This window comes from Actinomadura sp. NPDC048394, assembly GCF_040651755.1.
Taxonomy (GTDB): domain Bacteria; phylum Actinomycetota; class Actinomycetes; order Streptosporangiales; family Streptosporangiaceae; genus Spirillospora; species Spirillospora montaniterrae.
Genome location: NZ_JBEZJL010000013.1, coordinates 114,408 through 168,872 on the forward strand (window position 1 = coordinate 114,408; position 54,465 = coordinate 168,872).

Below are 54,465 nucleotides of genomic sequence, written 5' to 3' on the forward strand. Positions count from 1 at the left end.
TTCCACCGCGCGACGGCGCCCCGTCCTGACGTCGCGCGGCCTCGGCCATTACGCGCCTTAGCCGACTCTTAACCCGTCCGAAGCGCCGCCTTATCGGGTGAGCCGCGACTCTGGCGGCGTGATGTCCCCTCCGCGGTCCGGCGGCGGATCCGTCCTGCCGCTGGCGAACCGCATCGTGCGGCTGGGCGGCGCCGGCGCGGGCGCCGTCCTGCTCGTGCTGTGCGCGGTGGTCGCGCAGGCGACGCGCGCGCCGGCGGGCCGTCCGGCGGCGGCCCCCGCGCCGGCGTCCGAGCGGACCCGCCCGGCGCACGCCTCGCGGGGCTCCAAGCCCGCCACCACCACCGCGAAGACGGCGCCGCTGGTCCGGACGGTGCGCACCGCCGTGCTCCGCCAGCGCTCGACGATCGCGCGCCGCGAGTTCGGCGGGCGCGCGCCGGAGGCGCCGACCGTGCTGCTGTCCCGGGCGGACGCCGCGAAGGGCTGGGCGTTCGGCTCGTCGGTGATCGCGCCGCCCGCCGGGGTGGCCGCGCCGCCGGACGCGTCGCTGTTCATCGCCCGGCACGTCAAGACCGGCTGGCAGGTGTCGGTGACCGGCGCGCCGACCTTCGCGGCGTTCGCGAAGAGCGCGCCGTCCGACGTCGTGCCGGACGGCGAACGCGCGCTCCTCGCCCGCTACGGGAAGGCCGCCGTGAGCGGGGCGGCCACCGGGCTGGAGCTGCCCTGGGGCGTCGGCAAGTCGTGGACGATGCGGCCCGCCGGCGACCCGAGGGCGATCGCGTTCGCGGGTGGGGACGGCCGGGTCCTCGCGCCCGGGCCCGGCCGTCTCTACCGGCTGTGCAGCCGGACGTCCGGGCACGCGATGCTGCTGCTCATCCACCCGAACGGGCTCGCCTCGACGTTCTCCCGGCTGACGGCCCTGACCGCGGTGAAGGACGGCGGCGCGGTCCGGACGGGCGCCTACCTCGGGACGACCGGGCGCGGCCTGCCGTGCTCGACCGGACAGGCCGCCGGGCCCGCGTCCGTGGTGTTCGGGGTGCTGTCGGGCGGGCGGCCCGCGGCGCTCAACGGGTTACAGGTCGGCGGCTGGACGCTCCAGGTCGCGGCGTCCGGGCGGGCCGTCGCGGCGACGCGGGCCGGCGTCCGCGTCCAGGAGGGCGACCCGCTGCTCAACCTCGGCTCCGGCGCGGTCCCCGTCCCGTCGCCGTCGCCGACCGCCACCGCGTCGCCGCAGGCGTCGCCGGCGTCCTCGCCGGCGACGGCGTCGTGACGGGGAGGCGCGCGTGAACACGACCTCGTCGCCGCCCGTCCGGGTCCCGGCGGGCCGCCGCGCCCTCAAGATCACGCTGATGGCGGCGGGGCTCGCCGCCGCGGCGGTCGTCGGCCGGACGGCGGGCGCCGCGCACCTGCTCACCGCCGCGCACGCCTTCCTCGAGTTCTTCTCCGGCGTGTTCACGCTGGTCGGGCTGACGGGCGCGGTCGTGTTCGGGCTGCTCGCGGCGAGCCGCTTCACGCCGATCCGGCTGCGGATCCTCGCCCAGTCCGGGCACCGCGCCGCCGCCACGCTCTCGCTCAGCTTCCTCGCCGTCCACATCGTGCTGAAGGTGCTGGAGAAGCACGCCACCGCGCTCGACGCGGTGCTCCCCGCCGCCGGGTTCCAGGGCCACGGGCTGATGGTGAGCCTCGGGCCTGTCGCCGGAGACCTGATGATCCTCGCCGCGCTCACCGGCGTCGCCCGCGGCCGGTTCATCGGCGCCGGACGCGCCTGGACATGGCGGCTGCTGCACCTCGCCGTCTACGTGTGCTGGCCCGTCGCGCTCGTCCACGGACTCCAGGCCGGGCGCGCCGCCAAGAGCTGGGTGATCTACAGCTACCTGCTGTGCGCGGCGGCGGTCGTCCTGCTGGTGCTGGTGCGGCTGGCGATCGCGTCCCGGCACCGCCGCACGACGGGGCCGCGGCCGGTCCGTCCCGCCGCCGCCGCGCCGCGCCCCCCGGCCCGGCGGCCCGCGCCCGCCGCCGAGGCCCGCGTCCCCGACGAGCAGTTCTGGGCGGACCTCAAGGACGAGGCGCGCCGCTGGTCGAGGAGCCGCCCGTGAGCAGGGGATTCCGCCTCACCACCGTCGGGCCGCCGCGCCTGTTCGCCGGTCTCGACCGGACGTCCCGGCTGGACGCGGCGGCGCACCGGCTCGTCCACCCCGTCCCGCGCGGGCTGCCGTTCCGCGAGCTCGCCGCGCTCGCCGAGGCCGCCGACCTGCGCGGACGCGGCGGCGCCGCGTTCCCGTTCGCGCGCAAGCTCGCCGCCGTGCACCGGTCGGCGCAGCGCACCGGACGCGACTGCGTCGTCCTCGTCAACGCCACCGAAGGCGAGCCCGCCAGCTCCAAGGACAAGGCGCTCCTCGCGCACGTGCCGCACCTCGTGCTGAACGGCGCCGTCCTCGCCGTGAAGGCGCTCGGCGCGCGCGAACTGGTCATCGGCGTCACCGACGACGGCCTCGCCGCGCGGTCGCTGCGGCTCGCGATCGCCGAGACAAGGCTCCGCGACCGCGCCCGCGTCGTCCAGCTCCCCGAGCGGTTCATCACCGGGGAGGGCGGCGCGCTCGTCCGCGGCGTCAACGGCGAGACGCCGATCCCGCCCGGCCAGAAGGTCCGCGCCGCCGACAGCGGCGTCGACCGGCTCCCGACCCTGCTGTCCAACGCGGAGACGTTCGCGCAGCTCGCCGTGCTCGCCGAGCTCGGCGCCGACCGGTACCGCGCCGCCGGCACGCCCCGCGAACCCGGGACCGTCCTGCTCACCGTCACCCTCCCCGACGGAGGGCACATGGTCGTCGAGACCCCCGCCGGCGTGCCGCTCGCCGACGTGCTCCGGCACTGCGGCACCGACGCCGGGCAGGGCGTCATCGTCGGCGGCTACCACGGCGCGTGCCTCACCCCCGCGCAGGCCGCGCAGGTCAGGGTGTCGCGCGAGTCGATGGCGGCGGCCGGCGGCGCGCTCGGCGCGGGGATCGTCATCCCGCTGCCCCGCGACACCTGCCCTCTCGGCGAGATCGCCCGCGTCGCCGGGTACATGGGCGCCGAGTCCGCCGGGCAGTGCGGCCCCTGCCGGCTCGGCCTGCCCGCGATCGCCCGGTCCGTCGCCGCGCTCGCCGCCGGGACCGCCGGGGACGAGGCCGTCGCCGCCGTCCGCCGCGGCAGCGCCACCGTCCGCGGCCGCGGCGCCTGCAAGCACCCCGACGGGACGACCCGGTTCCTGCTGTCCGCGCTGCGCGCCTTCGACCAGGACGTCGCCGCGCACCTCGACCGGGGCGGCTGCGGCCGGCCCACCCGCCGCTTCCTGCCCGTGCACGGCGAGGAGCCGGAGGAGGCCGAGCGGTCCCCGCACCGGCTCGCGATCGACTGGTCCCGCTGCGCCGGGCACGGCCTCTGCCGCCACCTGCTGCCCGACCTCGTCCGGCTCGACGAGTTCGGCTACCCCGTCATCACCGACGGCGCCGTCCCCGCGCGGCTGCTGCGCGACGCCGTCCAGGCCGCCGAGATGTGCCCCGCGCTCGCGCTGTCCGTCCGGAGCGCCTGACCCGGGCACGGTCGGAACCCCGGCACGGCCGGAACCCGCTGGTCATGAGGGCTTTACCGGGGCCGGACCTTCCGGGGCTCGGCTTGCGGGTAGTGCCATCCCGCCGACCGGCCACGAGCAGAACGAGCACGAGCAGAACGAGGGGGAGAGCCGGCGTGACCGACGTTGCGAGCTTGGGTTCCGAGCCGGGGGACGAGCGCCCGGTCCTGACGAACCGCCAGGGCCATCCGGTCTACGACAACCAGAACCAGCGGACGGTCGGGGCGCGCGGTCCCGCCACCCTGGAGAACTACCAGTTCCTCGAGAAGATCAGCCATTTCGACCGGGAACGCGTCCCCGAACGGGTCGTGCACGCGCGCGGCGCCACCGCGTTCGGCCACTTCGAGGCGTACGGCAAATGGGGCGACGAGCCGATCTCCCGGTACACGCGGGCGAAGCTGTTCCAGGAGGCGGGCAGGCGGACGCCGGTCGCGCTGCGGTTCTCCACCGTCATCGGCGGCCGGGACTCCGCCGAGACCGCCCGCGACCCCCGCGGGTTCGCGATCAAGTTCTACACCGAGGACGGCAACTGGGACCTCGTCGGCAACAACCTCGCGGTGTTCTTCATCCGGGACGCCATCAAGTTCCCCGACGTCATCCACGCCCTCAAGCCCGACCCGGTGACGTTCCGGCAGGAGCCGAACCGGATCTTCGACTTCATGTCGCAGACGCCCGAGGCGATGCACATGCTCGTCAACGTGTTCAGCCCGCGCGGCATCCCCGCCGACTACCGGCACCAGCAGGGCTTCGGCGTGAACACCTACAAGTGGGTGAACCACGCCGGGGACACCGTCCTGGTCAAGTACCACTGGATCCCGAAGCAGGGCGTCCGCAGCATGACGGCCGCGGACGCCGCGGCCGTGCAGGCGGACGACCTCGGCCACGCCACCAAGGACCTGCAGGACGCCATCGACCGCGGCGACTTCCCCGAGTGGGAGCTGGTCGTACAGATGATGAGCGACGACGACCATCCCGAGCTGGACTTCGACCCGCTCGACGACACGAAGGTGTGGCCGGAGAACGACTTCCCGCCGAAGCCCGTCGGCCGGATCGTCCTGGACCGGAACGTCGCGAACAACTTCGCGGAGAACGAGCAGATCGCGTTCGGCACGGGCGTGCTGGTCGACGGCCTCGACTTCTCCGACGACAAGATGCTCGTCGGCCGGACGTTCTCCTACAGCGACACCCAGCGGCACCGGGTCGGGCCGAACTACCTGCAGCTGCCCGTCAACCAGGCCAAGGGCACCAAGGTGCGGACCAACCAGCGCGACGGGCAGATGACCTACTACGTGGACGGCGCCGGCGAGAACCCGCACGTCAACTACGAGCCGTCCATCACCGGCGGGCTGCACGAGGCGCAGTACCCGACGCACGACGACCAGGGCCCGGAGATCCGCGGCCGGCTCACCCGCAAGCGGATCCCGCGCGCCAACGACTACGAGCAGGCCGGACAGCGCTACCTGCTGATGGAGGACTGGGAGCGCGACGACCTGGTGGACAACTTCGTCGGCCAGCTGTCGCAGTGCGTGCGGCCCGTCCAGGAGCGGATGGTGTGGCACTTCCTGCTGGTCGAGGACGACCTCGGGCTGCGCGTCGGGAAGGGCCTCGGCATCGCGCCGGAGGACGTCGCGCACCTGAAGCCGCTGAACGGCCAGGACCTCACCGACGAGGACAGGCGGCGGCTCGCCAACCTCGGCAGGAACGGGCCGCGCGACGTGAACGGCCTCAAGATGACGCACTGCGTCCCGAACCAGCGCGCCGTCCACGCCGCCGCCTCGAACGGCAGGTGACCGGCCCGGGCGGCGGGCGGGCGGACGGCGCGCCGCCCGTCCGCCCGCCCGCCGCCCGTCAGACCAGCCAGTCGGGCGCCGCGCGGACGGCGAACAGGTCGGCGAGCAGGAGCGCGGCGAAGGCGAGGCCGCACCACGCGTACTTCTTGAGGGTCGGCTTCTCGATGAACAGGATCGTCGCGGTGATGGCCCCGCCGACCGCGGACAGCAGCAGGAACGCGACGGCCAGGCCCGGGGCGTTGCCGCAGGGCTCGTCCTCGAAGCAGTCGCCGGGGCCGAACAGCGCGCCCGTCCCGAGCAGGAAGTTGGCGAGCGTGGCCGGGCCGGTGAGCACGCCGGCGGCGGCGGTGACGCCGAGCGGCCAGAACCAGCGGCGCCGTGGCACGGGCGGCCCCGATCCCATGTCGCGTTCCCCTTCACGACGCGGTCCCGCAATGCCGGGCTTTCACGCGTGTTCGATAGCGGAAACGGCCGCCCGGTTCGGACGGAATTCGAAATGGCCTTCCGCGGTCGTGCGCGGGGGCGCGGTCAGTTCGCCGAGTAGCGGTGGCCGCGGGCCACGAGCGGGTAGAGGCGGGACCGGTTGCGGGGGCGGGCGGCGCGGTGGTGGCCGTCCACCGCGGCCTCGACGATCTGGTCCTCGGCGCTGAACGCGCTCTCCATGACCGCGATGAACTCGGTGTTCGGCGGGTGGACGCGCGCGGCGGCGTTGGCGGTGCGGCGGATGAGCACGCGGGCGCCGCTGCGCAGCGCCGACTCCAGGTGCCGGACGTCCTGGCCCGCGCGGGCCTCGTGGGCGCCGAGGCGGCGGAAGTGGTCGAGCGCGGCGCCGCGGTCCTGCGCGCCGGTGTAGACGGTCACGGCGTCCCGGACGAGCGTGAGGATCATCGCGGCGCTCAGCCCGGTGTAGGCGGGGACGCGGCCGGCGATCTCGCCGACGATCTCGGCGGTGATCTCGTCCAGCCGCTCGGCGAGCAGTTCGGTCACGGGGTTCATGGCGGCGTCCCTCATGCTCCGTCGTCGCGTCGATCCGTCCCGCGCGTCCGCGGTGGGAACATGTTACTCACGCGTAGGCCGGATGTACCGCCCTAAAACGGAGATCTCCCGTTACCTCGCCGCGGATCAGTGCGCGCGGGCGTGCGCGTGCCCGGCGCGGAAGGTGTGCCGGTAGGCGGACGGCGGCACGCCGATCGAGGCGACCAGGTGCTGGCGCAGCGACGCCGACGTGCCGAAGCCCGCCCGCTCGGCGACGAGGTCGACGGGCAGGTCGGTGGTCTCCAGCAGGCGGCGGGCCAGGTCGACGCGCTGCCGGGCCAGCCACTGCCCCGGCGTCATCCCGACCTCGTCGCGGAACCGGCGGGAGAACGTGCGGACGCTCATCCGCGCGTGCCGCGCCATCTCGGCGAGCGGGATCGGCCGGTGCAGCTCGCCGAGCGCCCACGCGCGGGTCGCGGACGTGGCGGCCGCGTCCGGTGCGGGGACGGGACGCTCGATGAACTGGGCCTGCCCGCCCTCGCGCCACGGCGGCACGACGCAGCGGCGGGCGACCTGGTTGGCGATCTCGCTGCCGTGGTCGCGGCGGACGATGTGCATGCACAGGTCGATCCCGGCGGCGACGCCGGCGGAGGTGAGCACGTCGCCGTCGTCCACGAACAGGACGTCGGCGTTCACGTCGACCTCGGGAAACAGCCTCTTGAAGCGCTCGGCCTCGGCCCAGTGCGTGGCGGCGGGCCGGCCGTCGAGGAGGCCGGCGGCGGCGAGCAGGTGGGACGCGGTGCAGATCGACACGATGCGCGCGCCGGGGCGCAGCCGGGCGAGGGCGTCGGCGACCGGTGCCGGGCATTCCGACTCCACGGCGGGGCCGCATCCGAACGGCGGGACGACGAGCGTGCCGGCGGTCCCGATGATCTCGGAGCCGTGCTCGACGGCGATCGCGAAGTCGGCGCTGGTGCGCACCGGGCGGCCGTCGATCCCGCAGGTCAGCACCTCGTAGAGGGGTTCGCCGGCGGGGCCGGTGGCCGAGCCGAAGATCCGCACCGGGATGCTCAGCTCGAACGGGTACACGCCGTCGAGGGCGAGGACGACGACACGGTGCATGGCCGGAGTCTTTCACGCGCCACGATGTGGCCACAATGCGACTCTCCGGTCTACTGCACGTGCATATGCACTTGCCGCTACTATCCCGCCAGCAGCATCCCCACCCCCGAGGAGCGGCGTTGAGCGCAGGGCAGGAACCGCGGTCGGCGGGGCCCGGGAACGGGGCCGTGCGGGGGCCCGCCGCGCGGCGCATGCTCGTCGGCGCCCGGCTGCGCGGCCTGCGCGAACGCAGCGGGCTGAGCCGCGACGAGGCCGGCTACGCGATCCGCGGCAGCGCGTCCAAGATCAGCCGGATCGAGCTCGGCCGCACCTCGTTCGCCCGCCGCGACGTCGCCGACCTGCTCACCCTCTACGGGCTGCCCGCCGGCGCCGAGCGCGAGGAGCTGCTCCGCCTCGCGCAGGAGGCCAACGAGCGCGCCTGGTGGCACCGGTACGGGGAGCTGATCCCGGCCTGGACGCACCGGTTCCTCGACCTGGAGGAGACCGCCCGCGAGGTCCGCGCCTACGAGCCGTGCCAGATCCCGGAGCTGCTGCAGACCGAGGAGTACACGCGCGCCAGCCTGGCGATCCGGGACGGGATCCGGGAGGGCGACCGGCGCATCGAGATCGACGAGCGGGCCGCCGTCCGCCGGCTGCGCCGCCGGCGGTTCGCCGACGGCCCCGGGCGTACGCTCGCCGCCGTCATCGACGAGGCGGCGCTGCGCCGCTACGTGGGCGGGCCCGAGCTGATCCGCGGCCAGCTCGGGCACCTGGCCGCGCTCGCCGACACCGGCCGCGTCGAGCTGCGGATCATCCCGGTCGGCGGGCGCCCGCTGCCGCTCGCGCACGGCTTCACGATCCTCAGCTTCGCGGGACGGGCGCTCCCCGACGTCGTCTACGTCGAGTTCCTCACGACCGCGCTCTACCTGGACAAGCCCGCCGACGTCGCCGCGTACGCCACGGCCTGGGACCGGCTGGCCGCCGCCGCGCTGCCCCCGGACGCGGGCCGCGACCTCCTCGCCGGCCTGCTCAAGCTGCTGTGACGCCCGACCGGCACGAGGTCAGGCGGGCGGCGGGTTCGCGGCCGCGCCCTCGGTGCTCAGCAGGACGACGGTGTCCGCGGGCCCGAGGCCGAGGCCGGGCAGCGCGGCCCGCACCCCCGCCAACGCCGCGGCACCGCACGGACCTGCGGAAACGCCCAGCGCGGCCAGCTCGCGCGCGGCGCCGGCGACGTCCGCGTCCGCGACGCTGACGGCGGCGTCCACGCCCGCCCGCAGGTACGGCCAGGCCGCCGAGGACGGGGTGGCGCAGTTCAGGCCCGCCATGGCCGTCGCGCCCGCCTGCACGCTGACGAGGCGGCCGGCGGCCAGGCTCGCCAGCACGCACGGCGCCGCGTCCGGCTCCACGGCCAGCAGCTTCGGCGCGGACGCCCCGGACCGGTAGTGCACCACCGCCGCCTGCGCCAGCGACCCCACCCCCACCGGGACCGCCACGACGCCGGGCGACCCGGCGCCCGCCGCGCGCAACTGCGCGTCGATCTCGGTGAAGAGCGTCGAGTAGCCCTCCACGATCCACCGGGGCACGCGCTCGTAGCCGGGCCAGGCCGTGTCCTGGACGAGCAGCGCCGACGCGTCTCCCCCGGCCGACTCCGCGGCCCTGCACACCGCCTCGTCGTAGGGCGCGGCCACGCGGACGACCCGGGCGCCCTCGTCCTCGATCGCGGCGAGGGCGGCGGGGTGGACGCCGTCCGGGACGAACACGTCCGCCCGCGTCCCGAGCATCCGGGCCATCGCGGCGACGGCCCGCCCGTGGTTGCCGTCCGTCGCGGTGACCAGCCGGAACGCCCCGGCACGGGACCGCAGCGCGCCGATCGGATCGGAAACCGGGACCGGCACGCCGAGGCGGTCGCACAGCGCCCGGCAGACGCCCCACGACGCGCCGAGGATCTTGAACGCAGGCAGGCCGAGGCGCGCCGACTCGTCCTTCACGAACACCCGCCCGGCGCCGAGGCCGGCGGCCAGCGCGGGCGCCTCGACTAGCGGCGTCGGCGCGTATCCGGGCAGCGCGGCGTGGAAGGCGGCCACGTCGCGGGGCGCGGGCGGGCACCTCCACTCCCGGGCGGCGGGACGGGAGAACCACGAGGTCCGGACGGTGGAGACGGCAGCGGCGGGAGGCATGCGGCCACGCTCCCGCATCCGCGATCCATCGGTCCAGCGAATGTTTCCGAGCAATAATCATCGATGGAACCGACGAATGAGGGGGCCATGCTCGATCTGCACCGGCTGCGGCTCCTGCGCGAGCTCAAGCACCGGGGGACGCTCGCCGCCGTCGCCGAGGCGCTCTCCTACAGCCCGTCGTCGATCTCGCAGCAGCTGTCCGTCCTGGAGCGGGAGGCCGGGGTGCGGCTGCTGGAACCGGTCGGGCGGCGCGTCCGGCTGACCGCGCAGGCCGAGATCCTCGTCGCGCACACCGAGGCCGTGCTGGAGCGCCTCGAACGCGCCGAGGCCGACCTCGCCGCGTCCCTGCGCGACATCACCGGCGTCCTGCGCGTCGCCGCGTTCCAGACCGCCGCGCTCGCGCTGGTGCCGGACGCGCTCAGCGCGCTCCGCGACGCCCATCCCGGCCTCCGCGTCGAGGTCACGCAGCGGGAACCGGAGAGCGCGCTGCCCGCACTGCTCGCCCGCGACTTCGACGTGGTCGTCACCGAGGAGTACCCGGGCGAGCCGCACCCCCGGCCGTCCGGCGTCGAGTACGAGGAGCTCGGCGAGGACGAGATCCGCCTCGCCCTCCCCGGCACCGTCCCGCCGGACGCCGCGCTCGCCGACCTCGCGGACCTGCCCTGGGTCATGGAGCCCGCCGGGACCGCCGCCCGCGCCTGGGCCACCCGGCTGTGCCGCGACGCCGGGTTCGAACCCGACGTCCGGTTCGAGTCCAGCGACCTGCTGCTGCACCTGCGGCTCGTCGAGCGCGGCCACGCCGCCGCCCTGCTGCCCGGCCTCGTCTGGACGGGCCGCCCGCCGACGGTCGCGATGGCGCGGCTGCCCGCCGGGCGGCGCGTCCGGCGGCTGTTCACCGCCACCCGCCGCGGCGGCGGCGCGCACCCCGCCGTACGGGCCTTCAGGGCCGCCCTCGCCGGGGGTACGGGATTTGCGGGCGCCGACTAGCCTGGATCGTGTGATTAACGCGCCGGGCTGGGAAAGGCCCCTGGTACGCGGAGCGCCGCACGCCACGCCGGCGCGATGAGACCTCGACACCCCGACCTCCGGGACGCCGTCGCCTACGGGTGTTCTGGGGGTGACCCGCACCTTCGAATGGGTGTTATCCCCGATGGCGATGATTCCGCCGCTCAGGCAGAGTCATAGTCGGCAGCTAGGGGGACGAGGCCCCCTCGTAGGAAGAAGGCACACGATGTCGAAGACGCCGCCCAATCCCTCGATGACCGCCACCGACCTCGCCGAGATCCTCTTCAGCTCCGGCCTGCAGGCCTCCGACAACCCCACGCCCGAGCAGGTCCGCACCGCCGTGGCCGCCCTGTCGCGCACCTGCGCCGGCGACCCGTCGGCCTGCGCCGCCCGCGTCGCCCAGGAGGCCGGCGACCACCCCGACACGTTCGCGGTCCGGATGCGGTGGGCGCTCGACACCGTCCAGGACGCCTACGGCGACCTCACGACCGCGGCCTGACCGACAACGCCCGGCACCGGGCGGGGACCGCACCGACAGCAGGGAGGGACCGCCATGCGCCCCACCGCGCAGCGCACCCGCTTCGCCGACCGGCGCGAGGACATCGTCCCGCGCACGCTCCGCGACCTGATCGCCGCCGACGCCGCGCAGCGCCTCGACGAGGACGGCCGCCGGCGCCGCAAACGCCGGATCATGACCGCCCGCCGCGTCACCTAGACCGCGTCACCTAGACCGGGTCACCCAGACCGCGCCGCCGGGAGGTCGGCGGCGCGGGAGCGGAAGGTACGGCGGTAGGTGTCCGGGGGGACGCCGACCGTGCGGTTGAAGTGCCGGCGCAGCGTCGTGGCGGTGCCCATGCCGGTGGCCGCCGCGATCGCGTCGACGCCGTCGCCGGTGGTCTCCAGCAGCTCCTGGGCGAGGCGGATCCGCTGGGCCAGCAGCCATTGCAGCGGGGTGGTGCCGGTCACCGCCCGGAAGTGGCGGCCGAGATTGCGGGGGCTCATCCGCGCCCGGCGGGCCAGGTCCGCGACGGTCAGCGGGCGGTCCAGCCGCTCGATCGCCCAGGGGAGCAGCTCGGCGAGCGGATGGTCGCCCGGCGCGGGGACGGGGGCGGTGACGAACTGGGCCTGGCCGCCGTCCCGGTGCGGCGGGACGACGAGGCGGCGGGCGACCGTGTTCGCGACCGCGGAGCCGCGGTCGAGGCGGACGAGATGCAGGCACAGGTCCATGGCGGCGGCCTTGCCCGCGGACGTGAGCACGCTGCCGTTGTCCACGTAGAGGACGTCCGGGTCCACCTCCACGCGCGGGTAGCGGTCGGCCAGGGTCCGGGTGTGCGCCCAGTGGGTGGTCGCGCGCCGCCCGTCCAGCAGGCCCGCTTCGGCCAGCACGAACGCGCCCGTGCAGAGGGACGCCACGCGCGCGCCCGCCGCGTGGGCCGCGCGCACCGCGCCGACCAGGGCGGCGGGCGGATCGACGTCGACGTCCCAGCCCGGGACGATCACGAGGTCCGCGTGCGGCAGCCGGTCCAGCCCGTGGTCGGGCTCCAGCCGGAACCGTCCGGCCCGCACGGCGCCCTCGCCGCAGACGTCGAGGCCGTACCAGGGGCCGGGCACGCTCGGCGGTTTGGAGCCGAAGACCTCGAACGCCAGGGACAGCTCGAAGTGCAGCATCCCCTCGGCGACGGCCAGCGCGACGGTGGTCATGGCCGGAATTGTACGAGTAATGGCGTTACGGACGCTCACGCCCCGGCGCCCGCGCTCGCGAGGATGTCCACGACGGATCGCAGCAGATCGACGAGGTGGACGAACGATGAACGAGGTCGCGGTGTTCGGGGCGTACGGGCACACCGGACGGTTCGTGGTGGACGAGCTGAAGGGCCGCGGGTTCGTCCCGGTCCTGTCCGGCCGTGACGTCGGCAGGCTGGCGGCCCTGGCCGCCGCGTCCGGGCTGGAGGCGCGTCCGGCCTCGGTCGACGACCCGGCCTCGCTCGACCGGGCGCTCGCCGGCGCGGCCGCCGTGATCAACTGCGCGGGGCCGTTCGCCGCGACGGCGGCGCCGGTCATCGAGGCGGCCCTGCGCGCCGGCATCCCGTACGTGGACGTCGCGGCCGAGATCGAGGCGAACGCCGACACGTTCGCACACTTCGCGGACCGCGCCGCCGGGACGGCGATCGTCCCGGCCATGGCGTTCTTCGGCGGCCTCGGCGACCTGCTCGCCACCGCGGCGCTGGACGGCCGGACGGAGGCCGACGAGGTGCACGTCGCCTACGGGCTGAGCGGCTGGCACCCCACCCACGGGACGCGTGCCGCGGGTGAGGTCTCGCGCCGCCGCCGCGACGGCCGCCGCGTCCGCTATACGGGCGGACGCCTGGAGTACCGCGACGACCAGCCGCCGACCCTCGACTGGCCCTTCCCGGAGCCGATGGGTCCCCGGACCGTCATCGGGGAGTTCGCCATGGCCGACGTCGTCACCGTCCCCAGCCACCTGTCCGTCCCCGAGGTCCGCACCTACATGACGGTCGAGGCGGCCAGAGACATCGCGGACCCGGACACCCCGGCGCCGGCCCCCGCCGACGAGAGCGGGCGGTCCGCGCAGACCTTCCTCGTCGACGTCGTCGTGCGCGCCGGCGGCACCGAACGGCGCGCCGTGGCGACGGGCCGCGACATCTACGCCGTCACCGCGCCGCTCGCCGTCGAGGCGGTCCACCGCCTCCTCACCGGCCGGACCAGGACGACCGGCGTCGCCTCCGCCGGCGAGATCTTCGACGCCGCCGGCTTCCTCCGCGCCCTGTCCCCCCACATCACCCTCGACCTGCCCGCGTAGCGCGCTAGCGGTGCTTCACCTTCACCTTGGTCTTGTGCGTCGTGTGGTGGTGCACGACGGTGGTGTGGTGGTGATGGCCGCCGCCGCAGGCGGTCAGCCCCAGTCCGGCCAGCAGGACGGTCGCCGCCAGCAGGGCGGGACGGGTCTTCGACATGGGACGCCTTTCGCTCCGGGGTTCGACGGCACCTGAGACGCGGGCGGCGCCGTGCCCGTTCCGTCCGGAACGGGCACCGGACGGTCCGGAGCCGGTCGCGTGTCGTAGCGAACTATGCTTCTCCCGTGACCGAACAGCCGGCGGACGACCAGGGCGCCCCCTCCGCGGACGCGGGCCGCGAGTACCGGATCGGCGAGCTCGCGCGCGCGGCCGGCGTCCCCGTCCGGACCCTGCGCTACTACCAGGAACGCAAGCTGCTCCCGCCGCCCCGGCGGGCGGGCCGCATCGGCCTGTACTCCGAGGACCACCTCGCCCGCCTCCGCATGATCGGGAACCTGCTGGAGCGCGGCCACACCCTCGAGGGCATCCGCGAGCTGCTGTCGGCGTGGGAGCAGGGCCGCGACATCGGCACCGTGCTCGGCGTCGAGAAGGTGGCCACCGCGCCGTGGTCCAACGAGGTCCCGGTCACGATGACGCTGGACGAGCTGGCCGCACTGTTCCCCGGCGAGGTCGGCCCGGAGTCCGTCGAGCGGGCGGTGGCGTCCGGGGTGATCGAGGTGGACGGCGACCGCGTCACCCACTGGAGCCGCCGCCAGCTGGAGGCGACCGTCACGCTGGTGCGCGCCGGGGTGCCGCTCGCAGAGGTGCTGTCGGCGGGGCAGCAGCTGCAGCGCAGCATGGACGAGCTGGCCGCGATGTTCGTCCGGCTGATCGCCGACCACGTCGTCGGCGACTTCGAGGAGCAGGACCTCGGCGACCTCACCGAGACCCTCGCGCGGCTGCGGCCCGGCGCGCAGGTCACCGTGGAGGCCGGGTTCGCGCGCGCGATGGACCGGCAGGTCCGCGCCGCGATCGACCAGCTCCTCGGCCGCCTGACCACGCCTTAATCACAGACTGCCACCGTCTCGTCGCGTGTCGCGACCGGGCGGCCGCCTGCTTGATCATTAGCGTGGGCGGGTGCCCGAACTCCTCGCGCGGACCCTGGCGGCGGGCGCCGCCGCCACCGCCATCGCCGCCGGTTCCGTGCCGGCCGCCGCCGTCCCCGCCCGCGCGCAGGACGGCCCGGTCTGCGCCTCGGCCCGCCACCCGGTGCTCGCCGGACGGCTCGGCCGCCGCATCACCGCCGCGCTGCGGGGCCGCACCGGCACCGAGTCCGTCGCCGTCTACGACCGGAAGCGCGGCGTCCGCTGCGGCGTCCGCGCCGGACGGCACTACGACTCGGCGAGCGTCGTCAAGGCGACGATCCTCGCCGCGCTGCTGCGCGAGGCCGCCGATGCGCACCGCCCGCTCACCGCGGCCGAGGACGCCCTCGCCACCAAGATGATCACGGAGTCGGACAACCGCGCCGCGTCCGCGCTGTGGACGTCCGTCGGCCGCGCCCGCCTGACCCGGTTCCTCAGGCGGGCGGGGATGGCGCACACCACCCTCGACCCGGACGGGCACTGGGGCCTCACCCAGATCACCGCCGCCGACCAGATCACCCTCCTGCGGCGCCTCACCGAACCCAACGCGCTGCTCACCGGCAAGGCTCGCGCGTACGAGCTGGGCCTCATGCACCAGGTCATCCCGTCGCAGCGCTGGGGCACCACCGCCGGGACGCCCGCCGGGATCACCTGGCACGTCAAGAACGGCTGGCTCCCCCGGCACGGCAAGGTCTGGCGCGTGCACAGCGTCGGCGCGTTCACCGGCCACGGCGAGGACTACCTGATCGCCGTCCTCACCCAGGGCGCCCCGACCATGGCGTACGGCGTCGAGACCATCGAGCGCGTCGCCCGCGCCGTGCACGGCGACCTCGCCCCTGGCGCCCGCGTCCCGGTCCTTGGCGGCCTCCCGGACGGCGCGCCGGAGACCTCCGACGGCTCCGTCCCGCCCGATGCGTGATCGCGGCGATACTGGGGGAATGGTCGACGACGAACGCTGGAAGGCGCGGTTCCGCGCCGCCCGCATCAGCCTCCCCCGCTGGGCGCGCGACGCCCCGGACCGCAGCATCTACCGCTCCAACGCCACCGGCACCTGGGAGATCTACGCCTGGGACCGCGGCACCGGCGAGCAGCGGCAGATGACGGACCGGCCCAACGGCACGTGGATCGGCACCGTCGACCCCACCGGCGAGTGGGTGTGGTGGTTCGCCGACACCGACGGCGACGAGTTCGGCGTCTGGCGGCGCATGCCGTTCGGCGGCGGCGAGGACGCGCCCGCCGTCCCCGGGCTGGACCCGTCCTACCCGGCCGGGCTGTCCCTCGGCGCGAGCGGACTCGCCGTCGTCGGCCGCACCGGCGAGGACGGCAACACCGTCCACCTGTGCCGCCCCGGCGCGGCGCCCGAGGTGCTGTACCACCACGCCGAGGACGCGCACGTCGCCGCGCTCTCGCGGGACGAGTCGCTCATCGCGATCGGGCACAGCGAGCACGGCGACAGCCGCCACATGGCGCTGCGCGTCGTCCGCCCGGACGGCTCCGCCGTCGCCGACCTGTGGGACGGCCCCGGCAAGGGCGTCTACGGCATGGGCTTCGCCCCCGTCGACGGCGACGCCCGGCTGCTGGTCGGGCACGAGCGCCGCGGCCGCGACGAGATCCTCATCTGGGACCCGGTCGCCGGCACCGAGCGGGAGATCGTCCTCGACCTGCCCGGCGAGATCGGCGCCGGCTGGTACCCGGACGGGTCCGCGCTGCTGATCTCCCACAACCACGAGGCGCGCGACGAGCTGTACCGCTACGACCTCGGCGACGGGTCGCTGACCCGCGTCGAGACGCCGCGCGGCGTGATCGGCGGCGCCGACGTCCGCCCGGACGGGACGGTCGAGTTCTCCTGGTCGTCGGCCGCCGAGCCGCCGGTGATCCGGTCGACGTCCGGCGCGGTCGTGCTCACCCCGCCCGGGCCCGCCGCGCCGCCGTCCGTCCCGGTCGAGGACGCCTGGGTCGACGGCCCCGGCGGGCGCATCCACGCGCTGGTCAGCAGGCCGGAGGGCGGCGAGGGGCCGTTCCCGGCCGTGTTCGACGTCCACGGCGGGCCGACCGCGCAGGACGACGACTCGTTCGCCCCCGCCGCCGCCGCGTGGGTCGACCACGGGTTCGCCGTCGTCCGCGTCAACTACCGCGGCTCCACCGGCTACGGCTCGCAGTGGCGCGACGCGATCGAGGGACGGGTCGGGCTCACCGAACTGGAGGACGTCAAGGCCGTCCGGGACTGGGCCGTCGCCACCGGCCTCGCCGACCCGGACCGGCTCGTGCTGACCGGCGGGTCATGGGGCGGGTTCCTCACCCTGCTCGGCATCGGCACGCAGCCGGACGACTGGAGCGTCGGCGTCGCGTCCGTGCCGGTCGCCGACTACGTCGCCGCCTACGAGGACGAGATGGAGGGGCTCCAGGCGTTCGACCGGTCGCTGTTCGGCGGGTCGCCCGACGAGGTCCCGGACCGGTACCGCGAGTCGTCGCCGATCACCTATGTCGAGAAGGTGAAGGCGCCGGTGCTGATCCTCGCCGGCGAGAACGACCCGCGCTGCCCGATCCGGCAGATCGACAACTACCTCGCGCGCCTCGCCGAGCTGGGCCTGCCGCACGAGACGTACCGCTACGACGCGGGCCACGGCTCCCTCGTCGTCGAGGAGCGCATCACGCAAATGTCGGCCGAAATGGACTTTGCCCGCAAACATCTGGGTATGTCGTAACTCAGTCGCGGGGACGGGCGTCGCCCCGCCCGCCCCCGCGTTTACAAGATCCACCACCCGGGCATTCCTCCGATCGGCCGCCACCGAGCGCCGCCGACAAGAGAGAGGGCCGGTCACCGACCGGCGGCCCCCCGGGCGCCGCCGCCCCGTGCGGCGGCGCGCTCACCGCCGCTCTCCGCGCGGAGAGCCGAACCGGGGGGATCACCATGAACCGGCCGCCTGCCGTCCGCACGCCCGCGCCCTGCCCGCGCCCGCGCCCGCGCCGAAAACCGGCGTGCACCGCGCTGACCACGCTTCTCGCGACGGCCGCCGCGCTCGTCGCCACCGCCCAGGTCGCCCCGGCGGACGCCACCACCGCCCCGCCGCCCGGTCCGTCCCCCGTCGCGGCGCCGCCACCACCTGATCCGCTGGCGGCCGGGGCCCCGTCCCGTCCGCCGGACGGCGCCGCGCCCGCCCTGTCACCGACCGCCGCCGGCGCACCGCCGGTCACGATGGCCTCCGCCGAGAGCACGGCGGCCGCCACGTCGCATCCGCCGCTCGCGCCCGGGCTCCCGCCCGTCGCGCACTCGCCGGGTGGAGCGCAGGCCGCCGCACAGCCCCGCGACCCGTCCCCCGCCGGATCGCCCGCCGCGCAGCCGGCGAGCCCGCAGGCTCCGGACCCGGGCCCCGCGCCGTCCAGCCCGCTGCCGGGCACGCTCGCCGGGCTCGCACCTTCCGCAGCGGCCACGGGAGTGGGCGGCGTCCTGCCTCCGGAGAATTCGCCGCCACCCGCGACCCCGCCCGCCGCGCCACAGCCCGCTCCGGCACAGGAGGCCCCGCCGTCCGCGACGGCGCCGGACGAAGCGGCGGCGGGCGCGGTCTCGGGCGTCCTCACGGCCGCGCTTCCCGACATCCCGGACTCGGTCCGGCTGCACCACGAGGACGCGGCGGGATTCCTGCGCGCGAACGGGATCCGATGGCGGTCGACCGGGCACTGCTCCGACCGCACGCGCCCGGCCTGCACGTCCTTCGACGGCCTGCGCTGGGGCACGATCAAGGGACTGCTGGACTTCCGCGCGGAGAGCGGCTGCCCGATCACGATCACCGGCGGGACGGAGCGCGGCCACGCCGGCGGCCCCCGCGGCCACGCCGCCGGCTACAAGCTCGACATCGCGCCGACCCGCTGCGTCGACGCGGCGATCAGGCGCTACCCGTACCAGGGGGTGCGGGGCGACGGCGCGCGGCTGTACCGGTCACCGGACGGCACGCTGTTCGCCCGCGAGCGCGACCACTGGGACGTCGCCTTCGGCTAGGCGCGGACCTCGCGGATGATGCCGACGAGCTCCCGGGTGACGGACTTGAAGCCGGGCAGCCGCGACATCGACACCATCCGGTTCACGAGCGGGACGGTCCGCTCGACCAGCAGGTACGTCTTGCGGCAGCCGGGGGAGCTGTCGTGCACCCAGTACAGGACGATGCCCATCGAGTAGATCCACAGCAGCTCGGGCAGCTCCTTGCGGAACTCCTTGTCGATCTTCAGGTCGGAGCCCTCGACGACCTCCCGGTAGATCGCGACCGCGGAGTCGCGGGCGGGGCCGGACTCGGCGCTGAACGGGTTGAGCGGGCTGGTGGGCTCGGCGGCGAACTTGAAGAACTTCCCGGCGAACTCGTGGTAGGGGACCATCGTGTCGACGCGGGCCTTCAGCACGCCGAGGAGGCGGGGCGCGAACTCGGTCTCGGCGTCGAGGACGGCGCGGCACGCGGCGAGGTGCTCGTCCTGCAGCTCGTCGTAGTACGCCTGGATCAGTTCTTCCTTGGACCCGTAGTAGTAGTAGGCGTTGCCGACCGAGACCCCGGCCTCCTTGGCGATCGCGCGCATCGTCGTCGCCTCGTAGCCGCGCTCGCGGAACAGCCGCAGCGCGGTCTGGACGATCAGGGCCCGGGTCTGCTCGGACTTCACCGCCTTCGTCTCGGTCACGCATGCCACCCTACGGCCCCGATCGGACGTCCCGCAGTCGCCGCGATCCCCGCCCGGCCGCAACCGGCGCGGCCCCGCCGGTGTTCCCCCACCATGATCGACGCATGGGACGCGCTGGAGCGCTTCTACGCCGCCGAGGCGGACTACCTGGCCGCGGGCGGCCCCGGCAAGGCCGACTTCTCCGGGATGGCGGCCCACCTGGCACCGGATGTCGTGATGCACCAGGCCGCGAGCCTGCCCTACGGCGGGACGTGGCGCGGGCACGACGGGATGGAGCGGTTCATGGCCGCGATGAGCGAGGCGTGGACGGGCCTGACGTTCCTGGAGCAGCACCGCGCCGTCGACGGCGCCACCGCCGTGGTCCTCAACCGCTGCGCCTTCCGGGCCCGCGCGACCGGCCGCGAGCTGGAGACGTCCGTCCTGCAGTGGATCACGGTGCGGGACGGGCTCGTCCGCGAGTTCCGGCCGTTCTACCTGGACACGGCCGCCGTGCTCGACGCGCTCGGGGTCGCTACGGGGTGAGGTCGGCGGCGACGAGCTCGGCGATCTGGGCGGTGTTGAGCGCGGCGCCCTTGCGCAGGTTGTCGCCGCACAGGAACAGGTCGAGGGCGCGCGGGTCGTCGAGGGAGCGGCGGACCCGCCCGGCCCACGTCGGGTCGGTGCCGACGGCGTCGGACGGGGTGGGGAACTCCAGCATCTCGGGGTTGTCGCAGAGCACGACGCCGGGCGAGCGGGCCAGCACGTCCTGCGCCTCGCGCTGGTCGACGCGCTCGCCGAAGACGGCGTGGACGGCGACGGAGTGCGCGGTGACGACGGGGACCCGCACGCAGGTCGCGCTGACCTTCAGCTCCGGCAGGCCGAGGACCTTGCGGCACTCGTCCCGGATGCTCAGCTCCTCCGAGCCCCAGCCGTCCTCGCCGGGGTCGCCCGTCCAGGGGACGACGTTGAGCGCGAGCGGCGCCGGGAACGGGCCGCGGTCGCCGACGACGCCGCGGACGTCGCCGGCGCGGTGGCCGAGCGCCCGGTCGCCGCCGACCTTCTCCAGCTGGGCGTACAGGGTGTCGGCGCCCTCGCGGCCCGCGCCGGACGCGGCCTGGTACGACGCGACGACCAGCTCCCGCAGCCCGTACCGCTCGTGCAGCGCGCCGAGCGCCACGATCATCGACAGGGTGGTGCAGCCGGGGCCGGCGAGGACGCCGCGCGGGCGGTCCCGGACCAGGCCCGGGTTCACCTCGGGGACGATCAGCGGGACGTCCGGCGCGGTGCGGAACGCCCGGGACCCGTCCACGGCGACGGCGCCGCGCGCCACGGCGGCCGGCGCCCATTCGGCGGCGACGGCGGCGGGCACCGCGAACATCGCGATGTCGGCACCGTCGAAGACCTCGGGGGCGAGGGCGGCGACCTCGGTGTCCTCGCCGCGCACCCGGAGGGTGCGGCCCGCCGACCGGGGCGAGGCCGCGAGCCGGATCTCGCCGTACGCGTCGCGGCGGGTGGACAGCAGGTCCAGCATCACGGCGCCGACCGCGCCGGTCGCGCCGACCACGGCCAGCGTGGGCGCCCGCCGCCCGTCGCGTCCGGCCCTCGGCCCGGCGGTCGAGCCCATGGTCGCCATCACCCCTCGTCGGTCGGGTTCGTCCGCTGCGCGCGCCCTCGCACTAGTGAACTTCCGCGGGGTGCGGCCGGTTCCCGGAAGAGCGTGCCATGGCGCGGCGCCCGCATTTGCGCCACACGCCCCATATCGGCGGGCACGGCGGCACGGGGTAACGGCGGCACGTCCGGGAAACGCGGCGCGGGCCGCACGGGCGTCGTCCCGTGCGGCCCGCGGCCGAGCGTCGAAGGGTGCCTGCCGCCGGGCGGCGTCAGCGGCCGGTGCCGCCGTAGACGACGGCCTCGACCTGGTCGACGTCGAGGTCGAACGCGTGGTGCGCGGCGGCGACCGCGGTGTCCACGTCGTCCTGGGCGACCACGACGGAGATCCGGATCTCCGAGGTGGAGATCATCTCGATGTTGACCCCGGCGTCGGCGATCGCGGCGAAGAACGTCGCGGTGACGCCCGGGTGCGAGCGCATCCCGGCGCCGATCAGCGACACCTTGCCGATCCGGTCGTCGTAGCGCAGCGACTCGAACCCGATCCGCTCCTTCAGCTTGTTCAGCGCGGTCAGCGCGGACTGCCCGTCGCTGGCCGGCAGCGTGAAGGAGATGTCGGTGCGGCCGGTGGACGCCGCCGACACGTTCTGCACGATCATGTCGATGTTGATCTCGGCCTCGGACAGCACCGTGAAGATCGTCGCGGCCTCACCGACCTTGTCGGGCACCCCGACCACGGTGATCTTGGCCTCGCTCCGGTCGTGCGCGACCCCGGAGATGATCGCCTGCTCCATGTCCTGTCCTTCGATCTCGCTGCTGTCGACGACCCACGTCCCCTCCTTCTGGGAGAACGAGGACCGCACGTGGATCGGGATGTTGTACCGGCGCGCGTACTCCACGCAGCGCAGATGCAGGATCTTCGCGCCGGTCGCCGCCATCTCCAGCATCTCCTCGTAGGAGATCTTCGGGATCTTGCGGGCCTGCGGGACGATCCGCGGGTCGGCGGTGAAGACCCCGTCGACGTCGGAGTAGATCTCGCAGACGTCGGCGTCCAGCGCCGCGGCCAGCGCGACGGCCGTGGTGTCGGAGCCGCCGCGGCCGAGCGTGGTGATGTCCTTGGTGCCCTGCGAGACGCCCTGGAAACCGGCGACGATGCAGACCGCGTTCTCGTCGAGCGCGCTGCGGATCCGGCCCGGCGTCACGTCGATGATCTTGGCTTTGCCGTGCGTGCCGTCGGTGATGACCCCCGCCTGGGAGCCGGTGAACGAGCGGGCCTCGTGGCCCAGGTTCGCGATGGCCATGGCCAGCAGGGCCATCGACATCCGCTCGCCCGCGGTGAGCAGCATGTCCAGCTCGCGGGCCGGCGGGAGGGGGCTGACCTGCTTGGCCATGTCGATGAGATCATCCGTCGTGTCGCCCATGGCGGAGACCACGACGACGACGTCGTTCCCCGCCTTCTTGGTCGCGATGATGCGCTGGGCGACCCGCTTGACGCACTCGGCGTCGGCGACGGAGGAGCCACCGTACTTCTGCACGACAAGAGCCACGGGTGGGCGCTCCTCGGATCGGGGTCAGGCGTACTGACCGAAGAGTCTACCGAGGCCGCGCCGGTGGATTACGAGCAGGTAACTGCGCACGCCCCTCGCGGCCACATGTAATCGGCGGCATTACCTCCGACGTCATCGACCGGCGCGGCTCCCGGCCGCCATGATCGTCTCGACGCCGAGCCAAGGAGCCGAGATGTTCTTCGAGACCCACGACGGGACCCGCCTCTCCTACGAGGAGTACGGGGAGGGCCGCCCGGTCGTCTTCGTCAACAGCGCCATGCTCAACACCGGCATGTGGGAGTACCAGATCCCGTTCTTCGCCGAGCGCGGCTACCGGTGCCTGACCTTCGACCGGCGCGGGCACGGGCGCTCGGACCGCCCGTCGGGCGGGTACGACATCGACTCGCTCGCCGACGACCTCGCCGCGTTCCTGGAGCACCTCGACCTGCGCGACGTCATCCTGGTCGGGCACTCGACGGGCGGCACCGAGATCGCCCGCTACCTCGCCCGGCACGGCGAGGACCGCGTCCAGCGGGTCGCGTTCGTCTCCGCGATCCTGCCGTACCTGCGGCTGACCGGCGACAACCCCGAGGGGATCCCGCAGGAGCTGTTCGACGGGATGATCGCGATGATCCGCGCGGACCGCCCCAAGTGGCTCGCCATGCAGTCGCAGCTGTTCTTCGCCACCCAGCTCGGCAACGACGTCCACCCGGCCACCATCGACTGGATGATCCGGATGTGCCTGGACGCCACGCACTGGGCCGTCCTGGAGGTGCAGAAGACGATCTACTACGCCGACAACCGCGAGGCGCTTCGGAACATCACCGTGCCGACCCTGGTGATCCACGGCGACTCCGACTTCTCCGCCCCCGTGGAGATCACCGGCCGCCGCACCGCCGCGCTGGTGCCCGGCGCCGTCTACAAGGAGTACCCCGCCGCCGGGCACGGCCTGTTCGTCAGCCACAAGGACCGGCTGAACGACGACCTGCTCGAGTTCTTCAAGTCCTGACCTCCACCGGCCCGGCTAGGCCCGGGCCCCCCTGGGGGAGGAGCGCCTCGGCGAGCCGGCGCCAGTGCGGCATGGCGGGCTCGTCCGGGGCGCCGCGCAGGACCTGGACGCCGACGTGGTCGGCGCCGGCGTCGAGGTGCTCGTGTAGCCGCGCGGCGATCGCGTCGAGGTCGCCCCACACCACCAGGTCGTCGACGAGGCGGTCGCTGCCGCGGCCGCCGTCGATGTCGTCCTCGGTGTAGCCGAGCCGCAGGAACTTGGCGATGTTGTACTTCTCCGTGAAGTAGCCGTGCAGGTGCTCGCGGGCGATCTCGCGGGCCCGCGCCGGGTCGCTCTCGAAGAGCACCGCCTGCTCGACGCCGAGGAACGGGCCTTCCCCGAGCACCTCGCGCGCCTGCGCGGTGTGCCGCACCGTCACGTGGTACGTGTGCGCGCCCGCGGCCCGGTCGCGGGCCAGCTCCAGCATCTTCGGCCCGTACGCGGCGAGGATCCGCCGCACGGGTGCCCGCGGGGCGGGGTTCGCGCTGGTCGTCGCGTCCATCTCGTCGAGGTACTCGCTCATCGCCCGCAGCGGTGTCGTCCCCGGCTGGGGCTTCCCGCCGAAGCCGAGGCCGAGCACGTGGCGGTCCGGGTAGGCGTCGGCCAGCAGCACCGCGGCGCCCCGCGTCCACCGGGCGCCCCGCGACCAGATCCGCGCGATGCCGTTGACGACCGCGATCCGCTCGGTGGACGCCAGCAGGAACCCGGCGTGCGTCATGGCCTCGCGGCCGTCGCGCTCCGGGATCCAGATCGCCGGCCAGCCGAGCTCCTCCAGCTCCTGGACGGAGTCGCGGATCGCGGCCGCGGGCCGGTCCTCGAAGTCGAACGTCCAGATCCCGAACCGGCCGAGGTCCGTCCCGCCGATCGCGCCCATGCGTGCCTCCCGGATGTCATCTCGATGATTCGAAGTATCGCAGAATTTCGATATGAGTCAAGCGCGGGGGCACGGAGGGAGGGTGGGGCGAGGTCAGAGCGAGCGGCCGAGGACGGCGACGAACCAGGCGATCCGGTCCTCGTCCCGCTTGTAGTGCGTCCACTTCCCGACCCGCGTGGACCGGACGAGCCCGGCGCGCTCCAGCGCCGCCATGTACGCCGACACCGTCGACTGCGCGAGCCCGATCTTGGCCTGGATGTGGCTGACGCAGACGCCGACCTCCGCCGGGTCCGCGATCGCCTCCTCGACGGGGAAGTGCCGCTCCGGCTCCCGCAGCCACATCAGCAACTGGAGCCGCACCGGGTTGGCCAGCGCCTTGAACACGTCCAGCAGCTCGGCCGAGACGTCCTCGGCGGGATCCGCGTTCGTCGTCATGGTCCCTCGCAGTCTACCCGGACGTTTCGCGGAACCTCGATATGACGTCAGGCCGTGGCGGCGGCCAGCTCCGCCAGCACCTCCGAGGCCGTCACCGGGTCCAGGTCGCCGATCGGCCGCCGCCCCTCGCGCGCGCACCAGTCGCCGGTCTCCGGGCGGTCGTCCACCCAGATGACCTCCAGCCGCTGCCCGCCGGAGAAGGCCATCTCGGCGTCCAACCCGGGGTTCAGGTGGACGTTCACGTACAGGCCGCCGGGCACCTCCCGGTACATGCTGTGCCGGATGCCCGCGTCCATGGGCTCCCCGCGCCGCCAGCCGCGCCGTTCCAGCGCGAGCACGGCCGCCGGGTCGACGGCGGCGTCCTCGAACCGCGCCAGCCGCCGCGCGGCGCGCTCGCCCTCGGTGAGGGTGTGCACCTCCCGGCCGAGCTGCGGGAACGGCTGCAGGATCGCGTAATCGGCGAACAGGACCGACCACGCCTCCACCGCGCCGCCCAGCTCCAGCGGATGCGGGATGCCGACGCGCGCCGACCCCGGCAGGGACACCGCGTCGTCGGCGGCGTCGGCGAACGTCCGGTCCTCGGCCACCCGGAACGCCGCGGCCTCGCCGCCGTCCCCGTCCTCGGCGACCCAGACCAGCCGCCGCGCGATGTGCCAGATCAGCGGGTGCTCCACGAACAGGCGGCGGAACTCCGCGGCCGTCCAGCGGCGCCGCGCCACCATCGCCGCCTCCAGCCGCCGGATCTGGCCGCCGGCGACCGTCCGCACGTCCTTCTTCAACGCCGCGAACCGCTTGTACGCGGCGGGCGCCAGCTCCGGATCGTCCTTGGCGCCCGGCTTGGGCAGCGCCTTGCGGCGGGTGCCGTCCTCGTCGGAGACCTGCGGCCTGAGCTGCTCGTCGAACCCGACGACGAACCGGCGCGGCCCGTAGTCCAGGACGAGCCCGCCGTCCGCGTCCAGCCCGAAGTCGGGGACCAGCCGGTCGCCGAGCTGCTCCGCCGTCAGGCCCAGCCCGCCGGCGACCTCCTGGATCTTGTCCTGCGCGCGCGCCTTCATCCCCTTGAACTTCACTTTCTGCGCGATGCCGTGCAGCTGCATAAGCGCCACATCGGTGCCGATGGCCGCGAGCACGTCCAGGCCTGCGACCGCCTTGGCATGCCCGCCGTCCCCGGGCCACGCGCGGATCAGCGGCGTCAGCCTGCGGGCGGTCTCGTCGTCGCCCAGCCAGCCGAGCTGCGCCAGCGCCCAGCCGTCCTGGGCCGGTGCGTCGCTGCGCCGCCACTGCTCGAACAGCGCCCACGCGAACTCCGCCAGCGACTCCGGATCGCACGCCTCCCTGACGATCCCGACGCCCGCGTACACCTCGTCGTTCTTCGACATGGCCAGCATCGTCAGCAGATGCCGGACGGCCGCGACGGGCAGCGCGTCGTCCCGTCCGCGGAGCCTGATCTGCGGCAGCGTCTCCGGGACGGCCCACTCGCCCACCACTGGAATGCGTTTCGGCAGGAGTTCGAGCGGATCCACCATGACGGCCGCTCGCAGGGCGTCCGCCACGTCGTCGCCGTGCGCGCGCGCCGCCGCCTTGATGACCTCGTCATTCCCGTGCTGCTCAGCCACCAGCCGCAGTGCGGCCTCGGCCTCTCTCCGCGCCGGGCCGGGCTTGCCCAGCGCGGCCGGGACGAGCAGCGGCACCGCGTCCACGCCGTGCCGGCCGAACCAGGCGAGCGCGGTCTTGCGGCCCCGCTTCGGCTTGGCCAGGCACGATGCCATCAACCGCGCCAGCCCGGCGTCCAGGAACGGCAGCGCGCGATCCGCCAGCCCCGCCGGGTCCCTCTCCGCGACCCGCAGCGCGACCGGCAGCGCGTCCACCCCGAACCGGGCCACGACCGGCCGCAGCCACATCTCGGCCTCCCACAGCTGCGGCTTCCAGCCCGCCAGCCACGGCCGCACCTTCTCCACCGGCCCGTAGGTGAGGACACCGAACCCGTAACCGTAGGCGCGGCCGCTGCGGAACTCCTCGACCAGCGCGTCCCAGTCGTCACCGGCCGGCATCCGGTGCCGCTCGTCGGTCTTCGCCCATTCCTCCTGCTCGCCCGGCTCCCACCGCATGGCGGGCTCGGCGGGCGCCACGAGACCCTCGACGACGATGGGCTTCGCCGGCTCGACGTCCCGCAGCCAGGGCGGATCGGCCAGCGGGCCCGGCAGCGCGTCCACCGGAGCGTCCGGCAGCCGCCCGTCGTCCGCGACCGCCACACCGGCCGCCGCCGCGAGCTCGGGATGGGACCGCACGTGCCCCGCCAGCAGGTCGGCGAGGTGCGGCGCGTCCGCGGCGGCCGGTTCCAGCAGCCGCAGCGCCCGCGCGGGGAACCGCTTCATCGCCGCGAGCAGCGCGGGCCGCACATGCTTCTGGTCCGCGCGGTCGAGCAGCGCCTGGAACGCCTCGTCGCCCGGCACGATCGCGAGCATCTCCACGATCAGCTTCCGCAGGTCGGTGTCCCAGTCGTTCGCGTCGAACGCCCCGGCGAACAGCGGCACGGCCGCCGCGCCCACCCCGTCCAGCATCGTGACCAGGCACGACCGGTTCCACATGAACGGGAACGCCAGCCCGTACGTGCCCAGCTTCTCCACCTGGCCCGCCGACCCCAGCGCGCAATGCAGCATCCACAGGAAGACCGCCTCGTGCTGCAGGTCGGGCGGCGCGGCGCAGCACTCGTCCACCCAGTCGAGCCGCGACGGCACCAGGAACGACACCGCCGCCCGCTGCGTCGCCGTGCGCCGGCGCCGCGCGAGACCGTCCACCGCCTCCGCGTACTCGCCGTCATCGGCGACGGCCAGCAGCGCCCGCAGCCGCGCGCCGATCCGCCACGCCGGCGTCGCCGCGACCGACCTGCCGGGCCGCCCCTCCGCCGGCCGCACGACCCGGACACCGGGGAAACCCCAGCCGAGCGCGCTCAACTCGGCGAACGCGCACGCCGCGAACGGCAGCCCGTGCTCGGTCACCCACGCGTCCGCCAGCGCCGCGGCGAGCTTCTCGACGGCCTGCTCCCACCCCGCGTCCTCGACCAGCAACGCCGCGACCACGGCCGCACCCAGCGGATTCACGGCGCCGGACAGGTGCTCCTTCGCCGCGGCGGCCAGTTCCGGGGCCACATCGTCCCGCTCGTCGAGCGGTGCCTTGCCCTCCAGCGCGCGGACCCGCTCCCGGACGTCCCCGGCGGCGCCCCGGTCCACCTTGATCGCAGGTCCCGGCCGCCCGCCCCGCCGCGGGAACATCCGCCGCCGCCACGCGTCCGGGACGACCAGGGCGTCCTCGTCCGAAACGGGAAGATCATCCATACCGTCACCGTAGGGCAGCCTCCCGGCCCGCACCCGGCGTTCCCGGGCATCCGGTCGGTCTCAGCGCGTCACCACGAGCCCATCGCGGACCGCCCCGGCGCCGCGCCCGCCGCGCCCGTCATGGCCGCCGCGCCCGTCATGGCCGCCGCGCCCGTCATGGCCGGGATCCGGCGAGCCGTAGACCATCGCCTCAACGGACTCCTCGATCGTCAGCCCGTCCGACCGGTCGGCGCGCTCGACGCACCCGCCGATCAGCGCGAGCAGGGCCGTGCCCGCCATCGACCGCCCCCGCGCCCGGTCCAGCACGTCCGCGCCCCGGTCGGCGAGGACCCGCAGCGCCACGCCCTCCATCACCGCGCTGACCATGTCCACGAACGCGTCGATGGTGACGCCGGTGCGCAGCCGCAGCCCCCGGGCCCTCAGGAGCTCACCGCAGATCTCCCTCCACGGCTCCAGGATCTCCTGGTAGTTCTCCGCCAGCGCCTTCTGGACGACCTCGTCGCCCTCGCTCGCGGCGGTCGCGAACAGCTCCAGCCGGAACCGCGACCGGTCCACCAGCGTCAGCAGGTCCCAGAACCCGAGGCGGTGGATCCCCTCGACGAGGTCCGGGCCGTCGAGGAGCAGCCCGAGGATGTCCGCCGCCTCCGCCGCGTCGCAGTGGTTCGGATGGTACGACCACAGCCCGAACCGCAGCAGGTCCGCGATGAAGTCGGAATGGCATCCCCACGTGGACCGCAGCGTCGAGACGCTGCCGAGCTGCGGGAACGGGTCGGGGTTGCGGCCGACCTCCGCCGCCACCGCCCGCTGCGACAGGAAGGCGAGCATGGGCCGCTCGATCGAGGACCCGCCGTCCTCCGGGTCGACGGCCGTCCGGACCGCGTCCGGCCCCAGATGGCGCTCGATGAGCCGCATCCCCGCGGCCAGATACGCGGCGGTGACCGGGTCGTTGGCGAGCCGGTTCCGGCTGCCCGGAGTGCGCCGGTTCAGCCGCCGCAGCACCGCCGAAAGGTCCTGGTCATACGGGTAAGGGAGGCTCTGCTTCACGCTTCGCCGTGAATCCATGGCACCCATGGTGTTCCCGTGCGCTCCGCCTGTACAGGCGCGCACCTGCGCTGCCGTGCGCACCTGCGCTGCCGTGCGCACCTGCGCTGTGATGCGCACCTGCGCTGTGGTGCGCGGGCGCGCTCTCGCGGCCACGCCCGCACCGCCGCGCGGCGGACGGCACGAAGCCGCTCCGTTAGAAAGGGAACCGCGAAGAGGCCGCCCCTCCGCCTTGGCCGGACCGGGCGGCCCCGGGGGGATAGAGGTCCTCGGCGGGGCGTTACGGGGGCGCGCCGCCGAGGACACCCTCCCCCGCTGTGCCGTCGAATCCGCAGGCCAGGGCCTTCTTGACTTGATATTTCACCGGTTCGCAGACTGGAAGTGACCGAAGCGTCCGTCAGGAGGCAGGACCATGACGCACAGCGGAACGACCTCCCGCACGCAGGCCGCGCAACTGACCGTGCTTCGACCCGGCGCCGGACGCACCGGCGACCTCGGCCCCATCGGCGTCCAGTTCAAGCTCTTCGGCGCCGACACCGGCGACCAGATGGCCATCGTGGAGCACCCGTTCCCCGTCGGGGCCCTCGTCCCGCCGCACCTGCACACCCGCGAGGACGAGTTCTCCATCGTCACCGCGGGCGAGATCGGGTTCCGGTCCGGCGACGAGGAGGTCGTCCTCGGCGAGGGCGGCTACATCTCCAAGCCGCGCGGCGAGATGCACGCCATGTGGAACGCGGGCGACACGCCCGGCCGGCTGATCGAGGTCATCAGCCCGGCGGGGTTCGAGCACTTCTTCCTCGACCTCGCCGACCTCGTCGCCGACGGCCCGCCCGACCCCCGCGCGGTCGGCGAACTCGCCGGCCGCTACGGGCTCAGCCTGGGCCGTCCCGACTGGCTGCCCGGCCTCATCGACCGCTACGACCTGACCCCGCCGCCGTTCGGCTGACCTCACCAAGGACCGGGCCAGGGGCCGCTACTGGGCGACGGCGGCCTCCTGCGCCACGGCGAGACGGTCGTTCGCGACGAACGCGTGCAGCGCGCGCAGCGACGCGCCCGCGTGGTTGCCCCAGTGGTTGAAGTACGAGTACTGCCACCACCACAGCGCCTCGAGCGGACGGTCCTGGTTGTAGTGCCGCAGCCCGTGGACGAGGTCGCTGGCGACGTCGACCAGGTCGTCCGACAGCCGGTAGGACGTCGGCTCGGTGTCCTTGTACGGGTCGAACACCTCGACGTACTCGTCGAGGTCCCCGAGCCGCTCCGCGAGGCCCGTCCGGACCGCGTCGAGGTCGGGGTCGTCGCCGATCTCCGGCTCCCAGTTGTCCGGGAGGATCACGTCCGCGCTGGCGCCGAGCTGCGCGCCCGCCAGGATGACCTGCGAGACCTCCAGCAGCAGCAGCGGGACCGTGTGCGTCCCGCCGTCGCCGCGCGCCACGGCCTCCAGGCCGTTCAGGTAGTTGTCGACGTGGCACGCCACCCGCTCGGCGAGGGCGTTCCAGTCCTGCGGGCTGTTGGCATCAGACATCGAGCAGCCTCCGTCCTTCGAATGCGCGTCCCAGGGTCACCTCGTCGGCGTACTCCAGGTCACCGCCCACCGGCAGGCCGCTGGCCAGCCGCGTGACGGTGAGGCCCATGGGCTTCACCAGCCGGGCGAGGTACGTCGCCGTCGCCTCGCCCTCCAGGTTCGGGTCGGTCGCCAGGATCAGCTCCGTGACCGTGCCGTCCGCGAGCCGCTGCATCAGCTCCCGGATCCGCAGGTCGTCCGGGCCCACGCCCTCGATCGGGCTGATCGCGCCGCCCAGCACGTGGTACCGGCCGCGGAACTCGCGGGTCTTCTCGATGGCGACGACGTCCTTGGACTCCTCGACCACGCAGATGACCGACGGGTCGCGGCGGGCGTCCCGGCAGATCCGGCACTCCTCCTCTTCCGCGACGTTCCCGCACGTCCGGCAGAAGCGGACCTTGTCCTTGACCTCCTTGAGCGCCTTGCCGAGGCGCTCGACGTCGGCCGGATCGGCGGCGAGGAGGTGGAAGGCGATCCGCTGCGCGCTCTTGGGGCCGACGCCGGGCAGCCTGCCCAGCTCGTCGATGAGGTTCTGGACCACCCCTTCGTACAACGGACCCCTCCTTTCGTCTCAGAGTCTCGGTCGCCGGCCGGTCCGCGCGGCGGCGCCCGTCCGGCCGCCGGTCAGGCGCCGGGGCCTCCGCCGAGGCCGGGGAAGCCGCCGGGGATTCCCCCGCCGCCCGGCGCTCCGCCGCCGCCGAGGCCGGGGATGCCGCCCCCGCCGCCGAGGCCCGCCGCGAGCGGTCCCATCTTCTCCTGCTGCAGCTCGGCCGCCTCCCGGGCCGCGTCGCGGATCGCGGCGAGCACCAGGTCGGCGATGGTCTCGGCGGTGTCGGCCGGGTCGTCGGCGTCGATCGCCTTCGGGTCGATCGCGATGCCGGTGACCTCGCCCTGGCCGTTGACCGTCGCGGTGACGAGCCCGCCGCCCGCGGTGCCCTTCACCTCCGCCTCCGCCAGCTCCCGCTGCGCGGCGAACAGCTGCTCCTGCATGGCCTGCGCCTGCTGCAGCAGTTCCTGCATGTTCAACTGACCACCGGGTTCCACGGTGCACCCCTCTTCCGGCCCCCTCGGAAGGGCCTTCTCTCTCGCGACCGCGCCGACCACCGGACGTCCGTCCCCCGAGACTACGGGGTCGCGCCGAGATCCGGTAAGTGCGGCCCACCCGATGTCCGCACTCCACCCCCGGAAGCCGTCGATCTCCCGGACGATCGGGCCGCCCCCGGCTCCCCGCCAGGCTCCCCGCCCCGCTGGCCGCCCCGCTGACCGCCCCGCTGACCGGCCGGGGGGCCGGCCCGCCGACCGGGCCGTGAACGACGAAGGCGCGCGCCGCATGGCGCGCGCCTCCCGGTCCGTCGGCCCGCCTCGCGCGGAGGCGGCCTCGGCCGTTCGTCGGGTCGTCCGGGTGGACCGCCGTCCCGCCCGGCGTTTCGAGCCGGGGCCGGGCAGCGGCGTCACCCGAGGTCCGGTCGCCGATGCGACCGGGGGTCAGCGGATGGCGGCGACCGCCTCGCTGTGGCCTTCGGCGCCGGCGTTGCCGGAGTCGCCGCCGCGGCCGCCGTTGCCGCCGCTGGTGTGCGACTTGTTCCAGGCGTCGCCGCTGTCGCCGGTGTCCCCGGTCTTGCCGGAGTTGCCGGACGAGGCGTACGCGACCAGCAGCGCGTGCTTGCCCCCCTTGCCGTGCTTGTCGCCCTTGCCGTGCTTGGTACGGCTGACGTTGGCGGCGGTGTTGCCGCCGGTGGAGCCGGAGTCACCGGAGTCGCCGGTCTGGCCGGACACCGCGAGGTTCTCGCTCTTGGCGTTGCCGCCCTTGCCGCCGTTTCCGGTGGCGCCCGTCACGGCTACGGCGTGGTCGCCCGAGTCGGCGGCGGCGTGGCTGTCGCCGTCGCCGTTGCCGTCGCCCGTCGCGAGCCGGTAGCCCTCCTCCTGCGAGGACTTCCCGTCGCTCTCCGTGCCGTTCTCGGCCTGGGCCTTGCTGTGGCCCTCGGCTCCGGCCTCGCCCGAGTCACCGCCGCGGCCGCCGTTGCCGCCGCTGGTCTTCGAGATGTTCCCGGCGTCGCCGGAGTCTCCGGTCTTCCCGGTGTCGCCGGACTTGCCGGACGTGGCTACGGCCCCGCACTTGCCCATCACGCAGATGTTGTAGGCCTTGTTGCCGCCGGTGGAACCGGAGTCGCCGGAGTCACCGGTCTGGCCGGAGAGAGCGGTGTTCTTGCTGGCGGCCTTGCCGCCCTCGCCGCCCTGACCGGTGTCGCCGCTCTGCGACAGCGACTTGTTGCCGGAGGCGGCAGCGGCGTCGCCGCCGCCGTTCCAGCCGCCGTACGTCTTGGCGTAGGCCGCGGCGGCGGACTCGCCCTTCGCGGCGGCGTTGCCGGAGTCGCCGCCGCGGCCGCCGTTGCCGCCGCTGGTGTGCGACTTGTTCCAGGCCTTACCGCTGTTGCCCGTCTTCCCGGTCTTGCCGGAGTCCCCGGACGAGGCGTAGGCCACGCAGTCCGACATGACGCACAGGTTCCCGGCGGTGTTCCCGCCCGTCGAACCGGAGTTCCCGGAGTTCCCGGTCTTGCCGGAGCCGGCGGCGTTCTGGCTGGCGGCGCCGCCTCCGTTGGCGCCGTGGCCGGTCTTGCCGCTGACGGCGGCGCTCTGGTTGCCCGAGCCGGCGCCCGCATGGCCGTGGCCGTCGTGGCCGTCCACGACCGCCTGGGCGGTGGCCTGCCCCAGGAAGAAGACCCCGCCGATGGAAGCCGCGACCAGCAGGCCGCGCTTGAGATTGTCGATCATGTGGTGGTGCACATCCCTTTCGGAGAACTGGAGTCCCCCCGTCCGGTCGCCGACGTCGGCGTGGGGGGACTCGGAAGCCGGCGCCCACCGAGCGGTGCTGGCGCCGTGTCCGTGAAGGGGGGTGACAGGGGTTCAGTCCGGGGGACGCGAGGGCGTGCCGGTCGTCCGTACCGCCGGCCGCGTGCCTTCGACCGCAGCTCGCCGACGTTCGCCGATCAGTGTCCGCATCCGCCCGCCCTCGGGAGTGTCGCGGCATCGCCGCGCCCTGTAATCGATCTTTCGCTCTGGGTGCAGGATAGCGCCGGAATCGCAGGTCAACGGGTATCCGACGGCGTCCGCGCGACGGTGTCGCGGAAACCCTCCGGCCACCGGACGCGATCTTCCCCAGGGAGGTCGGGGCGTATCCGGGAGGCCGCCGGTGCGCCGCGAGATCGGCACGGTTCAATCTCGAAGAGGGGAACAGCACGCCGTAAGAGCGCGCGAGATCCTGAGACCCGGCAGAAGGGGACGGCATGACGGGCGAGGGCGAAGCGGAAGCCGCAACTGGAGGCCCGGGGGCGGCGGAGCCGGTTCCCGCCGGCTCCAGCGTCGTCGAACCGGCGTCCTCCCGTCGCTCGGGCGGCCGGGTGCTGCGGCTCGGCACGCGGACGTCATCGCTCGCGATGGTGCAGGCCCGGGGCGTGGCCGCCCGGTTGCGGGAACTCGCGGACGCGACGGTCGAGGTGGTCGGCATCCAGACCGCCGGCGACCGGCACCGCGGGCACCTGGGCGAACTGGGCGGCAAGGGCGCGTTCCTGCGCGAGATCGACCGGGCGCTGCTGGCGGGCCGGGCCGATGTCGCGGTGCACTGCCTCAAGGACGTGCCCGGCGACGTCCCCCGGCCCGACGAACTGGTGTTCGCCGCCTACGTCGAACGCGACGACGTCGCCGACGTGATGCTGTTCCCTGCGGCGAACAAGATCCGATGCATGGCGGATCTCGCGCCGGGGGCGCGCGTGGAAACCTCGGCGGTGCGGCGCCGCGCCCAACTCCTGCGGCTCCGGCCCGACCTGCAGGTGGAGTACCTGCGCGGCAACGTGGACTCGCGGCTGGAGCGGCTGGACTCCGGCGAGTTCGACGCCATCGTGCTGGCGCGAGCGGGCCTGACGCGGCTGGGAATCGACCGTCCGGGCGAGACCCTCGACATCCTCCCCGCTGTGGGATCGGGCGCGCTCGCGGTGGAATGCCGTCGCGCGGACGCCGACGTCGTGGACCTGGTGCGGCTACTGGATCACGACGAGACCCGGCGGTGCGTCAGCGCGGAACGCGCGATGCTGCACGGCCTTCAGGGGCACTGCAACAGCCCGATCGCCGGTAACGCACGGATCGACCGGAACGGGCGGCTGACCTTGCGCGGGATGGTGTTCACGCAGGACGGCTCGCAGTTCGTGCATGCCCAGGACTCGGCTCCGCCGGACAAGGGCGAGGACCTGGGCGCCCGCGTGGCCGCCGACCTACTGCACAAGGGCGCCCGCACCCTGATAGACGGCATCCCCCACTGACCAGGGCGCCTTTCGTTCAGGGCGGGGCGCCGTAGCACCGTCTTCTTGGCTCCGGTCAGGAGTTGTCGATCTCGCGGATGATCTGACCGCCGAGCTCCCGCTGGATGAGCGCCATGCCGCTCATCTCCGCCTCGGTGCCGTCCGCGTCGGCGTCCCCCTCCGGGTCCACCTCGTCGCTCTCGTCCACCGGGGACGGCTCCGGAGGCGGCGGCGGCTCGTCCGGCGGCGGTGGCAGCGGCCCCGGATCCCCGGCCGCCGAACCACCCGCGCCGAACGCGTTCCCGCTGCTCGCACCGTTGGTGCCGTTCTCCCCTGGAGCCGGGCGCGGAACGGCGTTCGGAGGCGGCCCGCCCCGCTGCGGCCCGCTCTGGCCCGTTCCGCCACCGAAGCCGGACGGCGCCGCCGACGACGAGCCGAAGCCGCCGGAGGACGGGGAGCCGCCCGTCGAGGACGAGCCGAAGCCGCCCGAGGGCGCCGACCCGAACCCGCCGCTGGAGCCGAACCCGCCGCCCGGTCCGCCGCCGGCACCGGACCGTCCGCCGCCGCCCGGGCCCGCGTTGGGCCCGGGACCGGCCTGGCCCCGTCCGCCGCCCGCACCGCCGGACACCGTCTCGATCCGCCAGTCGACGCCCATCCGCTCCCGGAGGACCTCGCTGAGGATCACGTCGCGGTTGCCGTTGACGAACCCGAGCCGGTTCCCCTCGGCGTCGAACGCGAGCGTGAGGACGCGTCCTTCCAGCGCCGCCGGCCGCACCCCGGACATGATGACCATCCAGGTCGCGCGGCTCTTCTGCTTGACCGCCTCGATGATGTCCGGCCAGTACCGCTGCACCGTGGACACGTCCACCCCACCGCCGGCGGCCCCTTGCCCACTGGCGGGCGTGCCCGCTTGCCCGCTGGCAGGGGCGGACGCCTGCCCGGCGCCACCGCTCGCGGAGGGCCTGTTATCCACAGAACCGCGTTCCGCTTCCGCCGCGCTACGGGCGGGGTCGACACTGGAAGTGGGGTCGCCCCCCTGGGCGGGCGGGGGCTGCCTTCCCTCAGCTCCAGAAGCCGTCGCCCCCGTCGCGCCCCCTCCCGGCGCAGCCCCTCCCGCCGGGCCACCTCCCGCGGAACCGCCACCCGCAGGTCCACCTCCCGCAGGACCGCCACCCGCAGGACCGCCACCCGCAGGACGGGCGGCTGGTTCCGCCGGGCGCGCCGCAGGCTCCGCCGCCGCCGGAGTAGGCGCCGAGGCCGAACGCTCCACAGGAGCAGAAGCAGGAGCCGAAGCGGCGAGGGGAGCGAAAGCCTGTGCCAGGCCGTCACCTGGCGCGCCGCCCCCGCCGCCGAAGCCGCCCTGCGCGGCCTGGCGTTCGAGACGGTCGAGGCGGGCGAACATGGACGCCTCGTCCTCGTACGCGGCGGGCAGCAGGATCCGGGCGCAGATCAGCTCCAGCAGCAGCCGCGGCGACGTCGCGCCGCGCATCTCCGTGAGCCCGGTGTGCAGCAGGTCCGCGGCCCGCGTCAGCTCCCCGGGCCCCATCGACGACGCCTGCCGCCGCATCTGCTCCAGCTCGTCCGGCGGGACGTTCAGCAGCCCGGAGCCGCCCGCCTCCGGGACGTTCGACAGGATCACCAGGTCGCGGACGCGTTCCAGCAGGTCCGCGGTGAACCGGCGGGGTTCCTGGCCGCTCTCGATCACCCGGTCGATCGCGGCGAACACGGCGGCGCCGTCGCGGGCGGCGAACGCGGCGATGACCTCGTCCAGCAGCGTGGAGTCGGTGTAGCCGAGCAGCGACACGGCCCGCGCGTAGGTGATGCCCTGCTCGTCCGACCCGGCGAGGAGCTGGTCGAGGATCGACAGGGTGTCGCGGGCGGACCCGGCGCCGGCCCGCACCGCGAGCGGCAGCGCGGACGCCTCGTACGGGACGTCCTCCGACTTCAGGATCTCCTCGACGAGCTCGGTCAGCACGCCCGGCGGGATCAGCCGGAACGGGTAGTGGTGCGTGCGGGACCGGATCGTCCCGATGACCTTCTCCGGCTCCGTGGTCGCGAACACGAACTTCAGGTGCGGCGGCGGTTCCTCGACGAGCTTCAGCAGCGCGTTGAAGCCCTCGCGGGTGACCATGTGCGCCTCGTCGATGATGTACACCTTGAAGCGCGCCGACACGGGCGCGAAGAACGCGCGTTCGCGCAGGTCGCGGGCGTCGTCGACGCCGCCGTGCGAGGCGGCGTCGATCTCGATCACGTCGATGTGGCCGGTGCCGGACGGGCCGAGCGCGACGCACGAGTCGCATTTGCCGCACGGGTCGGGCGTCGGCCCCTGCTCGCAGTTCAGGGAGCGGGCGAGGATGCGGGCGCTGGAGGTCTTCCCGCAGCCCCGCGGGCCGCTGAACAGGTAGGCGTGGTTGATCCGGCCGTTGCGCAGCGCTTGCTGGAGGGGCTCGGCGACGTGCTCCTGCCCCTTCAGCTCGGCGAAGGTCGCTGGCCGGTACTTGCGGTACAGAGCCAGACTCATCGGGGGTCCGCCCTCCCTCGAGAAGCAGAGCGTCACAGGCGCGGTGTCGCGGTCAAAGCAAGGGACCCCCCGCACACCCGCCAGAGCCTGCTTATCCTTGCTGCCTTCCGGCCCTGGGGAGGTTCACAGGGTGACGCCGTGCGAGGGGTCTGCACAGAGTCTATGGCATCGGCGGCCGGGGTCGGCACGGTTGCCGCGTACTCTCCCGCCCATGACCGACGCCACGCAGCAGACGCTCCTGCACATCGCCGAACGCCGCCATTGGGAATCCGCGCGGGACTCGGGTGTGTCGTACACGATGTCGACGCTCGGCCGGACGCTCGACGAGGAGGGCTTCGTCCACTGCTCGTCGGACATGGGCCAGGTGGACGGGGTGCTCGGCCGCTTCTACGGCGCCGTCCCCCGCTCGGACCTGGTGCTGCTGGTCATCGACGTGGCGCGGCTGGACGCGCCGGTCCGCCGCGAGCGGGTCGGTGACGAGGTCTTCCCGCACGTGTACGGGCCGATCCCGGTCTCCGCCGTAATTGATGTCAGGTCACTGCCGGAGAGCCGGTAAGCTTTCCCGCGGAGGATTCGCCTAGTGGCCTAGGGCGCACGCTTGGAAAGCGTGTTGCGTGCAAGCGCTCGCGAGTTCGAATCTCGCATCCTCCGCCACCGGCGTGAGCCGAACGAAGGTCCCGACCGCACAGCGGCCGGGACCTTCGCCGTTTCCGGGGGCCGGCGGACGCCGGTCGTCGAGGTCTCACTGAGTCGGAATCCGCGGCCGGGGGCCTCATCGTGCCTGGTAGCTGTGGGGGAACGCCGGCGTACGACCGGGTAGGGAGCGGGGGCTGATCATGGGGAACGGGAACCTGCGGGGCAAGGTGGCGATCGTCACCGGCGGCGCGTCGGGGATCGGCGGGGCGGTGACGCGGCTGTTCGTCGAGCGCGGCGCCCGGGTCGTCGCGGTGGACCTGCAGCGGGACGCGGGTGAGGCGCTCGCGCGGGAGCTGGGCGACGCGGTCGTGTTCCGGCAGGGGGACGTCTCGGACCGGGCCGTTGCGGACGCCGCCGTCGCCGCGGCCGTGGAGCGGTTCGGTGCGCTCGACACGCTGATCAACAACGCGAGCGCGTCGCGGCAGAAGCCCATCGAGGAGCAGACGGACGACGACTGGCGGCTCGCGATGGACACCGGTCTCTACGCGACGCGGAACTTCATGCTGGCGGCGCTGCCGGAGCTGAAGAAGGCCGGCGGGGCGTCGATCGTCAACTTCGGGTCCGGGGCCGGGCTGGACGGGCAGCCGAACCAGGCGTCCTACGCGGCGGCGAAGGAGGCGATCCGCGGGCTGAGCCGGGTCGCGGCGAACGAGTGGGCGGCGTACGGCATCCGGGTGAACGTGGTCTGCCCGATGGCGATGACGCCCGGCGTGGTGCAGTGGGCGGAGGCGCGGCCGGAGCAGTACGCGCAGTCCGCGGCGAAGGTGCCGCTGGGCCGGTTCGGGGATCCAGGGCGGGACGTCGCGCCGATCGTCGCGTTCCTCGCGAGCGACGACGCGCAGTACATGACGGGGCAGACGGTCATGGCCGACGGCGGCGCGATCAAGCTCCGCTGACAGACCACCGAAACCAAGCTCGGCTGACGGACCACCGAAAACCAAGCTCCGCTGACAGACCACCGACACCAACGCTGGGCGGCCGTCGAGGGCGGCGCCCGGCGGGCCGCTGAAAGCAGCGCGCCCGGCGCGGCGCTGGACGACGGATCCGTCCAGGCCAGGCCGGGCGGCGTGTGATCAGGCGTGCTGCGGCACCTCGTCCTTCAGCCCCTTGCGGATCTCCTCGCGGAGTTCGGGGCTGTCGGTGTGCCCGTGGACGGACGCCGCGTGCTCGGCGGCCGCCCGCACCACCTCTTGCTCCTCACCGGCGATGGTGAGGGTGCAGTTCATCTCGCTCGGGTAGTCCCTGCAGTCGGCGACCTTGCGCATGTCGGTTCCTCCCCTCCCTGCCAGTGTCGGTCGGCGGAAGCTCGCGGACGAATACGGGAAATCCCGTATGCGCCCCTGCCCGGCGGGCCCGGCATCGTCGCGCACGGGCGGCCCGGCGTCGCCGCCTTGTGCCCGTCTGACCAGGGAATTTACAGTGGAGAGATGACCGGCTGCGGGGAGGCCGGGCTGCGACGGACGCTCGCGGTCGCCGACCTCCTGATCGACGCCGACGACGAGCGGACGCTGCTCCCGGCGCTGCTGCCGATGCTCCTCGACGTGCTGCCGGGCGACAGCATCGTGTGGTCCGTGCGCCCGGACGGCGCCGGAGGGCCGCTCACAGTCCCGGCCGGGCTGCTGAGCCGGGACGCGCTGGCAGCGTTCGCGCGGGACAAGGCCGCCGATCCGCTGGTCGCCCACACGACGACGGGGCCCGGCACGCCCGTCCTCCGCTCCGACCTGCAGTCGCGGGCCGAGTACCACGCGCTCGCCGCCTACGCGGACGTATACGGCCCGCTCGGCGCCGAGCACCAGCTCGCGATGTCGTTCCCGGCCGGGTGGTCGGGGGACGAGCCGCGCAGCGTGTGCCTGGCGGTCAACCGGCGGCGCGGGGACTTCGGCGACGCCGACCGGGCCGTCGCCGAGCTGCTGCGGCCGCGTCTCGCGCGGGCGATGCGGCGCCTCGCTCCGCCCGCGCGGGAACGGGTGACGCGCCGCGAGGCCGCGGTCCTCGACCTGCTGGCCCGGGGGCTCACCGACCGGCAGATCGCGCGGCGGCTGGCGATCAGCCCGCGGACGGTCGAGAAGCATCTCGAGCACGCCTACCCGAAGCTCGGCGTGCACGGACGGGTGGACGCGGCGACCACCTGGCTGTCGCTCGGGAACGGCGCCCGCCGGGGGCCGTCCGCACCCCTTCCGGGGGCCGCCGGACCCGCGTGACGGCAGTTACTCACGGGGCCTCTGAGCTGCGGTGTAAGTGGTTTACCAATCGGTGGAATGCGGTGACCGGGCCAGTCGGGGCACGTAGACTCGGGGCGTGATCTTCAAGGCGGTGGGCGAGGGAAGGCCCTATCCCGAGCACGGACTGTCGTCCCGGGACTGGGCCAAGATCCCCCCTCGCCAGGTCCGCCTCGACCAGCTCGTGAGCACCAAGCGGGAGCTGGACCTGCAGTCGCTGCTGGCCAAGGACTCGACGTTCTACGGCGACCTGTTCCCCCACGTCGTCCAGTGGAAGGGCGAGCTCTACCTGGAGGACGGCCTGCACCGGGCGCTCCGCGCGGCGCTGCACCAGCGGCTCGTCCTGCACGCCCGCGTCCTGGACCTGGACGCCGTCGACATGACCGGCTGAGCCGGTCCCTTAGCGGGTGCGGGCGGGTTCGGCGGCGGGCAGGCCCTTGGGCTCGACGAGGCGCCCGTCCAGCCGTCCGGGCCGTGCCGCCGCCGGGCGGACGAACCCGGGCCGGGCGGCGAGCATCCCGAAGACCAGTTCCGGCGCCACCAGCACGAGCAGCAGCGTCAGCGACACGTGCCAGCCGCCCGTCGCGCTGTGCAGGACCCCCATGGCGAGCGGCCCGAACCCGGCGAGCAGGTAGCCGCCGGTCTGCGCCATCCCCGACAGCCGCGCCGCGACGGACGGGCTCGGCGAGCGCAGGCTGAGCAGGGTGTAGGCGAGCGGGAACGCGCTGCCGGTGCCGATGCCGAGCACGACCGTCCACGCCCAGCCGGCGGCGGGCGCGACGATCAGCCCGCCGATCCCGACGACCATGGTGAGCACGACGCCGGCGACGACGGCGCGCTGGTCGCGGAGCCGCGCGGCGAGGACGGGCACGAGGAACCCGAGCGGGATGCCGACGATCATCATCGTGGAGACCATCATCCCGGCGGTGGCGGGGGCGAACCCGGCGTCCTGCATGATCTCCGGCAGCCAGGACATCAGCACGTAGAACATCAGCGACGCCAGGCCCATGAACACCGCGACGTACCACGCGACGGGCGAGCGCAGCAGCGACCCCTCGGCAGGCGCCGGAGCGGCGGCCGGCGCCGCGGGCTCGGGGGAGCGGCAGCCGCGGAGCGCGAGCGGCCCCCAGGCGAGCGCCGCGACCAGCGACGGGACGGCCCAGACGGCGAGGGCGAGGCGCCAGCCGCCCGCGTCGCTCAGCGGGACGGCGAGGCCTGCGGCGATGGCGCCGCTGGCCGCCATCAGCATCATCGCGAGGCCGGTGAGGGACCCGACGCGGCGCGGGAACGCGCGCTTGATGACCGCGGGCATGAGGACGTTCCCCATCGCGATCCCCGCGCCCGCCAGGACCGTTCCAACGAACAGCGGCAGCGGCGCCGCGACGACCCGCAGCAGGATCCCCGCCGTGATCAGGAGGAGGGAGCCCGCGATGGCGGTCTCGGTGCCGAGCCGGCGCGCGGCGACGGGCGCCAGGGACGCGAAGACGCCCAGGCAGAGGACGGGCAGCGTGGTGAGGACGCCGGCCTCGACCCCGGACAGGCCGAACGCGTCCCGCAGGTCGCCGAGCAACGGGGAGATCCCGGTGATGGCGGCCCGCAGGTTGATCGTCAGCAGCACCAGGCCGGCGAGCGACCAGGCGGTCAGGGCACGGGGGACGGGGGTCGTTGCCGAGGTGTTCATGTCGCCTTCGTCATGCGCCCGCGGGCGCGTCGAACCGGATGGGGGGGCGGCGTGCCGGCTCGATGCCAGGTCACGCCGGTGATCGTTGATGGGAACGCGGGGAACCGCGTGATGCCGGACGCGCGCCGCCGCTACGGCTCGCGCTCCTCCGGGGCCGCCGGAGCCACCGGAGCCGCCGGAGCCGCCGGAGCCGCCGGGGCGCCGGGGGCCGCTTTCCACGGGCCCGTGGAGGCGAGGATCTGGTCCAGGCAGGCGTGGGTGGCCGCGGCGGCGGCCGCCGCGTCGCCCTCCTCCACCGCCGCGGCGATGGGGCCGTGCGGGACGTCCGCGTGCTCGAGGAGGGTGCCCGCCGCGCCGATGCTGGCCCGCAGCGCGGTGCTGAAGTCGCGGTACAGGTCGGTGAGGACCTGGTTGTGGGTGGCTTCCACGACCGCGGTGTGGAACGCCAGGTCGGCCTCGACGAACGCGGCGTGCTCGCCCGCGGCCCAGGCCGCGTCCCGGCGGCCGAGCGCGTCGGTGATGGCGGCGACGTCGGCGTCGGTGCGGCGCGCGGCGGCGAGCCGGGCGGCCTCGACCTCCAGGCCCCGCCGCACCTCCAGGATCTCGACGAGCTCGGCAGTCTCCAGGCGCCGCCGGACGGCACTGGACAGCTCGCTGGTGGCGCGCACGTAGGTGCCGTCGCCCTGGCGGCTGTCGAGCAGCCCCGCATGGGTGAGGGCCCGGACGGCCTCGCGGACGGTGTTGCGGCCGACGCCGAGGGTCTCCGACAGCACCGGCTCCGGCGGGATCTTCCCGCCGACCGGCCAGGAACCGCCGGTGATCTCGGCCCTGAGCTGCTCGATCACCTGGTCGACGAGCGACGAGCGGCGGGCGGTGCGCAGCGTCACGGTCCCTCCTCGAGCCGGGGGCGCCGACATCCGGTCAGCCAGTCATCCCATGTTTCCGTCACCAGGATACGACAGGCGCGCCGCCGCGTTTATTCCGGGGCGCCCACCCGATCAGATGCGCCGCAGGTCAGACGCGTCCGAGGTCGTGGTTCGCCTCCTGGGACGGCGCGGCGTGCAGGCCCGCGGCCTCCAGCGCCTGCCGGTACGCCGCGGCGGCGGACTCGGTGTCCTGGACGAGCTCGAACAGCTCGCCCAGCTCGCGCAGCAGGTGCGCGGCGGGCCGCCCGGCCGGCAGCGTCCTCAGCTGCTCGGACGCGGCGCGCAGCACGACCTGGGCCGCCTGGGCGTCCCCCTGCGCCACCCGGGCGCGGGCGAGGACGAGCCGGGCCAGCACGGTCTTCTGTGTGCGCGCGGCGAGATCGTTGCCGGGGTGCGGCGTGATGGTGTGCGTCCGCGCCGGGGGAGGCGCCACGAGGGCCATCCCGGTGTCGAGGAACTGCTCCAGCTCGGCGATGGCCTCGTCCAGCTCCCCCACGAGGACCAGCGCGCGCGCCTTGGCGATGGTGCTCTCGGTGGCCTCGGCCCCTTCGAGCGCACCCGTCCCCTGCAGGAGCTCCAGCGCCTCCCGCGCGGCCTCGCGGGACCCCTCGGCGCGCGGCCTCTCGATGCCCGGCACGCCCTCGCCCGGCGACACCACCTCCGCCACCGCGGAGGGCGCCGGCTCGGAGAACGGCATGACGCCCCTCAGCAGCGCCTTCGCGGCGGCGAGGTCGAGACGCGCCCGCGCCTGCACGGGCGTCGCGTCGGACCGGGCGGCCAGCGCCCGGTCGGCGAAGTACAGGGAGTCCCCGATCGTCCCCTCTTCCAGCGCGCGCATGCTGGCCCGCTGGTAGTGGACGCTCGTGGACTCGTCGTCCCCGGAACCCTCCGGGTGAAGGAGCCGCCTGCCGAGCTCGTGCGCGCGCGCCGGGTCGGAGCGGTCGACATAGGCCAGCAGCAGGATCCGGCCCGCCTCGGTGTACTCCTGCCCCGCGGTGAGCCCGAGCTTGCCGAGCCGGTCCATGGCGCGCTCGCCGAGCGCGATCGCCTGCCCGAGGTCGCCGACCGTGTGGTAGCAGCGCGCCAGCGCGATCACCGGCGGCAGCCAGCTCGCCCGCCCCGGGTCGCGTTCGGCCTGCTCGCGCAGCTCCTCGAACAGCGCGATCGCCTGGTCGGCGCGGCCCAGCTCCTCCAGGGCGCGGGCGCGGCCCCACCGGGCGCGGGACGTCAGGTCGGGATCGTCGCTGCGCGCGATCACCTCGTCGAAGCCGGACTCGGCGGTACCCGGGTCCCCGCCCAGCAGCGCGAGGTGCGCGTGGCGCTCCCGCACCTCCAGGTGCGCGCGCTGCTCCGGCTCGACGCCCTCGGCGAGGTACTCGGGCGTGCAACCGAGCCGTTCGGCCAGCATGCGCAGGACGGTCGGCGTCGGAGTCCGCTTACCGGACTCGATCAATGAGATGTAGCTGTCGGAAAGGTCGTGACCGGCGAGCTGTGCCTGCGACAGGCGTCTGGTGAGCCGCAGGTTGCGGACACGTTCGCCGACATTGCCTGGACCCGGCATGTGGACTCACTTAGCGGAAGTAATCAGGCGGCTGGGGTGCCGACATGATTGCACATTGCGGGTTAACGCACATCGAGAGTAATGAAGCGGGACCCCCCGGACGGTCGCGGCACCTGTCGCCTTCGACGTTATCCGACGATCCCCGCAAGATCGCCGATTCCGCCGAGATTGCTCTCGCCCCGCCTCTACACCGCCCCGCGAACCTCTCGCAACCACTCCTCCAGAACCCGGTAATCCCCCTCCCCCAGCCCCACCCGCGCATCGACCCGATGCAGCAACCCCCGCCCCCGATGATGCGCGGCCACCCAGGCGCGATCGGCGTCGGAGATCTCGTCGTCGACCCAGGCGAAGGGCCGTCCGGCCGCCCACGCGACGAGCGTCCGCGTCTTCCAGTGCAGGCCGTTCCGGGCGTCCCGCTCGTCGGCGTCCGACGGGTCCGGCCAGGCGACCACCGCCAGTTCCGGCAAACCGAGTCGCGGAGCGATGCGGTCATTCGCGTCCGCCATCCAGGACGTCGCCCAGACCAGTTCGCACGGGAGGGCCGTCAGGCGCGGGCCGTGGGCGGGGTTCAGGCGGGGGAGGAGGGGATGGGAACCGCTTCCCGCGTGTTCTAGACGGCCCGTCTCATATGTCGGGTACGGGTGCGGGGACCCGAACGGAATGAGGGGGCCGTCGACGCCGAGGAACAGCAGCGGAACGGAACCTGCCACGACCGAACCGTAGCGGCCGGAATCCGGCGGGGCAGCGGGTGCCGCGGTGGGCGCGGGGTCAGTCGTCGGCGGTGGCGTTCTTGTTCGGGAAGATCATTTCGCAGACCTCGAGGTAGAGCTGCTCGGGGTACGGCAGGTACGGGACGTTCGACAGCGCCTGCTCCTGGCCCGCCGACTCCAGCACGAACTCGCCGTAGCCGAGCATCCGGCCCGCGATCGTCCGCTTGAAGCTCATGTCGGTGACCTTCGCCAGCGGCATCATCGCGACCTTGCGGGTGATCAGGCCGGTGGTCAGCAGCATCCGCTGGTTCGTGATCACGAAGTAGTCGACCGACCATTCGGCGACCCGCCAGACGAACCAGGCGAGCAGGATCAGCCACGCCCACCAGATCCAGCTGATCACCGTCCCGGCCTGGCTGGCGACGGTGTTGCTCAGCACGCCCGCGACGATCAGCCCGCCGAGGACGAGCCCCACCGGGACCATCAGCACGGCCGGATGCCGGCGCACCGTGATCACCTGGTTCTCGTGCGGGAGGAGGTACTTGTTCACCGAGGCCGGGGCCGAGTCCCCCGGGGTCACCAGCCTCATCGCGGCCTCGGGCCGGAGCGGCGCCCGTCGGGCGGGGCCGCCGCGGCCCACGTCATGTGCTTGCTTGCGGGCACGGCTGCCTCCCGGAGCGTCGACCCACGGACCCCGGTTCAGTTTCGCACAGCCGCAACCCCCGGCAAAGCAAGGGCTATGGCGCGTTGTCGAGAGACGACCGGCGCGCCCGGCGGCGCTTCTCGGCCGCCACCGTGGCGAGCACCTCCAGGTGCCGGCGCGCGATCCGCTCCACGAGGTCCGGGGTCGCTCCCCCGCACACCTCGTCCGCGCCGTGCCGCGCGGCGGACACGCACCGGTCCACGGTGTCGGACTGGTGGACTCCTTCGAACTCCTCGGTGAGCCGCTCGCCGATCGCGGCGTAGCGCGGCAGGTCGCCATCCCCTTGGTGAGTCATCGCGACTCCTAGGCCTCGCTCGCGCCGCCCGGTCCGTAACGGTCCCCTGTGCCGGGGCGGCGGAGGGGAACGCGCACTGACGTTCCGTAGCGCGTTCGTACCCCTTGCCACCAGGAACGAACATCCGGAACGCGCAGCACGCCCGGATCACGCTCCCCCGGCGCCGGCGCCCCGTCCGCGCCCCCGCCGGCCGGCCGCCTCGGTCAGGCGGCCGCGTCGGTCGGACGACCGGTCAGACGACGCCGTAGAGGCGGTCGCCGGCGTCGCCGAGGCCCGGCATGATGAAGCCCTGCTCGTTCAGGTGCGAGTCGATCGCGGCGGTGACGACCCGGATCGGCGCGGCCGTCCCGGCGAACGCCTCCTCCAGGTACTTCAGTCCCTCCGGGGCCGCGAGCAGGCAGATCGCGGTGACGTCGTCGGCGCCGCGGTCGAACAGCAGCTTGATCGCGGCGGCGAGGGTGCCGCCGGTGGCGAGCATCGGGTCCAGCACGTAGCACTGTCGGCCGGACAGGTCGTCGGGCAGCCGGGTGGCGTACGTCTGGGCCTGCAGGGTGCCCTCGTCCCGGATCATGCCGAGGAAGCCGACCTCGGCGGTCGGCAGCAGCCGGGTCATCCCGTCCAGCATCCCGAGCCCGGCGCGCAGGATCGGCACCACGAGCGGCTTGGGGCTGGCCAGCTGGACGCCGCCGGTCTCCACGAGCGGGGTGGGCACGGTGACCGGGGCGACCCTGACGTCACGGGTGGCCTCGTAGGCCAGCAGGGTGACGAGCTCGTCCGCGAGGCGGCGGAACGTGGGGGAGTCGGTGCGGACGTCCCGCAGCGTGGTGAGCTTGTGCGCGACGAGCGGATGGTCGACGGCGAGGGTCTGCATGCGCACACCGTAGCCCACCGTCCGCGCGCCGCGGCGGGGCCCGCAATCTTGGGTAGACGCCACTGAGCTGGGCACTATGGCGATATGAGCAGCGACAGCGATCGGCGGCCGGCGCGGGAGGGCGAGCCCGCGCCCGACCCGCCGGGGCCGGGGCCCGGTCCCGCGGAGAGCGCGCCGCCGGCTCCCGACTCCCTGGTCCCCCCGCCCGAACCGGTGCCGTTCCCCGTCGACGCCTCCGACGTCGACGAGGCGGTGAGCGATGTCACAGCGGGCCCCGAGGCGGCCGGCGCGGGCGACGTCTCGCCCGAGCAGGTCCGCGAGCGGCTGCGCCGCCGCGCGATCTTCCTCAGGGAGCTGGCGGAGGCGCGGGAGCTGCGGCGCCGCGTGACGCCGCACAGGTCACGGCGTGCCCGGATCCACGCGGCGCTGCGGCGCCGCACGTTCCGCATCAACTGACCGGACGGGCACCGGCGGGCGCGCCCCGGTTCGCGGCGCGCCGGCGGGGATCGAGTAGGTTCGTGCCCTTGGGTACCGGAAAGCGGAGCTGACTCCCCGCTTCACGCGGCGGTGCGGCGCCGAGTTTGGCGGTGGGGCACGCGAGCGCGCGCCGCATCTGCGACCATGCCCAGGCAGGAACGGCGCCGGTGGGGTGGAAATGACGGATGTGGACGCGACGGACTTCGCCGTCGTGGTGTACCGCGAGGACGACCGCTGGGAGGCCGAGATCCTCCCGGTGGCGCTGACCGAGGATCTCGCCGGGCTGATCCATGCCCTGCGGCAGCAGCCGAGCCTGGGCGGGACGGTCGGGCTCGTGTCGGTGGGCGACGACTTCTTCGTGGCGATCCGGCTGCTCGGCGACGAGGTGATGGTGTTCCTGTCGGACGTCACGGCGTCGGTGGACTGGCCCCTCGCCGGCCAGGTCCTGGACTACCTGGACATCCCGATCCCGGAGGACGAGGAGCTCGACCAGGTGCTGCCGGTCGGCGACATGTCGATCTTCGCGGACCTCGGGCTGGACGAGATGGAGCTCGGCGCGATCTCGGGCGACCTGGAGCTCTACCCGGACGAGATGCTGCTCAGCATCGCGGGCCGCGTCGGTTTCGCGCCCGCCTTCGAACGCGCCCTCGACGCCGTCGGGTAACGCGCTACTTGAACCCGTGGGTGAGGGCGTAGGCGTTGAGCTGGGCCCAGTCGTCGCCCGTGTGGGAGTGCTGCGGGTCGAGGCAGCCGAGGGTGAGCGGGCGCGGGACGTCGTAGTGCGGCGCGGTCAGCTTCGGGGCGCTCTCGAAGTCGAGGACCTCGGCGATGTTGCGGGCCGCCGCGTCCCGCACCGACAGCGGTTCGAGGCCCCAGCGCCATTCGATCGCCTTGAGGACGGACGTGTGGTCGTACACCTCGTGGGCGATGGCGCCGCGCCGGGCGCGCGGTGAGATCAGCAGGCAGGGGACGCGGAAGCCGCGCAGGCCGGTGCCGAGGTCGGGGCGCGGGTCGGGGCCGGCGGGCGGCGGGACGTGGTCGAAGAATCCGCCCCACTCGTCGTAGTTGATCACCAGCAGGGTGCGGTCCCAGTTCGGCGAGTCGATGATCGCCGTGTAGACCTGGTTGAGGAAGCTCTGGCCGAACCGGATGTCGGCGAGCGGGTGCTCGTCCTCGGACAGGCCGGGCAGCGCCTCCCCGACGAAGCCGGGCTCGACGAAGCTGACGGCGGGCAGCCTGCCGTGCTTCGCGTCGTCGTAGAAGTAGTTGATGTGGCGGCTGATGTCGAGGTGCTTGAGGCCCCACAGCGCGGTGAACGGCACGTCGCTGAAGTAGTAGTGCGCGGGGATCTTCTTCTCCTTCAGCCGGTCCCAGACGGTGGTGAGCTCGGAGAAGGTGAAGGTGTTGGAGATCCGGTCGGTCTGCCCGGCGTGCTGGAAGATCCGGTTCGGGAACGTGGACGACATCACGGCGGCGAAGTAGCGGTCGCAGAGCGTCCAGTCGAGGGCGGCGTGGCCGTGGAAGCCGAGGTCGGGGCCCTTGAAGTAGCCGATGGAGAAGACGTCGTTCTCGCCGGCGCGCAGCCACCCGTCGCAGGCGCCGCCGTTGTACTCGGTGCGTCCGCCCTCGTAGGAGTGGTCGGGGTCGTTGAACCCGCACCCGTAGGGGACCTTCAGGTGGTGGGTGTCGTGGGCGTTGCCCTGCGCGTCGGTGAACGTGAGGCCGGCCTGCACGCCGTCGGCGCCGGGGACCCAGCCCATGTAGTGGTCGAACGACCGGTTCTCCATCATGACGACGACGATGTGGTCGATCCCCGAGTCGCCGGGGTCGGGGAGCGCCGAGACGGGCGCCCGGACGGTCGCGGCGGCGTCGGCCGCCGTCCCGCCCGTCCCGCCGGCCGCGATGAGCGCGGCGGCACCGGCCGTCCCCGCGAGGAACCCGCGCCGCGTCAGTTCGTCCTTGCCCATGGTTCTCCTCCCGCCCGCCTGGCGGTGAGAAGTATCACGATCATTGGGGCACCAGGGGAAGAACCGCAGCGGTCCACCATGGGACAAAACCCGAAATATCCTCACGACCGAAAGCGCACAAGGGCTGTGACCGCAGCGACCCCGTGGGTCACAATGAGCAGGTGCCGTACTTCGCCGCCGTCTTCGCGCAGAGCCCGCAGGGCTGGGTCGGGACCGAGGCCGTGCTCGCCGAGGCCGAGCACGTCGACGACGTCGCCGACCTGATGCGGGAGGCCGCCGTCGAGTCCTACGGGGACCCGGTCGTCCTGCTGGTCGAGCAGGACGACGACTGGTTCGCGGTCGTCCGGCTCGACGGCGACGACGAGCCCCGCGCGTACGTGTCGACCGTCCGCGAGGACGGGCTCGCCGCGCTGTTCCACCAGCTCGTCGGGGAGGTCCCGGACGGCGACGCCGGCGGCGACCCGGCGCTGCTGGAGGACCTCGGGATCGATCCGGACCAGCTCAGCGACCTGGGCGAGCGCGCCCTGCCGGGGGACGCGCTGCTCGCCGTCGCCGAGCGCGCCGGGTTCGGCGAGGAGTTCGACCGCCTCCGTGACTGACTCCGTGACCGACTCCGTGACCGAACCGGACGAGGAGTACGGCGCGGCGATGCGCCGGGCGCTGGACGAGGCGCGCGCCGCCGCCGCCGACGGCGAGATCCCGGTCGGCGCCGTCGTTCTGGACGGCTCCGGCACCGTGATCGGGACGGGCCGCAACGACCGGGAGCGCAGCGCCGACCCGACCGGGCACGCGGAGATCGTCGCGATGCGCGCCGCCGCGAAGGCGCGCGGCGAGTGGCGGCTGTCCGGCTGCACGCTCGTGGTGACGCTGGAGCCGTGCACGATGTGCGCGGGCGCGTCCGTCCAGGCGCGGGTGGACCGGATCGTGTACGGGGCGGTCGACCCGAAGGCGGGCGCGGTCGGGTCGCTGTGGGACGTCGTCCGGGACCGCCGCCTCAACCACCGGCCCGAGGTGCTCGCGGGCGTGCTCGCCGCCGAGTGCGGCGCGCTGCTCTCCGAGTTCTTCGTACACCGCAGAGTCCGGTAGGCTTCCCCGCGGTGGTGTCGCCTAGTGGACGAGGGCGCACGCCTCGAAAGCGTGTGAAGTGCAAGCTTCCGTGGGTTCGAATCCCACCACCACCGCCACCGGCCATGACCTGGCCGACGCTCGGGGCGGGACTGCGGTCCCGCCCCGAGCGTTTTCTCGTTCGCCGTTCGCTGTTCGCCGCCCGCCGTTCGCCGCTCGCCCGGTCAGCCCGCGGGTCGCTGCCGCAGGGCCGCCGCGAGCCGGCGGGCGTACGCCGCTTCGCTCTTGGCCGCGGTCTCCGACCCCTCGCCGTCGATGATGCCGATGTCGGCCGTGAGATTGTCGACGCGGAACATCAACTGCGGCGCACCGAAGGGGTCGGAGGCGTCGACGTAGTGCGCCTCGTCCCCTACTCCGGAGAGGGGATCGCCACCACCCGCGTTCATCACGGCCGCATGCGCGTTGTCGGCTCCCGACTCCCCGTTCTTCTTGCCGTACCGCTTGAACTCGACGGTGATGCTCCCCCGGTCTGCGAACTCCTTGGGCAGGACCGACCAGGTGCACTGCACCGAATCCTTGGTGCCCGGCGGGCTCTTCGTCGGAGAGACCTGCGCGTCCTCGATGCTGGGCGTCGGGAGACCGGCGCAGGCAGGGGGCGTGGAGAACCTCCCGTCGTCCACCGAACGCCCCATGGGGTTCTCCAGCAGGAACCAGCCACCCGCGACCACGGCGAGGATCCCGGCCGTCGCCAGGAGCCAGGCCTTCAGCGAGATCGGCGAATCCTCGTCCACGGCGACCGTCGGGGGCGCCGGCGCCGTCACGGCCTCCGTGACCGGTCTCGTCTTGAGGCCCGGAGGCGCAGGTGAAGGCGGGGGCAGCGCCGCCCCCTGTCCCTGAGGCGGAACCTGCGCAGGCGGGGGAGCCTGCGCCGGCGGGGGAGCCTGCTGCGGAACCGGCGGCCGCGCCTCTGGCCGGGGCGCGGGAACGGCACGGAGCCGCTCGGCGACGGTGCGGGCGTCCGGCGGCCGGTCCCGCGGATCCTTGGCCAGCAGCGCGTGCACGAGCTCGTCGAGATCTCCGGGGACGTCCGGACGCACGTCGCGCGGCCTCGGCGGATCGGTGAGAACGATCTCGCGGATCAGCGCGTGCAGGCTGTCCCCGCCGAACGGTGTCCGGCCGGTGAGCAGGGCGAACAGCACCCCGCCCAGCGCGTACAGGTCCGTCCGCGGCGTCGGCTCGTGCGCCTTCTCGAACTGCTCGGGGGCCATGTACGCGGGCGTCCCGAGGATCGCGCTGCCGGTCAGCTGCGTGACCTGGTCGGCGTACCGGGCGATCCCGAAGTCCATGACGGTCACCAGGTCACCGGGGCGGGCCATCACGTTGGCGGGCTTGACGTCGCGGTGCACCACGCCCTGCTGGTGGGCCGCGTGCAGCGCGTCGGCGATCCCCGCCGTCAGCCGCCTCGCCCGCTCGACCGGCAGGCCCCGCGGGTGGCGTTTCAGCACCGCGGACAGGTCCTCCCCGTCGAGGAGCTCCATCACCAGGAACAGCAGGTGGCCGTCCTCGCCGGCGTCATGGACGACGACGATCCCCGGATGGCGGAGCCGGGCCATGATCTCCGCCTCGCGGCGGAACCGGCTGGTCAGCCGGGCGTCCGCGCCCGCCGGCGCAGTGAGGATCTTGACCGCGACCGGCCGGCCGAGCCGCTCGTCCAGGCCGCGCCAGACCTCGCCCATCCCGCCGCGTCCCAGCAGGGAGTCGAGCTGGTACCTGTCCGCCAGTCTCAGCCCGGTACGCACTGTCCCTCCCCCTGGCCGCCCACGGGCATCCGATCATGGATACACCGCGGGGCACCCCCTTTTCCAGAGATCGATCAGACGGCCGGATCGCGGCGGGGTCAGCCGACGGTGACGAGGGCGACGCCCGCCACCGCGATCGCCATGCCGACGCGCTGCACCGCGCGGAGCCGCTCGCTGTAGGCGATCCTCGCCAGCAGCACCGTGATGGCGGGGTAGAGCGAGGTCAGCACGGTGACGAGGCTCAGCAGGCCGTCCTGGACGGCCAGGTAGTACAGGGCGTTGGCGCCGGAGTCGAGGACGCCGGACAGCAGCGCGAGGCCGATCATCGTCCGGCCGCTCACCCACGGGCCGCGGTCGCCGCCGCGCGTCCGGAGTGCGATCAGCAGCGCCGTGAACACGACGGTCAGCGTGCCGACGCGGGCGGTGGCGATCGGCCAGAGCCCGGCGCCGTCCCCGGCCGCCTTCAGCATGATGAAGAAGATCCCGAAGCAGGACCCGGACACCAGCGCCATCAGCGGGCCGCTGTCCAGGGGCCGGCGGAGGAGGGAGGCGGTGGCGGACGGCTCGTCCTCCGCGCCCTTCTCCATGCTGACCAGGCCTATCGCGAGCAGGCACAGCAGGACGCCGAGCAGGGCCGTCTCGTCCATCCGCTCGCCGCGCAGCACGCCGACACCGACCGGCAGGACCGCGGAGGCCAGCGCGGACACCGGCGCGACGACGTTCATCGGCCCGCGGGCGAGCGCGCGGTAGAAGGCGATGAGGCCGACACCGCCGGCGAGCCCGCCGAAGAAGCCCCAGGCGAGCGGGCCCGCTGCGGGGGCGCCGCCGGCCAGCAGCGCGGCCCCGACGGCGACGAGCAGCCCCATCGGGGCGGACAGCACCAGGGTCTTCAGCGCGGTGGACCGGCGCGAGACGGCGCCGCCGAGGAAGTCGGCGACGCCGAACGCGACGGCGGTGACGAGGGCGAGGGCGGTGACCATCACGTCCCGCCGATCAGCCGGCTCTCGATCCGGACGTCCGGGGAGATCTCTCGCAGCCGGGCGGCGAGGTCGTCGCCGGCGGCGTGCAGCCGCTCCAGGGGGTACGGGGCGAGGCGCTCCAGCAGGAACAGGCCGTTCTTGGTCGTCTCGGTGAGCCGGGTGCGGACGCACTGCCGCCAGTTCCAGCGCCGGCAGGTGACGCCGGCGTCGTCGCGCCAGACGACCTCGCCGGCGTCCGGGTGCTCCACGGCGGGCTCGCCGCCGGCGACCACGTCGAAGGGCTCGTCGCCGGTGGCCCTGACGAGCCGGGCGGGGCCCTGGTAGGCGTCGAGGTCCTCGCCGCCGATGGGCAGGGCGTGGGCGACGCTGACGGCGTTGTAGGCGTCGACGACCCGGTTGATGGCGGGGAGCGTCTCGGCGCGGCGGAGCAGGGCGTCCACGGAGGGCCGGGTCCGCTTCGGCTTGGCGCCGAACGCCCGGTAGGCCTCGCGCCACGCCTCGACGTGCGGGTCGCCGGCGTCGGCGTGCTCGCCGGCGGTGCGCAGCCAGGCCTCGGACGCCGCGTCGCTGGGGCCGTTGTGCAGGCCTTCGGCGGTCATGACGAGCACGGCGAAGTCGGGACGGAGCTCCCGCACGGCCTCGTCCACGGTGATCCGCTCCAGCATCCCGTTGCTCCCCTTCCGGACGGTCATTTGAGTGAACTCGAAAGTGCATCATACCGACCGACGGGGCGTCCCGGGCAATCCGTTTCCTGCAACACGCGGGCGCCGCCGGTTGTTCTCCGGCGGGCTCACTCGGGATCGGGGAGCGCGCGGACCAGGTCGAGCAGGCGCCGGACGTCCGGCAGGACGTCGACGAGGCCGGCCTCGGCGAGCGCTTCGGCGGCCTGGTCGAAGAACGGCCGGCGGGCGGCGACGATGCGCTGGACGAGGTCGCGGCCGGCGGGGGTGAGGGTGAGGTCGGTCCGCCGCCCGTCGTGCGGCGAGGGGCTGCGGTCGATCCACCCGGCGGCGGTGAGGC

General features: G+C 74.1%; 57 protein-coding genes, 2 tRNA genes and 1 other RNA gene (2 of these 60 running past the window's edge). 28 read left to right on the top strand and 32 right to left on the bottom strand.

Annotation, left to right across the window (positions count from 1 at the left end; genetic code table 11):
* The 5 genes from AB0C78_RS11550 to AB0C78_RS11570 all read left to right on the top strand — a co-directional run.
* On the top strand, positions 1–29 hold the 3' end of the coding sequence (locus AB0C78_RS11550) for a HAMP domain-containing sensor histidine kinase (RefSeq protein WP_360745403.1). The gene continues 1,258 nt to the left of window position 1, outside the view; only the last 29 of its 1,287 coding nucleotides appear in the window; its start codon lies off the left edge, out of view; its stop codon occupies positions 27–29.
* Positions 30–118: 89 nt separating this feature from the next.
* Positions 119–1,267: a hypothetical protein gene (locus AB0C78_RS11555; protein WP_360745406.1), complete on the top strand. Its 1,149-nt coding sequence runs from the start codon at positions 119–121 to the stop codon at positions 1,265–1,267.
* Between the two features lie 13 nt (positions 1,268–1,280).
* Complete coding sequence (locus AB0C78_RS11560) at positions 1,281–2,093, top strand: hypothetical protein (RefSeq protein WP_360745409.1); 813 nt, start codon at positions 1,281–1,283, stop codon at positions 2,091–2,093.
* A complete protein-coding gene (locus AB0C78_RS11565) occupies positions 2,090–3,568 on the top strand; it encodes an NADH-ubiquinone oxidoreductase-F iron-sulfur binding region domain-containing protein (RefSeq protein WP_360745412.1) in 1,479 nt (492 codons plus the stop codon). Before AB0C78_RS11560 ends, AB0C78_RS11565 begins: the two co-directional genes overlap by 4 nt.
* 155 nt (positions 3,569–3,723) lie before the next feature.
* Positions 3,724–5,397: a catalase gene (locus tag AB0C78_RS11570; RefSeq protein ID WP_360745415.1), complete on the top strand. Its 1,674-nt coding sequence runs from the start codon at positions 3,724–3,726 to the stop codon at positions 5,395–5,397.
* A 58-nt stretch (positions 5,398–5,455) separates the two neighbouring features.
* On the opposite strand, the gene AB0C78_RS11575 is transcribed toward AB0C78_RS11570, so the two are convergent.
* The 3 genes from AB0C78_RS11575 to AB0C78_RS11585 all read right to left on the bottom strand — a co-directional run bounded on the left by AB0C78_RS11575 (position 5,456) and on the right by AB0C78_RS11585 (position 7,494).
* Positions 5,456–5,800 (bottom strand): hypothetical protein, encoded by a 345-nt coding sequence (locus tag AB0C78_RS11575; protein WP_360745418.1) that lies wholly within the window; start codon positions 5,798–5,800, stop codon positions 5,456–5,458.
* A 125-nt stretch (positions 5,801–5,925) separates the two neighbouring features.
* Positions 5,926–6,393, bottom strand: coding sequence for a hypothetical protein (locus tag AB0C78_RS11580; RefSeq protein ID WP_151542581.1), 468 nt, complete (start codon positions 6,391–6,393; stop codon positions 5,926–5,928).
* Positions 6,394–6,519: 126 nt separating this feature from the next.
* Positions 6,520–7,494: a helix-turn-helix domain-containing protein gene (locus AB0C78_RS11585; protein ID WP_360745421.1), complete on the bottom strand. Its 975-nt coding sequence runs from the start codon at positions 7,492–7,494 to the stop codon at positions 6,520–6,522.
* Between the two features lie 119 nt (positions 7,495–7,613).
* On the opposite strand from AB0C78_RS11585, the gene AB0C78_RS11590 reads away from it, so the two are divergent.
* Complete coding sequence (locus AB0C78_RS11590; RefSeq protein WP_360745424.1) at positions 7,614–8,516, top strand: helix-turn-helix transcriptional regulator; 903 nt, start codon at positions 7,614–7,616, stop codon at positions 8,514–8,516.
* Positions 8,517–8,534: 18 nt separating this feature from the next.
* Here AB0C78_RS11590 and AB0C78_RS11595 read toward each other — a convergent pair whose 3' ends face one another.
* Positions 8,535–9,650 (bottom strand): pyridoxal-phosphate dependent enzyme, encoded by a 1,116-nt coding sequence (locus AB0C78_RS11595; protein ID WP_360745427.1) that lies wholly within the window; start codon positions 9,648–9,650, stop codon positions 8,535–8,537.
* Positions 9,651–9,737: 87 nt separating this feature from the next.
* Between AB0C78_RS11595 and AB0C78_RS11600 the strand changes: the two genes are divergently transcribed.
* From AB0C78_RS11600 to AB0C78_RS11610, 3 genes are all read left to right on the top strand, one after another.
* Positions 9,738–10,637, top strand: a complete 900-nt coding sequence (locus AB0C78_RS11600; RefSeq protein ID WP_360745430.1) for a LysR substrate-binding domain-containing protein — start codon at positions 9,738–9,740, stop codon at positions 10,635–10,637.
* 244 nt (positions 10,638–10,881) lie between these two features.
* A complete protein-coding gene (locus AB0C78_RS11605) occupies positions 10,882–11,154 on the top strand; it encodes a hypothetical protein (protein WP_360745433.1) in 273 nt (90 codons plus the stop codon).
* Positions 11,155–11,208: 54 nt separating this feature from the next.
* Positions 11,209–11,370, top strand: coding sequence for a hypothetical protein (locus tag AB0C78_RS11610; protein ID WP_192808979.1), 162 nt, complete (start codon positions 11,209–11,211; stop codon positions 11,368–11,370).
* 20 nt (positions 11,371–11,390) lie between these two features.
* On the opposite strand, the gene AB0C78_RS11615 is transcribed toward AB0C78_RS11610, so the two are convergent.
* Complete coding sequence (locus tag AB0C78_RS11615) at positions 11,391–12,356, bottom strand: helix-turn-helix domain-containing protein (protein WP_360745435.1); 966 nt, start codon at positions 12,354–12,356, stop codon at positions 11,391–11,393.
* A gap of 106 nt (positions 12,357–12,462) precedes the next feature.
* On the opposite strand from AB0C78_RS11615, the gene AB0C78_RS11620 reads away from it, so the two are divergent.
* Complete coding sequence (locus AB0C78_RS11620) at positions 12,463–13,476, top strand: saccharopine dehydrogenase NADP-binding domain-containing protein (protein WP_360745438.1); 1,014 nt, start codon at positions 12,463–12,465, stop codon at positions 13,474–13,476.
* A 4-nt stretch (positions 13,477–13,480) separates the two neighbouring features.
* Here AB0C78_RS11620 and AB0C78_RS11625 read toward each other — a convergent pair whose 3' ends face one another.
* Complete coding sequence (locus AB0C78_RS11625) at positions 13,481–13,630, bottom strand: hypothetical protein (protein ID WP_360745441.1); 150 nt, start codon at positions 13,628–13,630, stop codon at positions 13,481–13,483.
* 125 nt (positions 13,631–13,755) lie between these two features.
* Here AB0C78_RS11625 and AB0C78_RS11630 point away from each other — a divergent pair, with 125 nt between their 5' ends.
* From AB0C78_RS11630 to AB0C78_RS11645, 4 genes are all read left to right on the top strand, one after another.
* Positions 13,756–14,517, top strand: coding sequence for a MerR family transcriptional regulator (locus AB0C78_RS11630; RefSeq protein ID WP_360745444.1), 762 nt, complete (start codon positions 13,756–13,758; stop codon positions 14,515–14,517).
* A gap of 70 nt (positions 14,518–14,587) precedes the next feature.
* Positions 14,588–15,511: a serine hydrolase gene (locus AB0C78_RS11635; protein WP_360745447.1), complete on the top strand. Its 924-nt coding sequence runs from the start codon at positions 14,588–14,590 to the stop codon at positions 15,509–15,511.
* 19 nt (positions 15,512–15,530) lie between these two features.
* Positions 15,531–17,297: a prolyl oligopeptidase family serine peptidase gene (locus AB0C78_RS11640; RefSeq protein WP_360745450.1), complete on the top strand. Its 1,767-nt coding sequence runs from the start codon at positions 15,531–15,533 to the stop codon at positions 17,295–17,297.
* Positions 17,298–17,503: 206 nt separating this feature from the next.
* On the top strand, positions 17,504–18,589 hold the full coding sequence (locus AB0C78_RS11645) for a hypothetical protein (protein ID WP_360745452.1): 1,086 nt from the start codon (positions 17,504–17,506) through the stop codon (positions 18,587–18,589).
* Here the strand turns inward: AB0C78_RS11645 and AB0C78_RS11650 are convergent.
* Positions 18,586–19,254, bottom strand: a complete 669-nt coding sequence (locus AB0C78_RS11650; RefSeq protein WP_151542571.1) for a TetR family transcriptional regulator — start codon at positions 19,252–19,254, stop codon at positions 18,586–18,588. The two genes, AB0C78_RS11645 and AB0C78_RS11650, sit on opposite strands and share 4 nt — an antisense overlap.
* A 93-nt stretch (positions 19,255–19,347) precedes the next feature.
* On the opposite strand from AB0C78_RS11650, the gene AB0C78_RS11655 reads away from it, so the two are divergent.
* Positions 19,348–19,776 carry a nuclear transport factor 2 family protein gene (locus tag AB0C78_RS11655; RefSeq protein ID WP_360745455.1) on the top strand — a complete coding sequence of 143 codons (429 nt, stop codon included), beginning with the start codon at positions 19,348–19,350 and terminating at the stop codon, positions 19,774–19,776.
* Here AB0C78_RS11655 and AB0C78_RS11660 read toward each other — a convergent pair.
* Together AB0C78_RS11660 and AB0C78_RS11665 are read right to left on the bottom strand one after the other, a co-directional pair.
* Entirely contained in the window at positions 19,766–20,866 is a 1,101-nt protein-coding gene (locus AB0C78_RS11660) for an aspartate-semialdehyde dehydrogenase (protein WP_360745459.1), read from the bottom strand. The two genes, AB0C78_RS11655 and AB0C78_RS11660, sit on opposite strands and share 11 nt — an antisense overlap.
* A gap of 247 nt (positions 20,867–21,113) precedes the next feature.
* Positions 21,114–22,388 (bottom strand): aspartate kinase, encoded by a 1,275-nt coding sequence (locus AB0C78_RS11665; protein ID WP_151542569.1) that lies wholly within the window; start codon positions 22,386–22,388, stop codon positions 21,114–21,116.
* Positions 22,389–22,581: 193 nt separating this feature from the next.
* On the opposite strand from AB0C78_RS11665, the gene AB0C78_RS11670 reads away from it, so the two are divergent.
* Positions 22,582–23,397: an alpha/beta hydrolase gene (locus AB0C78_RS11670; protein ID WP_360745462.1), complete on the top strand. Its 816-nt coding sequence runs from the start codon at positions 22,582–22,584 to the stop codon at positions 23,395–23,397.
* Here the strand turns inward: AB0C78_RS11670 and AB0C78_RS11675 are convergent.
* From AB0C78_RS11675 to AB0C78_RS11690, 4 genes are all read right to left on the bottom strand, one after another.
* Entirely contained in the window at positions 23,387–24,310 is a 924-nt protein-coding gene (locus tag AB0C78_RS11675; RefSeq protein WP_360745465.1) for a TIGR03620 family F420-dependent LLM class oxidoreductase, read from the bottom strand. The genes AB0C78_RS11670 and AB0C78_RS11675 overlap by 11 nt on opposite strands.
* 93 nt (positions 24,311–24,403) lie before the next feature.
* Positions 24,404–24,745: a metalloregulator ArsR/SmtB family transcription factor gene (locus AB0C78_RS11680; protein ID WP_360745468.1), complete on the bottom strand. Its 342-nt coding sequence runs from the start codon at positions 24,743–24,745 to the stop codon at positions 24,404–24,406.
* A 47-nt stretch (positions 24,746–24,792) separates the two neighbouring features.
* Positions 24,793–28,080 carry a DUF4132 domain-containing protein gene (locus AB0C78_RS11685; RefSeq protein ID WP_360745471.1) on the bottom strand — a complete coding sequence of 1,096 codons (3,288 nt, stop codon included), beginning with the start codon at positions 28,078–28,080 and terminating at the stop codon, positions 24,793–24,795.
* Between the two features lie 60 nt (positions 28,081–28,140).
* Positions 28,141–29,142: a hypothetical protein gene (locus tag AB0C78_RS11690; protein WP_360745474.1), complete on the bottom strand. Its 1,002-nt coding sequence runs from the start codon at positions 29,140–29,142 to the stop codon at positions 28,141–28,143.
* A 391-nt stretch (positions 29,143–29,533) separates the two neighbouring features.
* Between AB0C78_RS11690 and AB0C78_RS11695 the strand changes: the two genes are divergently transcribed.
* The gene (locus AB0C78_RS11695) at positions 29,534–30,067 is read left to right on the top strand and encodes a cupin domain-containing protein (protein WP_360745477.1); all 534 of its coding nucleotides are present in this window, start codon (positions 29,534–29,536) and stop codon (positions 30,065–30,067) included.
* Positions 30,068–30,094: 27 nt separating this feature from the next.
* Here the strand turns inward: AB0C78_RS11695 and AB0C78_RS11700 are convergent, their stop codons facing one another.
* The 4 genes from AB0C78_RS11700 to AB0C78_RS11715 form a co-directional block, all read right to left on the bottom strand.
* On the bottom strand, positions 30,095–30,643 hold the full coding sequence (locus AB0C78_RS11700; protein ID WP_151542563.1) for a DUF5063 domain-containing protein: 549 nt from the start codon (positions 30,641–30,643) through the stop codon (positions 30,095–30,097).
* Positions 30,636–31,235 carry a recombination mediator RecR gene (gene recR, locus AB0C78_RS11705; RefSeq protein WP_151542562.1) on the bottom strand — a complete coding sequence of 200 codons (600 nt, stop codon included), beginning with the start codon at positions 31,233–31,235 and terminating at the stop codon, positions 30,636–30,638. Before recR ends, AB0C78_RS11700 begins: the two co-directional genes overlap by 8 nt.
* Before the next feature lie 71 nt (positions 31,236–31,306).
* The gene (locus tag AB0C78_RS11710) at positions 31,307–31,726 is read right to left on the bottom strand and encodes a YbaB/EbfC family nucleoid-associated protein (RefSeq protein ID WP_151542561.1); all 420 of its coding nucleotides are present in this window, start codon (positions 31,724–31,726) and stop codon (positions 31,307–31,309) included.
* Positions 31,727–32,167: 441 nt separating this feature from the next.
* Complete coding sequence (locus tag AB0C78_RS11715) at positions 32,168–33,454, bottom strand: hypothetical protein (RefSeq protein WP_360745482.1); 1,287 nt, start codon at positions 33,452–33,454, stop codon at positions 32,168–32,170.
* A 512-nt stretch (positions 33,455–33,966) separates the two neighbouring features.
* On the opposite strand from AB0C78_RS11715, the gene hemC reads away from it, so the two are divergent.
* The gene (hemC, locus tag AB0C78_RS11720) at positions 33,967–34,995 is read left to right on the top strand and encodes a hydroxymethylbilane synthase (RefSeq protein WP_360745485.1); all 1,029 of its coding nucleotides are present in this window, start codon (positions 33,967–33,969) and stop codon (positions 34,993–34,995) included.
* Between the two features lie 55 nt (positions 34,996–35,050).
* Here hemC and AB0C78_RS11725 read toward each other — a convergent pair whose 3' ends face one another.
* Positions 35,051–37,495, bottom strand: coding sequence for a DNA polymerase III subunit gamma and tau (locus AB0C78_RS11725; RefSeq protein ID WP_360745488.1), 2,445 nt, complete (start codon positions 37,493–37,495; stop codon positions 35,051–35,053).
* 57 nt (positions 37,496–37,552) lie between these two features.
* Positions 37,553–37,648: signal recognition particle sRNA small type (gene ffs / locus AB0C78_RS11730), an RNA gene on the bottom strand.
* Between the two features lie 58 nt (positions 37,649–37,706).
* Between ffs and AB0C78_RS11735 the strand changes: the two genes are divergently transcribed.
* The 3 genes from AB0C78_RS11735 (at position 37,707) to AB0C78_RS11745 (ending at position 39,087) form a co-directional block, all read left to right on the top strand.
* Complete coding sequence (locus AB0C78_RS11735; protein ID WP_360745491.1) at positions 37,707–38,051, top strand: DUF952 domain-containing protein; 345 nt, start codon at positions 37,707–37,709, stop codon at positions 38,049–38,051.
* A 10-nt stretch (positions 38,052–38,061) separates the two neighbouring features.
* A tRNA-Ser gene (locus tag AB0C78_RS11740) sits at positions 38,062–38,149 on the top strand.
* A 182-nt stretch (positions 38,150–38,331) separates the two neighbouring features.
* The gene (locus tag AB0C78_RS11745; protein WP_360745494.1) at positions 38,332–39,087 is read left to right on the top strand and encodes an SDR family NAD(P)-dependent oxidoreductase; all 756 of its coding nucleotides are present in this window, start codon (positions 38,332–38,334) and stop codon (positions 39,085–39,087) included.
* A gap of 177 nt (positions 39,088–39,264) precedes the next feature.
* On the opposite strand, the gene AB0C78_RS11750 is transcribed toward AB0C78_RS11745, so the two are convergent.
* The gene (locus AB0C78_RS11750) at positions 39,265–39,456 is read right to left on the bottom strand and encodes a DUF1059 domain-containing protein (RefSeq protein WP_151542556.1); all 192 of its coding nucleotides are present in this window, start codon (positions 39,454–39,456) and stop codon (positions 39,265–39,267) included.
* 162 nt (positions 39,457–39,618) lie between these two features.
* On the opposite strand from AB0C78_RS11750, the gene AB0C78_RS11755 reads away from it, so the two are divergent.
* On the top strand, positions 39,619–40,392 hold the full coding sequence (locus AB0C78_RS11755; protein WP_360745498.1) for a helix-turn-helix transcriptional regulator: 774 nt from the start codon (positions 39,619–39,621) through the stop codon (positions 40,390–40,392).
* A 97-nt stretch (positions 40,393–40,489) separates the two neighbouring features.
* On the top strand, positions 40,490–40,801 hold the full coding sequence (locus AB0C78_RS11760) for a type II toxin-antitoxin system VapB family antitoxin (RefSeq protein WP_151542554.1): 312 nt from the start codon (positions 40,490–40,492) through the stop codon (positions 40,799–40,801).
* Between the two features lie 9 nt (positions 40,802–40,810).
* On the opposite strand, the gene AB0C78_RS11765 is transcribed toward AB0C78_RS11760, so the two are convergent.
* From AB0C78_RS11765 to upp, 7 genes are all read right to left on the bottom strand, one after another.
* A complete protein-coding gene (locus AB0C78_RS11765; RefSeq protein WP_360745502.1) occupies positions 40,811–42,091 on the bottom strand; it encodes an MFS transporter in 1,281 nt (426 codons plus the stop codon).
* A gap of 131 nt (positions 42,092–42,222) precedes the next feature.
* Positions 42,223–42,978, bottom strand: coding sequence for an FCD domain-containing protein (locus tag AB0C78_RS11770; protein ID WP_360745505.1), 756 nt, complete (start codon positions 42,976–42,978; stop codon positions 42,223–42,225).
* A 127-nt stretch (positions 42,979–43,105) separates the two neighbouring features.
* Positions 43,106–44,578, bottom strand: coding sequence for a helix-turn-helix domain-containing protein (locus tag AB0C78_RS11775; RefSeq protein ID WP_360745508.1), 1,473 nt, complete (start codon positions 44,576–44,578; stop codon positions 43,106–43,108).
* Between the two features lie 185 nt (positions 44,579–44,763).
* Positions 44,764–45,288 carry a hypothetical protein gene (locus AB0C78_RS11780; RefSeq protein ID WP_360745511.1) on the bottom strand — a complete coding sequence of 175 codons (525 nt, stop codon included), beginning with the start codon at positions 45,286–45,288 and terminating at the stop codon, positions 44,764–44,766.
* A 58-nt stretch (positions 45,289–45,346) separates the two neighbouring features.
* Entirely contained in the window at positions 45,347–45,877 is a 531-nt protein-coding gene (locus tag AB0C78_RS11785) for a PH domain-containing protein (protein ID WP_151540952.1), read from the bottom strand.
* Positions 45,878–46,025: 148 nt separating this feature from the next.
* Positions 46,026–46,286 carry a hypothetical protein gene (locus tag AB0C78_RS11790; protein WP_151540953.1) on the bottom strand — a complete coding sequence of 87 codons (261 nt, stop codon included), beginning with the start codon at positions 46,284–46,286 and terminating at the stop codon, positions 46,026–46,028.
* A gap of 232 nt (positions 46,287–46,518) precedes the next feature.
* Complete coding sequence (upp, locus tag AB0C78_RS11795; RefSeq protein WP_360745515.1) at positions 46,519–47,157, bottom strand: uracil phosphoribosyltransferase; 639 nt, start codon at positions 47,155–47,157, stop codon at positions 46,519–46,521.
* Between the two features lie 84 nt (positions 47,158–47,241).
* Here upp and AB0C78_RS11800 point away from each other — a divergent pair, with 84 nt between their 5' ends.
* Both AB0C78_RS11800 and AB0C78_RS11805 read left to right on the top strand, forming a co-directional pair.
* Positions 47,242–47,613 carry a hypothetical protein gene (locus tag AB0C78_RS11800; protein ID WP_360745518.1) on the top strand — a complete coding sequence of 124 codons (372 nt, stop codon included), beginning with the start codon at positions 47,242–47,244 and terminating at the stop codon, positions 47,611–47,613.
* Positions 47,614–47,812: 199 nt separating this feature from the next.
* Positions 47,813–48,298, top strand: coding sequence for a tRNA adenosine deaminase-associated protein (locus AB0C78_RS11805; protein WP_151540955.1), 486 nt, complete (start codon positions 47,813–47,815; stop codon positions 48,296–48,298).
* 4 nt (positions 48,299–48,302) lie between these two features.
* Here AB0C78_RS11805 and AB0C78_RS11810 read toward each other — a convergent pair whose 3' ends face one another.
* Positions 48,303–49,601 carry an alkaline phosphatase family protein gene (locus AB0C78_RS11810; RefSeq protein ID WP_360745521.1) on the bottom strand — a complete coding sequence of 433 codons (1,299 nt, stop codon included), beginning with the start codon at positions 49,599–49,601 and terminating at the stop codon, positions 48,303–48,305.
* A gap of 161 nt (positions 49,602–49,762) precedes the next feature.
* Between AB0C78_RS11810 and AB0C78_RS11815 the strand changes: the two genes are divergently transcribed.
* The 3 genes from AB0C78_RS11815 to AB0C78_RS11825 all read left to right on the top strand — a co-directional run bounded on the left by AB0C78_RS11815 (position 49,763) and on the right by AB0C78_RS11825 (position 50,785).
* Positions 49,763–50,200 (top strand): hypothetical protein, encoded by a 438-nt coding sequence (locus AB0C78_RS11815; protein WP_151540958.1) that lies wholly within the window; start codon positions 49,763–49,765, stop codon positions 50,198–50,200.
* A 4-nt stretch (positions 50,201–50,204) separates the two neighbouring features.
* Positions 50,205–50,687, top strand: coding sequence for a tRNA adenosine(34) deaminase TadA (gene tadA / locus AB0C78_RS11820; protein WP_360745525.1), 483 nt, complete (start codon positions 50,205–50,207; stop codon positions 50,685–50,687).
* Between the two features lie 10 nt (positions 50,688–50,697).
* Positions 50,698–50,785 (top strand) — tRNA-Ser (locus AB0C78_RS11825).
* 105 nt (positions 50,786–50,890) lie between these two features.
* Here the strand turns inward: AB0C78_RS11825 and AB0C78_RS11830 are convergent.
* The 4 genes from AB0C78_RS11830 to AB0C78_RS11845 form a co-directional block, all read right to left on the bottom strand.
* A complete protein-coding gene (locus AB0C78_RS11830; protein WP_360745528.1) occupies positions 50,891–52,465 on the bottom strand; it encodes a serine/threonine-protein kinase in 1,575 nt (524 codons plus the stop codon).
* Between the two features lie 98 nt (positions 52,466–52,563).
* Positions 52,564–53,445, bottom strand: a complete 882-nt coding sequence (locus AB0C78_RS11835; RefSeq protein WP_360745552.1) for a DMT family transporter — start codon at positions 53,443–53,445, stop codon at positions 52,564–52,566.
* Positions 53,445–54,137 (bottom strand): phenylalanine--tRNA ligase beta subunit-related protein, encoded by a 693-nt coding sequence (locus AB0C78_RS11840; protein WP_360745531.1) that lies wholly within the window; start codon positions 54,135–54,137, stop codon positions 53,445–53,447. The genes AB0C78_RS11835 and AB0C78_RS11840 overlap by 1 nt, the downstream gene beginning before the upstream one ends.
* Positions 54,138–54,235: 98 nt before the next feature.
* A protein-coding gene (locus AB0C78_RS11845; protein ID WP_360745534.1) for a MarR family transcriptional regulator crosses the window boundary here: on the bottom strand, positions 54,236–54,465 show its 3' portion. It continues 208 nt past the right edge of the window; only the last 230 of its 438 coding nucleotides appear in the window; its start codon lies beyond the right edge, outside the window — the gene reads right to left on this strand; it ends in the stop codon at positions 54,236–54,238.

Bases quoted from the DNA above. Each gene is read 5' to 3' on its own strand.
- AB0C78_RS11575 (WP_360745418.1), bottom strand. From the start codon at position 5,800: ATGGGATCGGGGCCGCCCGTGCCACGGCGCCGCTGGTTCTGGCCGCTC.
- AB0C78_RS11580 (WP_151542581.1), bottom strand. From the start codon at position 6,393: ATGAACCCCGTGACCGAACTGCTCGCCGAGCGGCTGGACGAGATCACC.
- AB0C78_RS11585 (WP_360745421.1), bottom strand. From the start codon at position 7,494: ATGCACCGTGTCGTCGTCCTCGCCCTCGACGGCGTGTACCCGTTCGAG.
- AB0C78_RS11595 (WP_360745427.1), bottom strand. From the start codon at position 9,650: ATGCCTCCCGCCGCTGCCGTCTCCACCGTCCGGACCTCGTGGTTCTCC.
- AB0C78_RS11600 (WP_360745430.1), top strand. From the start codon at position 9,738: ATGCTCGATCTGCACCGGCTGCGGCTCCTGCGCGAGCTCAAGCACCGG.
- AB0C78_RS11605 (WP_360745433.1), top strand. From the start codon at position 10,882: ATGTCGAAGACGCCGCCCAATCCCTCGATGACCGCCACCGACCTCGCC.
- AB0C78_RS11610 (WP_192808979.1), top strand. From the start codon at position 11,209: ATGCGCCCCACCGCGCAGCGCACCCGCTTCGCCGACCGGCGCGAGGAC.
- AB0C78_RS11615 (WP_360745435.1), bottom strand. From the start codon at position 12,356: ATGACCACCGTCGCGCTGGCCGTCGCCGAGGGGATGCTGCACTTCGAG.
- AB0C78_RS11620 (WP_360745438.1), top strand. From the start codon at position 12,463: ATGAACGAGGTCGCGGTGTTCGGGGCGTACGGGCACACCGGACGGTTC.
- AB0C78_RS11625 (WP_360745441.1), bottom strand. From the start codon at position 13,630: ATGTCGAAGACCCGTCCCGCCCTGCTGGCGGCGACCGTCCTGCTGGCC.
- AB0C78_RS11640 (WP_360745450.1), top strand. From the start codon at position 15,531: ATGGTCGACGACGAACGCTGGAAGGCGCGGTTCCGCGCCGCCCGCATC.
- AB0C78_RS11645 (WP_360745452.1), top strand. From the start codon at position 17,504: ATGAACCGGCCGCCTGCCGTCCGCACGCCCGCGCCCTGCCCGCGCCCG.
- AB0C78_RS11655 (WP_360745455.1), top strand. From the start codon at position 19,348: ATGATCGACGCATGGGACGCGCTGGAGCGCTTCTACGCCGCCGAGGCG.
- AB0C78_RS11660 (WP_360745459.1), bottom strand. From the start codon at position 20,866: ATGGCGACCATGGGCTCGACCGCCGGGCCGAGGGCCGGACGCGACGGG.
- AB0C78_RS11670 (WP_360745462.1), top strand. From the start codon at position 22,582: ATGTTCTTCGAGACCCACGACGGGACCCGCCTCTCCTACGAGGAGTAC.
- AB0C78_RS11675 (WP_360745465.1), bottom strand. From the start codon at position 24,310: ATGGGCGCGATCGGCGGGACGGACCTCGGCCGGTTCGGGATCTGGACG.
- AB0C78_RS11680 (WP_360745468.1), bottom strand. From the start codon at position 24,745: ATGACGACGAACGCGGATCCCGCCGAGGACGTCTCGGCCGAGCTGCTG.
- AB0C78_RS11685 (WP_360745471.1), bottom strand. From the start codon at position 28,080: ATGGATGATCTTCCCGTTTCGGACGAGGACGCCCTGGTCGTCCCGGAC.
- AB0C78_RS11690 (WP_360745474.1), bottom strand. From the start codon at position 29,142: ATGGATTCACGGCGAAGCGTGAAGCAGAGCCTCCCTTACCCGTATGAC.
- AB0C78_RS11695 (WP_360745477.1), top strand. From the start codon at position 29,534: ATGACGCACAGCGGAACGACCTCCCGCACGCAGGCCGCGCAACTGACC.
- AB0C78_RS11700 (WP_151542563.1), bottom strand. From the start codon at position 30,643: ATGTCTGATGCCAACAGCCCGCAGGACTGGAACGCCCTCGCCGAGCGG.
- AB0C78_RS11715 (WP_360745482.1), bottom strand. From the start codon at position 33,454: ATGATCGACAATCTCAAGCGCGGCCTGCTGGTCGCGGCTTCCATCGGC.
- hemC (WP_360745485.1), top strand. From the start codon at position 33,967: ATGACGGGCGAGGGCGAAGCGGAAGCCGCAACTGGAGGCCCGGGGGCG.
- AB0C78_RS11725 (WP_360745488.1), bottom strand. From the start codon at position 37,495: ATGAGTCTGGCTCTGTACCGCAAGTACCGGCCAGCGACCTTCGCCGAG.
- AB0C78_RS11735 (WP_360745491.1), top strand. From the start codon at position 37,707: ATGACCGACGCCACGCAGCAGACGCTCCTGCACATCGCCGAACGCCGC.
- AB0C78_RS11745 (WP_360745494.1), top strand. From the start codon at position 38,332: ATGGGGAACGGGAACCTGCGGGGCAAGGTGGCGATCGTCACCGGCGGC.
- AB0C78_RS11750 (WP_151542556.1), bottom strand. From the start codon at position 39,456: ATGCGCAAGGTCGCCGACTGCAGGGACTACCCGAGCGAGATGAACTGC.
- AB0C78_RS11755 (WP_360745498.1), top strand. From the start codon at position 39,619: ATGACCGGCTGCGGGGAGGCCGGGCTGCGACGGACGCTCGCGGTCGCC.
- AB0C78_RS11765 (WP_360745502.1), bottom strand. From the start codon at position 42,091: ATGAACACCTCGGCAACGACCCCCGTCCCCCGTGCCCTGACCGCCTGG.
- AB0C78_RS11775 (WP_360745508.1), bottom strand. From the start codon at position 44,578: ATGCCGGGTCCAGGCAATGTCGGCGAACGTGTCCGCAACCTGCGGCTC.
- AB0C78_RS11785 (WP_151540952.1), bottom strand. From the start codon at position 45,877: ATGAGGCTGGTGACCCCGGGGGACTCGGCCCCGGCCTCGGTGAACAAG.
- AB0C78_RS11790 (WP_151540953.1), bottom strand. From the start codon at position 46,286: ATGACTCACCAAGGGGATGGCGACCTGCCGCGCTACGCCGCGATCGGC.
- upp (WP_360745515.1), bottom strand. From the start codon at position 47,157: ATGCAGACCCTCGCCGTCGACCATCCGCTCGTCGCGCACAAGCTCACC.
- AB0C78_RS11800 (WP_360745518.1), top strand. From the start codon at position 47,242: ATGAGCAGCGACAGCGATCGGCGGCCGGCGCGGGAGGGCGAGCCCGCG.
- AB0C78_RS11805 (WP_151540955.1), top strand. From the start codon at position 47,813: ATGACGGATGTGGACGCGACGGACTTCGCCGTCGTGGTGTACCGCGAG.
- AB0C78_RS11810 (WP_360745521.1), bottom strand. From the start codon at position 49,601: ATGGGCAAGGACGAACTGACGCGGCGCGGGTTCCTCGCGGGGACGGCC.
- AB0C78_RS11835 (WP_360745552.1), bottom strand. From the start codon at position 53,445: ATGGTCACCGCCCTCGCCCTCGTCACCGCCGTCGCGTTCGGCGTCGCC.
- AB0C78_RS11840 (WP_360745531.1), bottom strand. From the start codon at position 54,137: ATGACCGTCCGGAAGGGGAGCAACGGGATGCTGGAGCGGATCACCGTG.